The organism is Phycicoccus sp. CSK15P-2, from assembly GCF_016888005.1.
In the GTDB taxonomy this organism is placed as follows: Bacteria; Actinomycetota; Actinomycetes; order Actinomycetales; family Dermatophilaceae; genus Phycicoccus.
The window spans coordinates 1-56,869 of sequence record NZ_JAFDVE010000016.1; the positions used below are offsets into that span (position 1 = coordinate 1).

Consider the following 56,869-nt stretch of genomic DNA (forward strand, 5'->3'; position numbering starts at 1 on the left):
GGGGGGGGGGGGGGGGGGCGGCCCCCCCCCCCCCCCCGGCGGGGGGGGGGCCCCCCCCCCCCCCCCCCCCCCCCCCCCCCCCCCTCGTCTCGAGCCGGGTCGAGGGACTCGGACGATCTGGGCGCCCGCGACCGAGGACGGCCGCGGACCGGCGGGTCAGCCCCGCGGGATGACGAGCTCCTGGCCCGTCGAGATCTGGGCGGTGTTGAGACCGTTGGCCAGCTGGATCGCGAGCACGCCCTCGGTCACCGTGAGACCCGGCATCTCCGTGGCCGCGATCTCGCTGAGGGTCTCCCCCGCGGAGACGGTCACGACCCGCTCCGCCTCGGCCGCGCCGGCACCCCCGGTGCCCCGCACGCCCACGACACCGGCGACGAGCAGCGCCGCGAGCACGAGGAGAACGACCCGCCCGCGGGCAGTGAGGCGCAGCGCAGGACGCGCCGGAGCGGACACGGCCGGGTCGGGAACGACGGTGAGCCGCGGGCGTCGTGGAGCCGGTGCGGGGTAGCCGGTCGTGGGCTCCCAGGCGATCGCGCTCATCATGTCCTCCATCCCGGCGGCCAGCGCCGCCGTCGAACCGGTGTTCGATAGAACGTCTGTACGAGTTGTAGCACGGATGTTCGAGCCGGACAAGACACACGTCGTAAGAATGTTTGAATCATCTGTACGACTCCCGTACGCTGTTCTCATGGCAGGAAGCCTGCACGGGACCACCGACAGGCCCTCTGACCTGCGATAACACCACGGGTTCGGGCGATGACGCGCCGGGCCGGAGCGAAGGGGTCGACATGGCACGTCCCAGGAACGCCGACATCCACGAGATGCCGGACCGCGGAGACGGCGGGGAGCTGACGCACCGCCAGCGGAAGGTCCTCGAGGTCATCCGCAACTCCGTCGACCGCCGCGGCTACCCGCCGAGCATGCGCGAGATCGGCGACGCCGTGGGCCTCACCTCCCCCAGCTCCGTGGCGCACCAGCTCTCCGCGCTCGAGCGCAAGGGGTACCTCCGCCGCGACCCCAACCGGCCCCGCGCCATCGAGGTCGTCTCCCCCGACACCCCGAGCGACGGCTCCGGCTACCGGCGCGCCCCCGAGCACGACGACGTCGACGTCACGGGCATCGGTGACGAGCGGCCCGAGGCCTCCTACGTCCCCGTCCTCGGCCGGATCGCCGCCGGCGTGCCCATCACCGCCGAGGAGGTCGTCGACGACATCTTCCCGCTCCCCAAGCAGATCGTCGGCGAGGGCTCGCTATTCCTCCTCAAGGTCGTCGGCGACTCCATGGTCGACGCCGCCATCTGCGACGGCGACTGGGTCGTCGTGCGGCAGCAGTCGGCCGCCGAGAACGGCGACATCGTGGCCGCGATGCTCGACAACGAGGCCACCGTCAAGACCTTCAAGCGCCGCGACGGCAAGGTCTGGCTCATGCCGCACAACCCGGCCTTCGAGCCGATCGACGGCGACCACGCGACCGTCCTCGGCAAGGTCACCGCGGTCCTGCGCCGCGTCTGACGTCCTACGCCGCGCGCGCCGCCCTCCTGGACGCCACCAGCCGCGCCACGGGCGGCAGCAGGACCGCCGCGGCGGCGACCACGTACAACCCGATGCACAGCGGGGTGGAGACGAGCACGCCGAGGTCCCCCTGCGAGATCGCCAGCGAGCGCCGCAGCTGCTCCTCGGCCAGCGGGCCCAGGATCAGCCCCACGACGGCCGGCGCCACGGGCACGTCCGTCAGCCGCAGCAGGAAGCCCAGCGCGCCGATGACGTAGAGGATGAACAGGTCGACCGTGCTACCCCCGATCGCGTACGTCCCCAACGTCGCGAACACCGCGATGCCCGCGTAGAGGTAGTACGGCGGGATCTGGAGCAGCCGCACCCAGATCCCCACCAGGGGGAGGTTCAGCACGAGCAACAGCACGTTCCCGATGTACAGGCTCGCGATGAGCGTCCAGACGAGCGCGTCGTTCGAGCTGAACAACAACGGGCCCGGCTGGATCCCGTAGTTCTGGAACCCGGCGAGGATCACCGCCGCTGTCGCGGACGTGGGCAGGCCGAGCGCGAGCAGCGGCACCAGCACCCCGGCCGCCGACGCGTTGTTCGCGGCCTCCGGACCGGCCACGCCCTCGATCGCCCCGTGACCGAACTCCTCCGGATGCTTGGTCAGCCGCTTCTCCGCGCTGTAGCTGAGGAACGTGGGGATCTCCGCACCACCGGCGGGCAGCGCCCCGATCGGGAAACCCAGCGCCGTACCCCGGAGCCACGGACGCCAGCTGCGGCGCAGGTCGACGCGGGAGAGCCACCGCGAGCCCTTCACCGGGGTCACCGTGCTGCGCCGCTCACCGCTGGACAGGACGGCGATCGCCTCCCCGATCGCGAACAGGCCGACCACGACGATGACGACGTCGACGCCGTCGAGCAGCTGCGGCACACCCAACGTCAGTCTCGCCTGGCCGGACTGGACGTCGATGCCGACGAGACCCACCGTGACGCCGATGACCAGCCCGACGAGGCCGCGCAGCACGGACGAGCCGAGCACCGCGGCGACGGTCGTGAACGCCACGATCATCAGGGCGAAGTACTCGGGAGGGCCGAAGCTCAGGGCGACGTCGACCATGAACGGCGCGACGAAGGACAGCCCGACGGTGGCGATCGTGCCGGCGACGAACGAGCCGATCGCCGCGGTGGCCAGGGCGGCCGCGCCTCTCCCGGCGCGTGCCATCTTGTTGCCCTCCAGCGCCGAGATGATCGACGCGCTCTCCCCCGGGGTGTTGAGCAGGATGGAGGTCGTCGACCCGCCGTACATGCCGCCGTAGTAGATGCCCGCGAACATGATGAGCGAGCTCGTCGCCTCGAGCTTGAAGGTCAACGGCAGGAGCAGCGCGACGGTCAGCGCCGGCCCGATGCCGGGCAGCACGCCCACGGCGGTGCCGAGGACCACCCCGATGAGGGCGAAGAGCAGGTTCTCGGGGCTCAGCGCCGCCCCGAAGCCGGCCATCAGCTCGGCGAAGCCGTCCATCAACGGCCCCCGAGGTCGGGCAGGGCCAGGCCCAGGCCGAGCCGGAACGCGTAGAAGACGACGAGGGCCAGCACGAGGCCGATGAGCACGGTGCGGAGCAGCCGCGGTGCCCCGAACGCGATGGCCACGGCGACGAAGAGCACGAGGGCTGCGACGACGTAACCGGCGGTGTTCGCGAGGAGGGCGTGGGCGACGAGCCCCGCGACGAAGACGGCCACCCGCACCGCCGGGCGCGCCCGGAGCACCGGTGGCCGGTCCTCGCCGACGGGGACCCCCGGTTCGGACGTCTCCGGGGTGTCGAGCACGCCGGACGCACCGGCGTCGCCGTTCACCCCGCTGTCCGGTCCAGCATCCACCTCGCCGGTCCCGTCCGCGCCGGCACCCCTCCGGCCGACGTCCAGGGACTCGCCGCCGTCCGCAGGCGTCGCGACGGGAGCCGCGCCGTGGCGCCCCCGGAGCGAGACCGAGCCCAGCACGACACCCAGGGCCAGCAGCATCGCGGAGACGGCCCAAGGGAACGGGCCGGCCCGAGGCTCCCGCCGCCACGAGGAGCCTTGATCGTGCTGGCGTCGACGGCCAGCACCACGCCCATGACCACGAGCAGGCCGGCGAGCACCAGCGACGGCACGTCGACGCGGGAGGCTCCGCGTCGACGTGCCGGCGCGGGGGGCCGCCCCCCCCCCCCCCCCCCCCCCCCCCGCCCCCCCGTGCCGTCGCGGCGTCCGGCACCCCGGACGCCGCGCTCACGACCCGACCAGCCCCAGGTCCTCGAGCACTCCGCGGATGCGCTCCTGCTCGTCACCGACGAACTGCTCGAACTCGTCACCGGCCATGAACTGGTCCTCCCAGCCGCGGTCGGCGAGTACCTGCTGCCACTCCTCGCTCTGGGCCATCTCGGCGAGAGCGTCCTCGATGGCCTGCTCGTCGGCCTCGTCGATACCTGGCGCGGCGACCATGCCCCGCCAGTTGGACAGCTCGATGTCCAGACCCGCCTCGGTCAGGGTGGGTGCGTCGATCCCCTCGATGCGCTCCGGCGACGAGACCGCCAGGGCGCGGACCTGGCCGGCCTTGATCTGCTCGATGATCTCGTTGATGCCGGAGATGCCCGCCTGGACACGGCCCGACAGGATCGTCGCCAGGGCCTCCCCGCCACCACTGTGCGGGATGTAGTTGACGGCGGCCGGGTCGGCGCCGATCTCCTTCGCCATGAGCCCGGCCAGGATCTGCTCGATCCCGCCGGCGGAGCCGCCCGCGATCGCGACCCCGCCCAGGTCCTCCTCCATCGCGGCGACCATGTCGTCGACGGTCTGGAAGGGCGAGCTCTCGGGGGCGACGATGACCTCGTACTCGCCGATCAGCCTGGCCAGGGGGGTCACCTGGTCCAGGGTGACCGGGGAGTCGTTGGTCTCGATCGCGCCGACCATGATCGAGCCCATCGTCATGAGCTCGTTCGGGTCGCCCTCGTTGCCGACGAACTGCGCGATCCCCACCGTGCCGCCGGCACCGCCGACGTTGTAGACCTCGACCGAGGTCCCGAGCTGGCCCCCGAGGACCTCCTGGACGGCGCGGGAGGTCTGGTCCCAGCCACCACCGGGGTCGGCGGGTGCCATGACCCGGACCGCCCCCGTCGGCCAGCTGCTCGACCCTCCCGACGCGCTCGTCCCACCGTCGTCGCCCGCCGGAGCGCACGCGCTCATCGCCAGGCCGGCTGCGAGCAGCACCCCGGCTGCTGCCCGTCGTCGCCCCGTGTTGCGTGGGTGCCGTGCCATGAGGCCTCCTCGTCGAGGTTCCATCTGCATCCGACTGTATCCAAACGGATACCGTCGCGTGCAGCCTCACAGGTGGAGCCGGGGACGTCAACCCCCCGGCGGCCTCTCGGCCGGCCACGACCGCGCCACGGCCCCGAGGTGCCGTCGCGTCAGGTCCCGGGGGCGTCCGGCCGTGCGGCCGCGGTGCGCAGCAGGCTCAGCCGGATCTGTCGTGCGCGCCCCATGTGCGCTGCCGCGACCTCGGCCGCCCCGTCCGCGTCTCCCTCGCCGACCGCTCGCAGGAGCCGCTCGTGCTCGTCCAGGGCCTCGGCCCAGCGACCCGGGGCGGACAGCGTCGAGTGCGGCGTGCGGACCAGGTGGATCGTCAGGTGCTCCAGGAGATCCTGCAGCACAGGGTTGTGCGTGGCGACCCACACCGCGGCGTGGAACTCGACGTTCGTCCGTGCCCGCAGCTGGTCGGGTGGGTCGACCAGCGCGCGGTCCCGCGCCAACAGCCCCTCGAGCATCGCGAGGTCGGCCGTCGTCCGGGCACGCGCGGCCTCGCGTGCGGCCTGGGCCTCGAGCAGGATCCGGATGTCGTAGACCTGCACGACCTCGTGCGGGTCGACAGTGCGCACCTGCAGCCCGCGGGTCCCGGGCACGAGCATCCGGTCGTGCTGCAGCCGGCGGAGCGCCTCGCGCACCGGGGTACGGGAGACCCCGAAGCGGGTGGCCAGCGCGACCTCCCGCAGCGGGGTGCCGGCCGCCAGCTCACCCGAGGTGATGTCCGCTCGCAGCCGGTCGTAGATCGAGTCGGCGTCCACCCGGGCGGCGCTCACGCCGCCCTCCCGGCCCGGCGTCCGAAGACCGCTCCGGCCGTGAGGCCCGCACCCCCCGGATAGTTGCCGCTGAAGAGGCCGCCGAGCATCTCGCCACAGACGAACAGCCCCGGAATCCGGGCGCCGGACGGGTCGAGCACCCGCGCGCCGGTGTCGGCTCGCACGCCACCGAACGTGAAGGTGATGCCGCACGTGACCGGGAACGCGTAGAACGGAGGCGTCTCCAGCGGGACCGCCCAGTTGCTCTTCGGCGGGTCTGCGTGCGAGGCACGGCCGTCCTTGACCGCGGGGTCGAACGGGACGGACCGGTCGATGCCGGCGTTGAACTCCTCGACCGTGGCGACGAGCGTGCCGCGGTCCACGTCCATCGCCGACGCCAGCTCGGGCACCGTGTCCGCGACGACGACCGACGCGCCCGGCATGTCGTACTCCTCCGTCCGGAGCCGAGCCCGGGTGGTGGCGTCGAACACCTGGAAGGCCTGCCCGCCCGGCTGCTCGAGGATGGCCGCCCCGTACTTGGCGTAGGTGTAGTTGCGGTAGTCGGCGCCCTCGTCGAGGAACCGCTCGCCCCGGGCGTTCACGACGATGCCCAACGGGTACCCGCCGCGGGTCAGCCGGTTGGTCAGCTCGCGGTTGCTCTCGTTGTCGGGGAAGCACGCGTCCCACGCCACGCTGTGACAGGTTCCCCAGTCGCCCGAGGACGCGGCACCGGCCACCATCGCCGAGCGGATCATGTCGCCGGTGTTGAGCGGCGTGCCGCGGACCTTGGCGTGCTCCCAGGGCGCTCCGAGATGCTCGGCGCGCATCTCGGCGTCCGCCTCGAACCCACCGGCCGCGAGCACGACCGACTCGGCCCGGACCGTGCCTCTGCCGCCGGAGTCGTCGCGCCAGGTCACACCACGGACACGCCCGTCCTCCAGCACGAGATCCCCGGCCCGTGTGCCGTACCGGATCTGCACCCCTGCGGCGCGCGCGGCCCTCGTGTGCTCCGCCACGAGCCCCTTGCCGCCCTCGGTGCTGCCGACGGCCAGGCCGCCCCAGAACATGTACCGGCCGGTGGCGTCGTCCCGGTAGGCCTGCCGCTCGTAGAGGAGCCGGAAACGCAGCCCGAGCCCGTGCAGCCAGCGCATGACGTCCCGGCTGTCCTCGATGAGCGCCTCCGTGAGCTCACGGTCGTTGCGGCCCGAGGTGACCTTCTCCATGTCGGCCCGGAACGCCTCGGGCGGGTAGCTCGGCAGGACGGAGACGGGGAGCCGCTCGTCGTCGTCGAGCAGGTCGGCGATGTCGGGGATGCCGTCGTGCACGAACCGGAACGCTCCCGCCGTGTAGAAGCTGTTGCCCCCCGACGACTCGGCGTCGCCCTTCTCCAGGACGAGGACCCCGCGCCCCCGCTCCGCCGCGGCGTGCGCCGCGCTGAACCCGGCGTTGCCTCCGCCGACGACGACCACGTCGACCTGCGTGTCCATGCCGCCACTCCTCCGCACTCGTCGACACACCGCGCACCACGCACGAGATGTTGGATGCAATTGTATACAAGTGAGCGCCGGGCGTCCGGGCTCCGCCGCATCCGCCACCCGTCGCCCTGCGCGACGTCGTGCCGGCATCGTCGCGCACCTCGCCTGGGTCGGCTCGGCACCCGGGCGCGGCTCCGGACCGGAACCTTCGGCTTCACACCGGGAACTTCGCGGTGCGAAGCCGAAGGTTCCGGCATCAGGCGGGAACGTCGGGAGAAGCGGGATCGTCGCCGGTCTCGGCGATGTGTACGAGGGCGTCCCCCGAGGTGACGAGCGGCGCCTCCGTCCGCCCCACGACGACGCCGGTGCGGTTCGCGTGGACGAGACGCACCCGCTTGCCGAACGAGTCGAACAGCCCACCGAGCCGCTCCCCCGCCTCGACCCGCTGCCCGAGACCCGCCTCGAGGTGCAGCATCCCGGTGCCGCGCGCCCGCACCCACCCGCTGCGCCACGACACGACCGACGGCGCCGGCGGCTCCTCGTCCACGGAGTCCGTCATCCCGAGGGCGGCGAGTACCCGGCGCACCCCGAGGACACCGGCCAGCACCGCCCAGTCGTCCATCCGCCAGGCCTCCCCCGCCTCGTAGAGGAGCACCTTGGCCCCGCGTTCACGGGCGGCGTACCGCAACGAGCCGTCCCGCAGCCGGGCGTGCAGCATGACCGGCGCGGCGAACGCCTCCGCGAGCTGCCGGGTCCGGGGGTCCTCGAGGTCGGCCCGCACCTGCGGCAGGTTGGTCCGCCGGTCCGAGCCGGTGTGGAGGTCGATGCCGACCTCGCACTGGTCGACCACCTCGGTCATGAACAGGTGCGCGATCCGCCCGGCGAGCGACCCCCGCGGCGCGCCGGGGAAGGACCGGTTGAGGTCGCGGCGGTCCGGCAGGTACCGGTCGCCCGTCATGAACCCCAGCACGTTGACGATCGGCACGGCGATCACGGTGCCGCGCAACGTCTTCGCGTCGAGTCCGGCCAGCACCTGCCGGACGACCTCGACCCCCACGGCCTCGTCACCGTGGATCGCCGCGTTGACCCACACCGTCGGGCCGTCCTCGCGGCCGTGGACCACCCGTACCGGCAGGTCGACGTCGGCGCCCGTGACGAGACGGGTGATCGGCAGCGACAGCGCCTGCGTCCGGCCGGCGCGCACCCGCACCGACCCGATCTCGAACGAGGGTCGCAGTGCCCGCGCCATCAGCCCTTCCCCCGGTTGCGGCGCCGCAGCCGCAGGGGCGGCCGACCGCCGAGGTAGGACCGTGCCGGGTCGACGGCGAACCCCTGGCGCAGCGCCTCGCGCCCGATGAGCATCCGGAACCCCATCTCGTCGCGGTTCGCGAGCGTGACCTCGGCGGTCACCACCTGACCCACGAGCGAGACCTCGAGCTCGACGACGAGCCGCTCCTCGGCGTGCCCGGACGAGGAACGCACCTCCCGGACGTCGAGCACCGGCCGCTCCAGGACGACCGCGTCGTCGTCCGAGCGCTGCCACGGGTGCACCGAGAAGCGCACCCAGCGATCACCGTCCCGGGTCTCCTCGGCGAGGTCGAAGGCGTGGATGGCCGAGGAGCGGGCCCCGGTGTCCAGCTTCGCCTTGACCCAGGGAACATCCGCTCCCGGAAGGCTGACCCACTCGCGCCAGCCTGCAAGGATGAGGGGGCTGTCAGTCGTCGTCCGACCGCTGTCGGTCACGCGTCCGTCCTCTCCGACCGGGAAGTCATGAAGCTCGCGATCCTCTCCCGCGCACCTCGTGCGTACAGTACGCAGCGCCTGCGCACCGCCGCCGCCGACCGGGGCCACGAGGTCAAGGTCCTCAACACCCTCCGCTTCGGCATCGACCTGGCCGGCGACGAGCCCGACCTGCAGTTCCGGGGCAAGCGCCTGTCCAGCTACGACGCGATCCTGCCGCGGATCGGCAACTCGATCACGTACTTCGGCACCGCTGTCGTGCGGCAGTTCGAGCAGATGGACGTCTACACGCCCAACACGTCGTGGGGCATCGCCAACTCGCGGGACAAGCTCCGTGCCACCCAGATCCTCTCCCGACACAACATCGGGATGCCCGCCACCACCTTCGTCCGGGACCGGGCGGACGTCATCCCGGCCATCGAGCGGGTCGGCGGGGCCCCCGTCGTCATCAAGCTCCTCGAGGGCACCCAGGGCATCGGCGTCATCCTCGCCCCCGAGCTCAAGGTGGCCGAGGCGATCATCGAGACCCTGCAGTCGACGAAGCAGAACGTCCTCATCCAGCGCTTCGTCAAGGAGTCCAAGGGTCGCGACATCCGGGCCCTCGTCGTCGGCGACCGCGTCGTCGCCGCCATGCGCCGCGTGGCCAAGGGCGACGAGTTCCGTTCCAACGTGCACCGCGGCGGATCGGTCGAGGCCGTCGAGCTCGACCCCGAGTTCGAGAAGGCGGCCGTCCGCTCGGCGCAGATCATGGGCCTGCGGGTGGCCGGCGTCGACATGCTCGAGGGGGCCGACGGGCCGCAGGTCATGGAGGTCAACTCCTCCCCCGGCCTCGAGGGCATCGAGACCGCGACCAAGCTCGACGTCGCCGGCGCGATCATCGACCACATCGACAACCAGGTCGCCTTCCCCGAGATCGACGTCCGGCAACGGCTCACGGTCTCCACCGGCTACGGCGTCGCCGAGATCGCGGTCCTCGACGCGTCCGACCTCGTCGGCAAGGCGCTCGGCGACTCCGGGCTGCGCGAGCGGGACATCACCGCGCTCACGCTGCACCGCGGCACGTCGGTCATCCCCAACCCGAACCCCCGTCACGTGCTCGAGGCCGGCGACCGGCTGCTCTGCTTCGGCAGGCTCGAGGAGATGCGCTCGATGATCCCGAGCCGCCGCCGGCGCTCCCGCAAGGTGAAGAGGCTCCCGAAGGAGCCGATCCACGAGCCGCGCCCCGAGTAGCGCCAGGGCAGCGGCCTTCCTGGAACCACTGCCGCACAAGGGCTTTCAGGACATCTGCGCAGATGTCTCCCAGGACGGCCGCATCCGCTGCCAGAGGGCGGTGTCCACCCGGCCGCCGAACTTGTGTCCGACCTCGCGCAGCGTGCCCACGTGCTCGAAGCCGAACGCGGCGTGCAGGGCTTCGCTCGCGGGGTTCGGCTGGGCGATGACCGCGATGCAGGTGTGCACGCCGTCGGCGTCGACCCGGGCGAGCAGCTCGGCGTAGAGCCGGCGGCCGAGACCCCGCCCACGGGCCGCCTCGGCGAGGTACACCGAGACCTCCCGGGTCCCGTCGTACGCCGGCCGTGGCCGGTAGGTGGTGCTGAAGGCGTACCCGAGCAGCCCCAGCGCAACGTCCTCGGCGACGAGCACGTGGTCACCCGGGCGGGCCGAGGCCACGTGGGCGGCGTAGTGGTCGTCCGGCCGGGTCTCGACGTCGAAGGTCGCGAGCGAGTGCAGCACGGCGTCGTTGTACACCGCCGCCATCGCCGCGAGGTCCGAGGGCTCGGCCGGACGGACCACCGTCCCGGCATCCGTCATGCGGCCGCGGCCCACCGGACGAGCCGGTCGAGCGTCGGCGCCAGCTCTGCGTCGACCCGCAGGCTCATGTGCTCGTCGCCCCGCGTGGGCCCCCGGGTGACCCCGATGACGGGGACGCCACGCCGTGCCGCGTGCCGGACGAACCGCAGCCCGGACATCACGGCGAGCGAGGAGCCGAGGACCAGCAGCGCCGGTGCCGCGTCGGTGAGGGCGTAGCACCGCTCGACGCGGTCCTTGGGGACCGAGCCGCCGAAGAACACGACGTCGGGCTTCAGGGCGTCGCCACCGCAGGCGAGACAGGTCGGCAGCACGAAGCGCCGGGCGGCGGTGTCGGGGAGGTCGACGTCGCCGTCGGGGCGGATCTGGCTGCTCACCTGCGAGCCGTCCGGCGTTTCGCCGCGCACGAGCGCGACGAACCCGGGGTTCTCGAGTTCCATCCGCGCCTGGAGGCCCTCACGGTCACTGCGGTCGCCGCACGTGAGGCACACGACGTGTGCCAGGCTGCCGTGCAGCTCCGTGACGTCCGCACTGCCGGCCGCCTGGTGCAGGCCGTCGACGTTCTGGGTGACGACCGCCCCGAGCAGCCCCCGCTGCTGCAGCCTGGCGACCGCGCGGTGCCCCGTGTTGGGCTTCGCCCGGGAGAACCGCTGCCAGCCGACGTAGGAGCGCGCCCAGTACCGGCGCCGGTTCTCGCTCGTGGCGCAGAACTCGCCGTGCTGCATCGGCAGCACCCTGCGCGTGCCGTCCGGTCCGCGGTAGTCGGGGATGCCCGAGTCCGTGGACATCCCGGCCCCGGTGAGGACGAGCGTCCCGGGGTGGTCGCGCAGCGTCGAGGCGAGCCGGGCCAGCGCGGCGGGGTCGCGACACTCGGGAGGCATCGTGCGCTCCGCCCAGGCCGGTGGACGGGCCGGAGCGAGCACCCGGGGCGTCCCCGGGGTCCGGTCGGGGGCGAGGTCCATGACCCCGATCATCCCCCATCGGACGCGGGCGGTGCGCGTCGGTCGACGATGCGTCTCTCAGGAAGCACCTTTGTAGGATGACCGCCATGATCGACGCCGCGGGGCTGCGTGTCATGCGCGCCATCGCCCAGGAGGGCAGCTTCACCGCGGCCGCGGCCGCCCTCGGCTACACCCAGCCGGCCATCTCCCAGATGGTCCGCCGGCTCGAGCAGCGCACCGGCACGGTGCTCGTCGAGCGGGCCGGCCGCAGCGTGCGTCTCACCGAGGCCGGTGAGGTCCTCGCCCGGCATGCCGAGCCCGTGCTCGCGGCTCTCGACGCCGCCGAGGAGGAGGTCGCCGCGATCGCCGGGCTGCGCAGCGGCCGGGTCCGTCTCATGGCCTTCCCCTCCGCATCGGCCACCCTGGTCCCCCGTGCCCTCGCACTGGTCAAGCAGCGTTTTCCCGACGTGAGCATCAGCTTCACCGAGGCCGAGCCCCGGGAGAGCCTCGCGGCCCTGCGGGCCGGTGAGTGCGACCTCGCGGTGGCGTTCGCCTACGAGGGCACCGATGTGGCACGCGGCGAGGAGGACCTCGATCCGTTCGTCATCACCCCCCTCCTCGAGGACGACGTACGCCTGGCGGTGCCGCGCGGCCACACCGTGGCCGACCGGGCCACCGCCCGGCTCGCCGACCTCGCCGACGAGCCGTGGATCGCCGGCTGCCCCCGGTGCCGCGGGCACCTCCTCGAGCTCGCCGACGCCGCCGGGTTCCGCCCGCAGGTGGCCTATGAGACCGAGGACTACGTGGCCGTCATGGGACTCGTCGCCGAGGGGCTCGGTGTCGCGCTCATCCCCGACCTCATCCTGCGCACCGTGCACCACGCCGATGTCGTGGCCCTGCCGATCGAGCCCGCGTCCCGCCGCACCATCATGGCCATCACGACCCCGGACCTCAGCCGTGTCCCGGCGGTCTCGGCCACCCTCGACGCCCTCACCGAGAGCGCGAAGGGCCAGTCGACCGCGCCGACGACACACATGCCGGACCCCGCCTGGTCGATCTGACCAGGCGGGGTCCGCAAGGGCTGACGCGAGAGACGGGTCCGGTCAGACCGTGGCCTTCTCCGGCGTGGCGACCACCGTCGGCGGCTCCTCCGGCGTGCCTTCGGCCGAGGGCGCGCCCTCGTGGTCGATCCCGTCCACCTGCTCCTCCGGCCGCTCCGGGGCGAGCATGATGGCCGTGATCGGGACGGCCAGCGCGATCAAGCCGAGGATGAGGACCGGGAAGAGGAAGGTGAAGACGTCGAAGCCGCTGGGGACCGGTGCGGCCTCGTCGATGTCGACGTGCAGCGCCGCCATGCCCGTGTAGTGCATGCCGACCACCGCGACGCCCATGACGAGACCCGCGGCGACGCGGGCGGGCTTGCCCCGGAGGGTCAGGCTGAACCAGAGCGCGACGGTCGCCGCGGCGACCGCGATGACGACCGACAGCGCCACGAGGAACATGTTGTACCCCATCTGGCCCTGGATCCCGACCGCCATCATGCCGGTGTAGTGCATGAGCGCCACCGCGACGCCCATGATGATGCCGGCGGGGACGAGCCGGGCCCACTGGACGGTCCGGCCGATCATGAGGAGGCCGAGGTAGGTGGCCCCGATGGCCAGCAGCGCGGAGAATGCCGTCCAGCCCAGGTCGTAGCGGGCGATGGTGTCGGGAACGCGCATCCCGAGCATCGCGATGAAGTGCATGAGCCACACCCCGATGCCGCCGATGGAGACGGCCGCGAGAGCGAGCCATCGCTGCCTCGGCGCCCCGTCCACCGCGAGTGCCGACTGACGCGCGCAGGCCAGGCCGACGATCGAGCCGGCGACGGCGACGGCGTAGGACAGGACCACGAGCCACGGCCCGAGGCTGAAGTGCTCGATCACGGCGTGGCCGTGGTCGGCTGCGGAGAGGAAGGGGGTCATCGTCATGCTCCTGTCAGGCGGACTCGATGCGAGAGGTTGCGGTCAGCTGTTCCAGGGCGAACTCGGCGACGCGGATGAGGGCATGCTTGGCCGACTCACGCTCGCGCGCGTCGATCGTCATGATCGGGATGCCGGGCGAGATCGCGAGGGCCTCGCGGATCTGGTCCGGCGTGTAGCGTTGTCCACCGTCGAACTCGTTGATGGCGACGATGAACGGGAGCTTCTTGGCCTCGAAGTAGTCGACGACCGAGAAGCTGTCCTCCAGCCGGCCGGTGTCGACGATGACGATCGCATCCACGGCACCGCGGATGAGGTCGTCCCACATGAACCAGAAGCGACGCTGGCCGGGGGTACCGAAGAGGTACAGGACGAGGTCGTTGCTCAGGGTGATGCGGCCGAAGTCCATCGCGACGGTGGTCGTCGCCTTGTCCGGCGTCGAGTCCATGTCGTCGATGCCGACCGACTCGGTCGTCACGAGAGCTTCGGTGCGGAGCGGGACGATCTCGGACACGGCACCGACCAGCGTGGTCTTGCCGACACCGAAACCCCCCGCCACGATGATCTTGGTCGAGGCGATGCGAGGCGCCTCGTCAAAGCGCACGGAGTCCACGGAGAGTCCTTTCGATGAGATCGTGTCGCTGCCGGTCCGTTGCCCGGTCAGTCAGGGTGGCGCGCACGGAGACTGCTCCGACGTCCACGAGGTCAGCCAGCAGCACCCGGGTCACACCGAGTGGTTGCCGCAGCTGTGCGGCGATCTCTGCCACAGAGGGGTTCTGTGCGGCGCAGAGGTCGAGGATGGAGCGGCCGATGTCGTCTCCCACCTTCTCCGCCGAGACGACCTCGATGGTCGCCTCGACCGGCAGGTCGACGCGTGGCGCGGTGCGGCCCTTCGTGAGGGCGTACGGGCGGACGATGCTGGCGACGTGGATGGAGTCCCCGTCGTCGACGTCGGCCACCGGTGCGTCCGGCGGGTCGATGCCCACCACTACGGGCTCACGGGTGTCCGGGTCCCGGGCTCGACCACGCGACCGACGCGCTCGACGAGCACGGCCATCTGGTAGCCGACCTGGCCGATGTCCGCCGAGGTGCTCGTGAGGACCGCGAGGTGAGAGCCGTCACCGACACTCATGAGGAGCATGTAGCCGTTCTGCATCTCGACGATCGACTGCAGCACGGTGCCACCGTCGAAGAGACGGGCCGCACCGGTGGAGAGGCTCGCGAGACCGGAGGTGACGGCAGCCATCTGCTCGGCACGCTCGGTGGGGAGTCGTCGGCTGGCCGCCATGAGGAGGCCGTCCGCCGAGACGAGCACGGCGTGTGCAACGCCGGGAACGTCGTCGACGAACTTGCTGACGAGCCAGCCGAGGTTGCCGCTGGCGTCTGACGGTTGTGCACTCATGCGAAGTCCTTCTCTGCGGTGTGGGTGCTCTGGTCGTCGGCGTCCTCGCCGTGGTGGAGCCGGGCGGCCTCTCGACCGCGTCGGACCCCGTTGAGGTGGGAGGTCAAGGCCCGACGGACCTCGCCCGGGTCACGTCGACCCAGGCCGTCCAGGCCGGACAGGGCGTCCGCCTCGGCCGAACCCGGCACGAGGAACGATCCGGGACGGCGGCTCGGGAGGCCCGCCGACGTGCGCTCGACGGGGGCGGAGGCGGTGGCGGCCTCCGCCGCGCGCCAGCCCTCGTCGATCTCGACCGACGCCCAGGCGCTCTCGCCGTTGGCGGCCGGCTCGCTGTCGAGCCACTTCGAGCGCAGCTGCCGGAAGATCGGCGTGGCCTCGGAGGTGGCCCAGTCGCCGGTGACGTTCGCCGGCTGCGCGGGGGGCGCGAACGCTGCCGGCGCCGCCGGGGCTGCGGGCACGGACGGCTCGGCCGGCGCGAACGGCTCGGCCGGGGCGGCGGGAGCGAACGGCGCCGCCGGAGGGGCGGGCTCGACGGGCGCGGGCGCCCCGAACGAGTCGCTCTGCTCGGCCTCCGCCGTGGGCTGCGGACGCGAGGAGAAGAACGCACCGATGCTGGCACGGCTCGCCGTGTCCTCGGGGCGGACCCGGACCCGGAGGTCGTCGTGCTCGGCAGCAGGGGCGGACTCGGCTGTGACGGGCTCGCTGACGGCGGGCTCGGCAGGCACCTCGGCGGACCAGCTCTCCGCGGCGGCGGGCACCTCGACGGCGGGTTCGGCAGGAGCCTCGGCCGGGAGCTCGACGACGGGGATCTCGGCGGTGGCCGCGACGTCGGGGGTCTCGGTGACGGGCTCGACGGGGGTCTCGCTCGTCTCCGTGGCCTCGTGGACCTCCGGGGCGTCCGTGGCCTCGGCAGCGGCCGCGTCGGCCTGTGCCTCGGCGGGGGGCTCGGTGGCCGCCTCCTCGACGGACTCGGTCTGCGCCGGGGCGTCGGTCTCCTCCGGAGCCGTGACGTCGGCAGCCTGCTCGGCGGGGACCTCGTCGACGGGCGCGGCGTCGGCCGACTGCTCGGCCTCCTCCGCTGCCGCCCGCTCGCTCTCCTTCGCCTGGGCGGCGAGGCGGGCCAGGGGGCTCATCGCGGTGTGGCTCGTGCCGTTGCGCTTCGGGGCCTCGGCGGGAGCCGGGCCCAGACCGAAGGGGTCGGCACCGGCGCCGCTGGCTCCGGGGCGACGCTGCGGCAGCCCACCGGACGTGGCGACCGGGAACGGGCTGGGCGCGGGGAGCGCCGGGGGCATCTCCGGGGCCGCGGTCTCGAGCGGAGCGGTCTGCGTGGCGCGCGCCGCCGGGGCGACCGGCGCAGCAGGAGCGACCGGCGCAGGAGGAGCGACCGGCGCCGCCGGGGCAGCGGGCGCAGCAGGGGCCGCGGGCGTGGCGGACGCGGCAGGCGCCGCGGAGGCCGCCGGGGCCAGGGCGGACAGCGCCGGGGTCGCGGGGGCCGCGGCAGCGACCGGAGCGACCGCCTCGGTCCGGGGCAGCGCCCGGATGAGGCTGGCGGGGATGTGGACCGACGCGGTCACACCGGAGTGCTGGGCGTCGGAGTTGCTGCGCAGCCGGACGGTGATGCCGTGCCGCTGCGCGAGGCGCCCGACCACGAACAGACCCATTCGACGGGCCGTACCGACGGTGACCTCACCACCGGACTCGAGGTCGCCGTTGGCGATGTCCATGGCGTCCGCGGACATACCCAGACCGCCGTCGCGGATCTCGACGAGGTGGCCACCGTCCCAGGCGCGGGAGCCCTCGACGGCGACGTCGCTCGTCGGCGGCGAGAAGGCGAGCGCGTTGTCCATGAGCTCGGCGAAGAGGTGCGCGAGGTCGGCGGCAGCGGCGCCACCGACGGTCGAGGCCGAGGCGTCCACCTGGAGGTTCAGGCGCTCGTAGCCCTGCACCTCGGACATCGCGGCGCGCAGGATGTCGGCAAGCGGCAGGTCGGCGCTACCGGTCGACCGCTGCGACGCACCCGCGAGGACCAGGAGGCTCTGACCGTTCCGGCGCATACGGGCGGCGAGGTGGTCGAGGCGGAACAGGCGGGACAGCCGGTCCGGGTCCTCCTCGTCGCGCTCCAGCTCGTCGATGAGGGAGAGCTGCTGGACGACGAGGGACGAGCTACGCCGGGAGAGCGTCTCGAACATGTCGTTGAGCTGGCTCCGGAGTCGAGCCTGGTCACCCGCCAGGTGAAGGGCCTGGCCGTGCATCTCCTCGACCGCACGGGCGAGCTGGCCGGTCTCCTCGTGGGTGACGATCGGGATCGGGCGGACCGGTGGGGCGGCCTCGCCACGGAGGATCCGCTCGACCGCGTCCGGAAGGTCGCGGTTCGCGATCGAGAGCGTCGACTCACGCACCTGGCTCAGCGGGCGGACCAGCATGCGGGCCACGAGCAGCGCCAGGGCGAGAGCGCCGAGGAGGGCGGCGACGACGAAGGTCGCGTCACGGAGGGCCACGGCGCGGGTGTCGAGCGTGGCCCTGCTCAGGCGTGAGTTCGCGTCGTCCGTGACCTGGCCGACCAGCGCCGAGTAGGACTCCTGGCTGGCCTCCGCGTTCGCCGCGGTGCCCAGGGTGGTCTCGGTGACCAGCGCCGAGAAGCGCGCGACGTTGGCGGCACGCAGCTGGCCGAGCACGGACGGGTCGACGAGGCTCATCGAGTCGAGGGAGGCGGCCTCACGGCCCATGGCGCTGAGCGCCGCGGCCTGGAACCCGGCCTGGAGGAACGAGCTGCTGGAGCTCAGGTAGACCTGCTGCTCCGTGAGGGCCACCTGCGCCTCGACGAGGAGGATGAGCTCGGCGAGCTCCGGCTCCGACACCCTGGTCTCGGCGTCGAGGGCCTCGAGGAAGTCGACGACCTGCGTCTCCACCGCACGTAGCGGCTGGATGACGTCGGCGGGCGCACGAGCGCCGCGCTCGGCGACGCGCTCGAGCTGCTGGCCGGCGTCGACCGCCGCCGAGAGCCGTGCGACCTGCTCCGGCGGGAGGTCGGAGGTGGCGAGCGCGGCCCGGGACTGGGACACCAGCTGCAGGAACTCGCTCGTGTCGATCCCGCCCTCGGCGTTGGCCGCCTCGACGGCGAGCTGCTCGGTCGCCGCGATGGTGCTGAACACCTGGGGCAGGGTCTGCGCCTGGATCTCGGCGGCGCCGTACTCGGCGGCGAGGTCGAGCGACTCCTGGACCCGGAGGCCACCGAAGGCGGCAGCGAGCAGCGCGGGGAGGATCAGAACGACCGCGACCTTCCGGGCGATCGGCCAGTCGGCGATCGACCAGAGGGACGGGACCTTCCGCGACAGCTCCCGTGTGCGGTGCCACAGACTGTTCGTAGCCACCAGTTGTTCCCTCCCGGTTAGGCCTGGAGTCAGATGTAGAGCGGCAAGGATGCGTAATCGCCGCAATGTCGGAGCCTTCCTCGTCGGCTCCTGTGTGTTGCCGGTGGACCGTAGCAACCCATGGGCTGCGAGCGTAAGCCCCATTCGTCACTTGTCGACCGTTTGGCGGATGAGTTGTCACATTCGGTCGACCCGTGCGACACCGAGCGGGCCATGGCATGCAGGAGTCCTTACATGCCCCCGGGGGTTGCGCTACGCGTCCCCACCTGGACGCCTCCGGCGCGGGCGACGACGGCGATGTCTCCCCGCTGGTCGGTACGGTAGACCACCGATCCCAGCCGGTGGAGGAGCGCGAGGTGCTCCGGCGTGGGGTGCCCGTAGTCGTTGTCCGCTCCGACACTGACGATGGCCACCGGCGCGCGGACCGCCTCCATGAACGCCGCATCGAGGTTGGAGCTGCCGTGGTGCGGGGTCTTGACGACCTCGAACCCCCGAGCCGCGGCGGACATCTCCGGGTCCCGCCGCAGCCGGAGCAGGAGGTCGTGGGCGGCCTCCCGCTCGACGTCCCCGAGCAGCAGGACGTCGATGTCGCCGGTGCGGGCCGCGAGGACGACGCTGGCGTTGTTCGGCACCGACCCCGCGGCGATCCGACGTGAGGGGCTCCAGACGGTCGCCTCGAGCTCGCCGGCCCGCAGCCTGTCCCCCGCCGTCAGGGTCGCGACGGGGATGCCGTGCGCGCCGGCCGTGGCGTCGACGGCCCGGGCGGCCGCCTCGGGCTCGCGCACCGGCGTCACGAGCACCTGCCGCACGGTCCGCCCCCGGACGACCCCGGAGAGCCCGTCGACGTGGTCGGCGTGGAAGTGGGTGAGGACCACGGCGTCGACCGACTCGACGTCCAGCCGGTGGAGGCAGGCGTCGACCGGGTTCGGGTCCGGGCCGGTGTCGACGACAACGGCGGAACGGGGACCGCTGCGCAGGACGAGCGCGTCCCCCTGGCCGACGTCGCAGGCGACGACCCTCCAGTCCGCTGGGGGCCAGGTGACGACACGCGTGGGCACGAGGAGGGCGCCGGCCAGGGCGACGACACCGAAGGAGACCACCGGATGGGCGGCGACGACGGCGACGAGTGCCCGCCCGGTCAGCAGGAGCACGACGAGGAGGGCGGCGAGCAGCAGGGCCCCGGGTGGCCCGTCCGGCCATGGCAGCGTGCCACCGGGCACGTCCGCGAAGAGCCGCGCGACCCGGGCGATGAGCGTGGTCGGGACGATGCCGACCCACGCGACGAGGGCGGCACCCCGTTCCGAGACGAGCGAGAAGAGCGCCGCGGCCACGCCTGCGACGGTGGCCGGCGGGACGAGCGGCGCGGCGAGCAGGTTGGCGACGACGCCGACGAGGCTCACCGAGCCCTGGAGCAGCACGACGACCGGGGCTGTCGCCGCCTGTGCCGCGACCGGGACGGCGAAGGCCGGGCCGAGCGGCGCCAGCCGGGACGGCAGGCGCCGCGCGACGGCGTCGCCCCACGGGCGGGTGAAGAGGAGCAGGCCGAGCGTCGCGAGCGTGGAGAGCGCGAAGCCGTAGGAGCGTGCCAGCCAGGGGTCGACGACGAGCACGACGACGACGGCCGCCCCGAGCACGGGGATCCCGGCCGACCGGCGGGAGCGGCTGAGGCCGATCAGGCCGATCGCGCCCATCGCCGCGGCGCGCACGACGCTCGGCTCGGGTCGCGCGAGGACCACGAAACCCGCCAGGGCGAGACCGGCGAGCACCGGGCGGGCCCTGCGTGGCACGCCGACCACGGCGCAGCCACCGAGGACGAGGCCCACGACGACCGCGACGTTGCTGCCCGAGACGGCGGTCAGATGCGTCATCCCGGTGGCGAGCATCGCGTCGGTGAGGTCGGCGGGCGTCCGGCTCGTGTCCCCGATGACGAGGCCGGGCAACAGCCCACGGGCGTCGGCGGGCGCGTCGTCGACGGCGTGGCGCAGCCCGGACCGCAGCCGCTCCGCACCCCGGGCGACGGCCCCCGGCGGACGGACCACCTCCACGGGCCCCGCGACGGACAGGACGGCGACCCGGGCGTCACCGGGGTCTCCCGGTGCCAGGCGTCCGTCGAGCCGCACCGTCGCGTGCCACCCGGGGCCGGCGAGCTCCTGCCCTCCGGTGAGCAGCACGGGCGCGGCCGTGGACCGACGCGTCCCGCGCCCCTCGATCACGCGCACCGTTCCGGTCCGAAGGACCCGCTCTCCCCCACCGCGGTCGGCGACGCGCACGGGGTCGCCCGTGACGAGCACCTCTGCCGTCACGCGGGCCCGCAGCTCGGCGAGCTCGAGCACCCCACCCCGCGTGCGCAGGGCGTCCTGAGTGAGGGCCGCCAGCTGGAGCAGGACGACGAGGACGAGAAGGAGCAGCACCGGCCCGTGAAGCGGTGTGAGCCACCGGCCCCGAGACGCACCGTCGACCTCACGGCGTCCGGTGCGGGCGAGTGCGACACCCGCACCGAGGACGGCGCACCCGGCGACGAGGGCACCGCGGGCCGGCCCGCTCCACGCCAGCGTCGCGGCCGCGACGGCCCACGCTCCGACAGCCGGCGCGGCGAGGCGGAGGTCGACACCGGACGCCGGTGGCCCCGCGTCCGCTCCCCCGGTGGGGGTCACGTCGTGACGAGGGGTCGCAGCCGGGACAGCAGCTTCTCCCCGATCCCGCTGACCTCCGCCAGCTCGTCGACGGTCGTGAACCGGCCGTGCTCGGTGCGCCAGTCGACGATCCGCTGCGCCAGGACGGGCCCGATGCCCGGGAGCGCGTCGAGGGCCGTGAGGTCGGCCGTGTTGAGAGGGACGAGCCCGCCCCCTGGCGTGGCCGCGCCTCCGCCGGCCGGTGCGTCGCCGCCGGGAGCCGCCGCGACCACCTCGCCCGGTTTCGGCACCCGCACCTGCTCGCCGTCGACGAGCGGCCTGGCGAGGTTCACCGCCGCGAGGTCGGCGGACCGGGTGGCCCCACCTGCCGCCTCGACCGCGTCGGCGACCCGGGCACCCACGGGGAGGTGGAGCACTCCGGGACGCGCCACCTGGCCGACGACGTGGACGACGACGTCCGGGTCGCCGGCGTCGTCCACGCCGGCGGTGTGCGACCCGTCCGCCGGCTCACCGGCGGACGGGTCGCCCGGCTCGCCGGCCCCCGCCTCGGGACCGTGCACCACCGTCGGGGGCGCGCCCGCCCCCACGGGCCCCCCCCCCCCGCCCGCCCCCCGGGCGACCCAACACGCAAACCCCCCCGCCCCGCTGGCATCCCCGGGGACGACGATCTCGGCATCCGCCGCGGCCCGTGCCCACGCGACCCGCAGGCCGAACACGGCGACCGCGACGACGGTGACGAGGAGCACCCCGAGCACGGCCCGCCGCCCGGGCTGCCAGGACGCACCGGTGAACGCCGACGGCAGGCGTACCCAGCCCGCGAGAGCCGTCCTCCGGTGCCGGCCGTGGCCCCGCGGCTCCGGGGCGGTGTCGTGCTCACCGTCGTCGTGCGCCTCCGGCGCGACGTCCAAGGATCCCCCGTCGCGCTCCGGGGGCGCCGCTCCGCCGAGCGTGGCGGCCACCGGGACCCATCCCGCCCGCACCGGGCGGAGGCGGGCCAGGGCCCGCGGTGACACGGGCTCGGGCGGGGGTCTGCGTCGCATACCGGCGACGCTAGGAAGCAACCCCCCTGCCGGTCACCGCCGGAAGGGCGCCCTGTGGACGACACCGTCCGTCCGCCGGCCTGTGGACGGCCGGCGGACGGACGAGCACGGGGTCAGCCGCAGGCCCCCAGGTCATCGGTGTGGGAGACACCCGAGGCCCGGTAGGAGTCCACGTCCTCGCGCACCTGCTCCGGGGAGCTCGCGGTCCCGGCGTGGTAGAGCACCCAGTCGACGTGCTCCTGGTACTCCACCGGCCCACGCGAGCCGTCGTCGCCCAGGTCGATGAACCAGTGGTTGAAGGCCAGCTGCATGTCGCTACGAGGGAAGACGTCGTAGTCGGCGCTGTCCCGGTCGTGCACCGCGATCTCCTCACCGTCGAGGGAGTAGCGGATGACGCCGTCGGTGGCCGTCGCGGAGATGACGTGCCAGCCGTCCAGGCTGCCGTACCGCACGTCCGAGACGTTCTGGGCCTCCCACGGGTCCGCCTGGTAGCTGTGGTACGACGTCGTGAACAGGGCCGGTCCGTCGGAGCCCCATCCGCCACGGGAGAGGTACTCGGCGAAGTCCAGCTCGCTGTACTCGGGGTCCCAGTCGTAGCGCAGCGGGCTCAGGGCGTAGAACGTCTGGTTCGGACGTGCCGTGCCCGACCCGCTGACCGGACGGTCGGAGAAGCGGATACGGGCCGCGTAGGTGCCCTCGCGGAAACGGAACTCTCGCTGGGCCAGCTCTGCCTGGGAGGTGCCGGCCGAGGTGCCGTCGGTACGAGCGGTGAGGCGGGCAGCGCTCTGACCGTCGACGTCGACGAAGTCGACCCGGTCGCGCGACCAGCCGTCGCCGCCCCCGACCCCCGGTCCGCCGCCGCCGGAGCGCAGGGTCCAGCCGTGGTCGGCGAGAGCGGGGTCGTCACGGCCCGAGTAGTCGAAGTCGTCGAAGAGGGTTCCGCACCCCGGTGCGCTCGACGCGACCGTGGTGGGTGCGCCGCCGGCGTCGGGTACGGGCTGGGCCCGAGCGGCACCCGTCCCCAGACCGGCGAGCGCCGTCAGCGTGAGAACGAGGGTCGGTGCACAGCGGCGGTACCCCTGCCGCGGTGTCGTCGAGAACGATGTGCGGTGCATGATGCGTCCTTTCCCTGCAGTGCGAGTGGTGCATCGGCGCACCACTCGAGGAGCACTTCTCGACGCTAGCGAGACCGTCTGCCCACCGCGAGCGCGGAGTCCCGTCGACGCTGAGGGTCCGCACAGGCCGTCCGCCCGACCACCGCGCACACGCCGGCGCGCGGTGCTTCAGCCACGGACCCGTGACCACCACGCCCGCACGTTGCGGCGGTGCCGGGAGACGACCACCCCCGCCACCGCCGCGAGCCACGCTCCCGTCCACCGTCCGACCCCCGGCACCAGGCCCATCGCGCCCGTCACGCCCACCGCCGCGATGGCGAGCGTGCCCAGGACGGAGGCCTCCCCGATCACCCGGACGACCGCGAACGCGAGGGCGAAGGTGACGAGGGCGGCGACGGCGACGACCGGCTCGACGGCGAGGACGGCCCCCACGGCGCAGGCGACACCCTTGCCGCCCCGGCCCCGGAGGAACGGGCTGTAGACGTGGCCGAGCACCACGGCGAGACCCGCGACGAGCCCTGCGGTCTGCCCGAACCAGGTCGACGCGAGGAGCGTCGGTGCGAACGCCTTCGCGACGTCGAGGACCAGGACGAGGACGCCCCACTTCCGGCCGAGCACGCGGCCGGCGTTCGCCGCTCCCGGGTTGCCCGACCCGGACGAGCGCAGGTCGCGACCGAGGGTCCCGGCGACGATCGTCGCCGGGTTGACGGCACCGAGGAGGAACGCCACGAGCGCCACCGCGCCGAGGACGAGCAGGTCGGCGGGCACGGGCTCAGGCGGTCGCCCGCGGCACGACCGCGACGGCGAGCGTCCCCGGGCCGACGTGGGCACCGACGACGGCCCCGAGCTCGACGACGCGCACTCCTGCGGCCGGACATCGGGACGAGAGCCGACCGGCGAGCCGCTCCGCCCGCTCCCCCGAGTCGAGGTGGTGCACGGCGATGTCGACGCCGGGACCACCGTCCCGCTCGGCCGCCGAGACGGCGTCGACCGCCAGCTCCTCCAGGAGGGCGATGGCTCGGGTGGAGGTCCGCACCCGCTCGAGCGGCACGATCTGTCCCTCGCGCAGCCCGAGGAGGGGCTTGATCGCGAGAGCGGACCCGACGAGCGCCCCGGCGCGCCCGATCCTCCCCCCGCGCCGGAGGTACTCCAGGGTGTCGACGTAGAAGACGACGGTGGCTCCGGCACAGGTCCGTCGCACGACCTCCGCGACGTCCTCCACCGGCGCGCCGTCCGCGGCGGCACGCGCCCCCGCGAGCACCGCGTGTCCCATGACCATGCCCAGCGCGCGGGAGTCGACGACGGTCACCGGGAGCGGTGCCTCCTCCGCCGCGAGGAGCGCTCCGGCGGTGGTGCTGGAGAGCTCGGCGGAGATGTGGACCGACACGACGGCGTCCGCTCCCGCGCGGGCGGCCGCGTCGTAGGCCTCGAGGAACGCGGCGGGCGCGGGGCGGGAGGTCGAGACCGGGGTGTAGGAACGCAGCGCCTCGGCGACCGCGGCCGCGTCGACGTCCACCCCCTCCCGGTGCTCGGTCCCCCCGATCACGACGTGCAGCGGGACGACCCGGACGTCGAGGCTCCCGACGAGGTCGCCGGGCAGGTAGGCCGTCGAGTCGGTGACGATGACAGTGGGCACGCCCGCAGGCTAGTCGGCCGCTCCCGAGGGGGACGACTCCACGGAGCGCTTCAGCGAGGCTTCGCGGCAGGTGCGTCCGCGGCCGGCGCCGGCGTCGACCGCATCGTGGCCTCCCGGCCCTTCTTCTTGGACGTCTTGCGACCGGTCTGCTCCGGCTTGCCACCGACACAGGAGATCTCGATGGTCACCGTGGAGCCCGAGCCACTGTTCGCGAACGTCACGGACACCCGGTCGGAGCGACCGGCGGTCTTCGTGTCGAAGCTCCAGCCGTCGGCCACCCGGATCGAGTCGACGGTGATCTTCTTGCCGCGGCACGTCGCCGTCACGCTGCCGCCCGCCTCGTTGAAGGAGGAGGTACGGCTCGGCGACGGTGTCGGCGTCGGCGAGGAGCCGCCTCTGGTCGGCGTCCCGGGGTCCGCCGGGGTGGTCGGGGCGGGGTCGGCCGGCTCCGGGCGGTCCGGTCCGGGGGGCTCGGGCGTCGACGGGGCGTCCTTTCCCGCTCCTGGCGCGCCGGGACCACCGGGGACGTCGGGACCGTCCGGGTCGGGCGGGTCCTGCGTGGCGGAGGGCGCCGTCGTGCCGGACGGTGCGTCGGTCCCGCTCTGCGTGCCCTGACCCCCCGGGTCGCCGGGCGACGGAGCCCCCGCGGAGCCGGGCACCGTCCGGGTCGCCGTGGGGCCCGTGGCGCGGACGTCACGCCCGACGATGTCACCGGCGTACCCCACGACCACGAAGGTCACCGCGGCGAGTGTGCCGGCGACGATGACCCAGCCGACGAGCATCGGAACGACGTTGCGCACCGCGGGCCTCACGGCGCCCACCGCCTTCCTGGACTAACGTCCCGACCGTGACACATGTGCTGGTGATCGAGGACGACCCGTCGATCCGCAGCAGCCTGGTCCGGTCGCTGACCGCTCGGGGCCACGCTGTGGCGAGCGCCCCGTCGGGGATGGTCGGCCTGCAACAGGCCCTCGACGACCAGCCGGACGTCGTCCTCCTCGACCTCGGCCTGCCCGACCTCGACGGGCTCAGCCTGCTCAGCATGCTTCGCGCGGTGCGGAACACGCCGGTGATCGTCGTCACCGCACGCGACGACGACCCGACGGTCGTCAAGGCCCTGGACAACGGGGCCGACGACTACGTCGTGAAGCCCTTCGGCATGGACCAGCTCGAGGCGCGCATCCGTGCCGTGCTGCGGCGCAGCGACGCCGGGAGCGACAGCCAGGTGAGCGAGGTCGGCGAGCTCGTCGTCGACGCCGGAGGTCGCGAGGCGCTCCTGGCCGGGGAGCGCCTGGACCTCACCCGGCGCGAGTTCGACCTGCTCCTGTACCTGGCGCAGCACGCGGGCGACGTCGTGACGAAGCGGGAGATCCTCGCAGAGGTGTGGAACCTGCCGTACGGCGGCAGCGAGCGCACGGTCGACGTCCATCTGTCGTGGCTGCGACGCAAGCTGGGCGAGACCGCCGCTCATCCGGTGTACCTCCACAGCGTGCGCGGGGTCGGGGTGCGGCTCGTCGCGCCGAGCGGGGAGCCCGGCGACGCTCCATGATCCGGCGCATCACGTGGCTCGTGGCGGCGTCGACCTCCGCGGTGGTCGTCGCGTTCGTGCTGCCGCTGGTGATCCTCATCTCCGGCCAGGCCGAGCAGCGGGCCGCGGAGTCCGCGCGTCAGCAGGCCGCGACCGTCGCCACGCTCGTCGCCACGCTGGACAACCCGGGCAACCTCGGTCGAGCCGTCGCCGACTCGTCCCTCCAGGGACCGGCGGTCATCGTCGTCCGCCCGGACGACACGACCGTCGGCAGCACCGTGCCGATGGACACGGGCCTTCGCCAGGACGTCGAGCAGGCGCGGCGGGAACGCGCGGCCTTCACCTCGCGTCACGGCAACGGCGTCGACGGTGTGGCGCCGGTGGCGCTCACCGACGGGATCCACGTCGTCGTGGCGCGGATTCCGTCCGACGAGCTGCGCAGCGGCGTGCCGGAGGCGACCGGCGTCGTCGTGCTCCTGGGTCTCGCGCTCGTCCTGCTGTCGGTGCTCGCCGCGCGCAACCTCGCACGCCGCATCGCCGTCCCGGTCATCGAGGTCGCCGACGTCGCCCACCGTCTGCGCGAGGGGGACGCGGACGCCCGGGCGGTGCCCGGCGGGCCGGCCGAGACCCGTGAGCTCGGACGCGCCCTCAACGCCCTGGCCGACCGCATCCACGACCTCGTCGCCGCGGAGCGCGAGAACGTGGCGGACCTCGGACACCGGCTGCGGACGCCGGTGACGGCACTGCGCCTGGACGCCGACCTCGTGAGCGACCCCGAGCTGAACCAGCGGCTTCGCGACCACGTGGACCACCTGCGTCGCAGCATCGACGACGTGGTCCGTGAGGCGCGGCGTCCGCTCGCGACGGAGCTGACCCGTGCCACCGAGCTCACGACGACCGTGCGGGACCGCGTGGCCTTCTGGAAACCGCTCGCGGAGGACTCGCACCGTCCGCTGACCCTCGACCAGTCCGGTGGCGATGCCTGGGTCTCGGTCGGCCGCGACGACGCCGACGAGCTCGTCGACACGTTGCTGGACAACGTCTTCGCGCACACGCCGGAGGGCACGAGGCTGCGGGTCGGGACCGTGGTGTCGGACGAGACGGCGCGTCTGGTGGTGGAGGACTCCGGGCCGGGCATGCCCCGGCCCTGGGCCGGCCGCGGCGACAGCGCCGCCGGGTCGACCGGGCTCGGCCTGGCCATCGTGCACCGGGTCGCCGAGGCGGCGGGTGGCAGCGTGCGGCTCGGCCGGTCGGACCTCGGCGGGCTGCGGGTCGAGGTGGACCTGCCCCTGGACTCGACCGCCTGACCGCGAGGCAGCACGAGGCCCGCAGCCGCTCGGCAGCAGGTGGCTCACGTGCCCTCCGGGGTGTCGGGTGGGAATGGCGCGGACCACCGGCCCGACACCTCGCCGACCGAGGATGCTCGCGCGCGTGCTAAGTGCATGTCGTCAGTTCGTCAAGAGACCGTCAACGGTGGGCGTGTCGCGGTCCGCGCGATCCCTTCGGCGACGGGCCCGTCCCGGCGGTCGGGTGAACGACGAACTCGCAGGTCCCGATACCCATGAGGGTTTCTTAACATCGGGATGACGTCGCGTTGTCGTGGCGCGGGAGATGCTCTTTCTCGTCACCGGGTACATGAGCGGTCTCGGTGGCTGCCATGAGTCCACCCCCGCCCGCGGGACGGCCGGAACCGGGCGCGTCGGAACCCCTGCACCGACGCTCCTTCGGGACCGACCCGCGAGGCGGGGGTGGCGTCATTACGGGCTCCTCCTGCGGTGCGGGCAGGAGGAGCCGGTGTCACCTCACCAGGGCAGCTCGACCGACAGGTCGCGGGGGTCGTCGGCCACGACCCAGCCCCCGTCGACATCCCGGGTGTACTCCACCCCGGGCCCCGTCGTGGCGAGTGCTCGGACGGCCGCGAGAAGGCGCTCCACGTGCTCCGGGGTCGTCGCCAGACCCGCGCTGACCCGCACGGCGGTCGTGTGCTCGGGGGTGCTCGCGAGCAGTGCGTCGACGAGCAGGTGCGCACAGAACTTCCCGGCGCGGACCCCGATGCCGTACTCCGCCGACAGCGCCGCGGCGACGAGGTGGGCGTCGAGACCGTCGACCGTGAAGGCGACGACGGGGCCGCGGTCGGTGTCCGGCCCGAAGATCGACGACGTCCGCACACCGGGAATGTCCCGCAGCCCGTCCGACAGCCGTTCGGTGAGCACGTGCTCGTGCTGCTCGACGGCGGTCCGGTGCTCGCGCACCGCGGCGCAGGCGGCGGCCAGGGCCACGGCACCGAGCACGTTGGGGCTACCGCCCTCGTGCCGTGCCGGGCCCGTCGACCAGCGGATCGCATCCCGGGTGACCTCCGCGCTGGCCCCGCCGCCTGCGAGGTAGGGGTCGGCGGCGTCGAGCCAGTCCCGGCGACCCACGAGCGCTCCGGCGCCATAGGGCGCGTAGAGCTTGTGACCGGAGAAGGCGACCCAGTCGGCACCGAGGGAGCCGAGGTCGACCGGCCGGTGGGCGACGAGCTGGGCGGCGTCGACGAGCACCCGCGCTCCGTGTCGCTGCGCGGTGCGGACCACCTGGTCGAGCGGCCAGAGCTCACCGGTGACGTTGGACGCGCCCGCGACGACGACGAGCGGTGTCGGACCGTCCTCCAGGGCGGACAGCCGGGCGTCGAGCGCGGTCAGCGCCGACGCGACCCCCGCAGCGGGGACCGGGAGCCGGTGGACGTCCTCCGGCTGCCACGGGAGCAGCGACGCGTGGTGCTCGGACTCGAACACGACCACCGGCGTCCCCGTGGGCAGCGCGCGGGCGAGGAGGGTCACCGCGTCGGTCGTGTTCCGGGTGAGGACGACGACGTCGTCCCGGCGGGCACCGACGAACCGGGCGACCTCCTCCCGGGCCGCCTCGTAGTGGGCGCTGGTCACCCGGGAGAGCCAGCCCTGACCGCGGTGCACCGAGGAGTACGTCCGCACGGCCGTGTCGACGGCACGCACGACAGACTCCAGAGCCGGCGTGGAGGCCCCGTGGTCGAGGGCGGCGTAGTCGACCCAGGTGCCGTGGACGGTGGGCACCGGGCCGGGCCGCACGACGGCGGGGACCGGGACGTCGGGGGTGGTCAGCCGGTGGGCGAGGTGCAGGGCGGACTCGTCGACAGGTCGGATGCTGGACATCGAGGCTCCTCGAGGGCCGAAGGACCCTCGGCCGCACCGGGATCCCGCGCTTGCCGACGCCACCTCGGCGCCGACCAGGTCGTCACCCGGAGCACCCCACCGCGGAGGAGGGTTGCCGGCCAGCGAGCCGGGGCTTGGCGCTGGCACTCATGACCTACGCCGACAGTGTGCCCTCGCCGAGGGGCGCCCGTCAGCCGCCGTCCGCTGGACGAGAGAACCCCCGGGGGTTCTCTCGCCCGTCCGCCTCAGGCCGGGACGACGTTGACGAGCCCGGGCGCCCGCACGATGACGGTGCGCACTCCCCCGGCCGTCGCCTCCTGCACCTTGGGACGGGCCAGCGCCAGCTCGCGCAGCGCGTCCTCGGCGATGTCGCTCGGGACCTCGATGCGGTCGCGGACCTTGCCCTTGATCTGGACGACACAGGTGACCGTGTCGTCGACGAGCAGGCCGGGGTCGGCCACCGGGAAGGGCTGGTACACGAGCGAGCGGTCGTGCCCGAGACGGGCCCAGAGCTCCTCGGCGATGTGCGGCGCGAGCGGCGCGACCATGAGGACGAGCGCCTCGGCCGCCTCGCGGGGCACACCGCCCTCGAGCTTGGTCAGCGCGTTGTTGAGCTCGGTGAGCCGCGCGATGGCGGTGTTGAACCCGAGCGAGCCGAAGTCGGTGCGGACGGCGTCGACCGTGCGGTGCAGCACCCGGGTCGTGGCGTCGTCGAGCGGGGTGTCGACGACGCGCAGGGCGCCGGTCTCCTCGTCGACGACGTTGCGCCACAGCCGCTGGAGGAAGCGCTGGCTGCCGACGACGGCACGGGTGTCCCACGGCTTGCTCTGCTCGAGCGGGCCGAGACCCATCTCGTAGAGCCGGAAGGTGTCGGCGCCGAACGCCGCGTACATGTCGTCCGGGCTGACCATGTTCTTCAGCGACTTGCCGATCTTCCCGAACTCACGCGAGACCGGGGCACCGCCGTGGGTGAAGGTCTGCCGGCCGTCGTCGTCGACGTGCTCCTCGACCTCACCGGCCTCGACGTACTGGCCGCGGGCGTCGGTGTAGGCGGGGGCCTGGATGTAGCCCTGGGCGAAGTACGTGCGGAACGGCTCGCCCGAGGCGAGGTGCCCGAGGTCGTGCAGCACCTTGTGCCAGAACCGGGCGTAGAGCAGGTGCAGCACGGCGTGCTCGACGCCACCGACGTAGAGGTCGACGCCACCCGGGTCGCGGGTCCCGGCCGGCGCGCCGGCGACCGGCTCGGGGCGCGGGCCCATCCAGTAGGCCTCGTTCTCGGGGTCGACGAGCGCGGCGTCGTTCGCCGGGTCGAGGTAGCGCAGGTAGTACCAGCAGGAGCCGGCCCACTGCGGCATGACGTTGGTGTCCCGGCGGAAGGTGCGCGGGCCCCGGCCGTCACCGAGGTCGAGCTCGACGGTGACCCACTCGTGGTCGCGGGCGAGCGGCGGTTCCGGCTCGCTGTGGGCGTCCTGCGGGTCGTAGACCTTCGGGCTGTAGTCGGGGACGTCCGGCAGCTCGACGGGCAGCTGGTCCTCGGGCACTCCGTGGGCGATGCCGTCCTCGTCGAAGACGACGGGGAAGGGCTCGCCCCAGTAGCGCTGGCGGGCGAAGAGCCAGTCGCGCAGCTTGTACGTGACGGCACCCTCGCCGAGGCCCTCGGCCTCCAGCCAGCCGATGATCCGCTCCTTGGCCTCGGCGACGCCGAGGCCGTCGAGGCTCACCTCGTCGTTGGCGGAGTTCATCGCCGGGCCGTCGCCGGTGTAGGCCGTGGACTCGTCGTGGCCCTCGGGGGGTCGCACGGTGCGGACGACGGGCAGGGCGTAGGCGGCCGCGAAGTCCCAGTCGCGCTCGTCCTGGGCCGGCACGGCCATGATCGCCCCGGTGCCGTAGCCCATGAGGACGTAGTCGGCGACGAACACCGGCACCCGGGCTCCGTTCACCGGGTTGACGGCCCATCCGCCCGTGAAGACACCGGTCTTGGCCTTGCCCTCGTCCTGGCGCTCGGCGTCGGTCTTGGCCGCGGCGGCGGCCCGGTAGCCGGCGACCGCCTCGGCCGGGGTGGCCGCACCGCCGGTCCAGGCGTCCTTGGTGCCCTCGGGCCAGCCGCCCTCGGGCACGAGGGTCTCGACGAGCGGGTGCTCGGGGGCGAGCACCATGAAGGTGGCGCCGAACAGCGTGTCCGGGCGGGTGGTGAAGACCTCGATGCCGGCGCCTTCGCCGGCATCGACGGCGAACGTCACCCGGGCGCCCTGGCTGCGCCCGATCCAGTTGCGCTGCATCGTCTTGACCTTCTCGGGCCACTCGACGCGGTCGAGGTCGTCGGCGAGACGGTCGGCGTACTCGGTGATCCGCATGACCCACTGGCGCAGGTTGCGCTTGAAGACCGGGTAGTTGCCGCGGTCGGAGCGGCCCTCGTTCGTGACCTCCTCGTTGGCCAGCACGGTGCCGAGGCCGGGACACCAGTTGACCTCGGCCTCGACCGACTGCACGAGCCGGCGGGCGTCGAGCAGCGCGGCCCGCTCGGTGTGGGAGAGGTCGTCCCAGGCGCGGCCGTCGGGCGTGGGCCGGGCGCCGCCGCGGTACTCCTCGACGAGCTCGGCGATGGGGCGGGCCCGGCCGGTGCCGCCGTCCGCGCGCTCGGCCTCCGGGTCGTACCAGGAGTCGAAGATCTGGAGGAAGATCCACTGCGTCCAGCGGTAGTAGTCGGGGTCGATGGTGCGGATGGCGCGGCGGTCGTCGTGGCCGAGGCCGAGGCGGCGCAGCTGGCGCGCCATGATCGTGATGTTCTCCTCGGTGGTCTTGCGCGGGTGCTGTCCGGTCTGCACGGCGTACTGCTCGGCGGGCAGGCCGAAGGCGTCGTAGCCGAGGCAGTGCAGGACGTTGCGGCCGAGCATCCGGTTGTACCGGGCGTAGACGTCGGTGGCGATGTAGCCGAGGGGGTGCCCGACGTGCAGGCCCGCACCACTCGGGTACGGGAACATGTCGAGGACGAGCAGGTGGCCCCCCGGGTGCTCGGCGACGCCGGCGGGGTCGGCCCACGGGCCGGCCGGGTTGGGGGCGCGGAAGGTGCCCTGCTCCTCCCAGCGGTCCTGCCACGCGACCTCGATCTGTCCGGCCAGCTCGGCGGTGTAGCGGTACGGGGTCTCGCTCATCTCGTCCTCGTCGGTTCGTCTCGGTGTCGGGTGTCCCGCAGCCATGAAAAAACCCCTCGCACAGGAGGGGTCGCCGCGCGGGCCGTGGGGCCGGCGCGGCTAGGGAAGAAGCAGGAACCTCGCCACGGGCTCAGGGTACCGCAGCGGCGGCACGACCGCGGTCGGCGACCGTGCCGCCCGGCGGGCTCAGTGCATCCCGTGGACGACGGCGTGCCCGCGGCCCCGGGAGATGAGCCACCGGTTGACGGGCACCGTGACGACGAACGCCACCGCGAGCGAGAACGCCAGCGCGGCCCAGAACAGCACCGTGACCGGGCCGGCGTCCATGGCGCCGGGCACGAGGACCATCACCGCGTTGTCGACGACCTCCATGACGGCGATGGAGACCGTGTCGGCCGCGACGGTCAGCCCGAGGGCCGAGCCGAGCGCCACGCCGGCCCGCAGGATCGGGGTGAGGGTGAGCGCGTAGCCGAAGACGAAGGCGAGCGCCACCGACAGCACGACGGTGGCGCCGGTCGAGAACCCGGCTGCGGTCCCCACGACCATGCCGAGGACCTCGCCGATGGCGCATCCCGTGAGGCAGTGCAGCGTCGCGCTGGCCGCCTGTCCCCAGGTGGCCGGTCCGTGGTCGGTGGTCGGGTGCGTGTGCTCGCTCATGCGCGCGACAACGAGATACCCCTATGGGGTATTCCTGTCCGCGGCATCGTGCCGGCCGCGCCTGGCGCTCAGCGCAGCTCGAGGACGCCGTCGTCGACGCGGCCGAGCCGGGTCGTCGCGAGGTCGTACGCGTAGCTCTGCACGACCCGCCACGGCGCGTGCTCGCCCTGCCGCGGAAGGAGGTGCCGCCCCCGACGGATGTAGCCCGAGGTGAGGTCGAGCAGCGGACGGTCGGCACCGCCCGAGCCGTCCCACCGGGGCACCGCCACGGTCCGGCCGTGCCGCTCCATCCACCGGCGCAGCGAGCCGAACCACCGGGCCGTGAGGTCGGCGCGCAGCGTCCAGCTCGCGTTGGTGTACCCGACCGCGAGGACGAGGTTCGGCACGTCGGAGAGCATGCAGCCCTTGTAGACATGTCTCGTGGGGACGTCGACCGGACAGCCGTCGACGACGAGCTCCGCTCCTCCGCAGATCTCTAGCCGCAGCCCGGTGGCCGTGACCACGACGTCGGCCCCGACCACCGTCCCGTCGGTGAGCCGTACCCCCTCGGGGACGAGCCGGTCGACCGTGCCCGTCACGACCTCGGCGTCGCCCGACGCGAGCACCTCGAGGAGGTCGCCGTCCGGTGCGACGCAGACCCGCTGGTCCCACGGGTCGTACGCGGGCGAGAAGTGGACGTCCACCGGGTAGCCCTCCGGCAGCCGGGCGACGAGCCGGTCGCGCAGGACCCGGCGGCCGCCCTCGGGGTAGCGCCGCAGCAGCTGGTACGTGAGCGTCGACAGCGCGACGTTCTTGGCCCGGACGGCGCGGTGTGCAGCCCCGGCCGGCAGCAGGCGCCGGGCGAGGTCGGCGAGCCCGTCGGTGTTGGGCAGCGCCACGACGTAGCCCGGGCTGCGCTGCAGCATCGTCACGTGCGCGGCGCCGGCCTCGACGATCGCGGGGAGGAGGGTGACCGCCGTCGCGCCGCTCCCGATGACGACGACGCGTCTCCCGTCGAGCGCGAGGTCCTCCGGCCAGTGCTGCGGGTGCACGACCGGGCCGGCGAAGTCGTCCCGGCCCGGGAAGTCGACCACGTACCCGGACTCGTAGCTGTAGTAGCCCGTCGCGAGGTGGACGAAGCGCGCGCGATGGGTGAGCACCTCACCGTCGCCGCGCCGCGCCGTCACCGTCCAGCGACGGTCGTGCGCGGACCACTCGAGACCGGTGACCCGCTGCCCGAGGTGGATGCGCTCGGTCACCCCGTACGCCTCCGCCGTCTCGTGCACGTACCGGAGGATCTCCTCGGCACGGGCGATCGACGTCGCACCCCGCCACGGCCGGAACGGGAACCCGAGCGTGTACATGTCCGAGTCCGAGCGGACGCCCGGGTACCGGAAGAGGTCCCACGTGCCGCCGATGGCGTCGCGCGCCTCGAGGAGGGCCCAGGACGGTGCGGGGTCCTCCATCGCGAGCCGGCAGCCGGCGTCGACACCCGAGATGCCCGCCCCGACGACGAGGACGTCGACGTCCAGGGGTGGTGGGGCCGGGGGGTCGTGGCGCATCGGCCCAAGGGTAGATGGCGCCCCGCCCACGAGGGCCCGGTCAGGAGAACGTGTGGGCACCGCGTGCGACGATGACGCCATGACGACCCTGCACGACTTCTCCGCCCGGACCCTGAACGGCGAGGACCGCTCGCTCGCCGACTACGCCGGGAAGGTCGTGCTCGTCGTCAACACCGCGAGCAAGTGCGGCTTCACCCCGCAGTACGCCGGCCTCGAGGCGCTGTACGAGGAGCTCGAGGAGGACGGCTTCGTCATCCTCGGCTTCCCGTGCAACCAGTTCGGCTCGCAGGAGCCCGGCGGCGAGGACGAGATCGGCGAGTTCTGCCAGCTCAACTACGGCGTCAGCTTCCCGATGTTCGCCAAGGTCGACGTCAACGGCGACGACGAGCACCCGCTCTACGGATGGCTGAAGTCCGAGAAGAAGGGGCTGCTGGGCGGTCGGATCAGGTGGAACTTCACGAAGTTCCTCGTCGGGCGGGACGGCCGGGTCGTCGGACGCTACTCCCCCAGGACCGAGCCGGCCGACCTCGCGGGCGACGTGCGCGCAGCTCTGGTCGACGGGACCGGCTCCGACGGATGACCTGGCTCCAGGCCCTCGTGCCGATCGGGGTCTTCCTCGGCTTCCTGGCGTTCGTCTGGCACCGGCTCGCCGTCGCACCCCGCTGGGGTCGTCGGTGGGTGCCCTGGCTCGTCGCGGTCGTCCTGGCCGCGCTGTTCGCCGCCCTCCTCGTCCAGTTCGACGTCTGGGGCGGTCGCTGGAGTCCGGACACGATGCGCCCGGTCGCCTGGACCGGGGCGGCGTTCCTCGCGACGTGCCTGTACCTCTTCCTCGGTCTCGTCACCGCGTGGGCGCTCTCCGTCATCCTGTGGCTGTTCCGGTGGCGCCACGGGCACGGTTCGGACGGGCGGCGTCGGCTGAACCGCGTCACGTCACCGCTCGTCGCCGCGCTGGCCGTCGGCCTCACCGGGTACGGCGCGTGGGAGGCGAGCCGCCCGGCCGTGACCACGGTCGAGGTCTCCTCGCCGCAGCTCCCGGCCGCGTTCGACGGCACCCGGGTCGCACTGCTCACCGACCTCCACGCGGGCGCCGTCCGGAGCGCCGCCTTCACGCGGAAGGTCGTCGACCTCACCAACGCCCAGCGGCCGGACCTCGTCGTCATCGCCGGCGACCTCGTCGACGGCCGCGCCGAGCGGTACGCCCAGGAGGTCGCCCCACTCGCCGACCTCGAGGCACCGCTCGGGGTCTACGTCACGACCGGCAACCACGAGATGTACCGGGACACCGCGAACTGGGTCGCGGCCTTCGAGGAGCTCGGGCTGCGCGTCCTGCGCAACGAGTCGGTGCCGCTCGAGCGCGACGGCGAGCGGGTCGACCTCGTCGGGGTGCACGACTACAGCGGTGACGGCCCGTTCGCCCCCGACTACGACGCCGCCCTGGCCGGCACCGAGCCCGGCCGGTTCTCGCTCATGTCAGCCCACCAACCGCGCCAGGCGCTCGCCCTCGAGGGCCGCGGCGTCGACCTCCAGCTCTCCGGTCACACCCACGGCGGACAGCTGTGGCCACTGCGCTACCTCGTGCCGTTCCAGCAGCCGATGGTCGACGGCCTCGCGACCGTGGGCGACGTCCCCGTCGTCACCTCCCGGGGAGCCGGCGCCTGGGGCCCCGCCGTCCGCGTGCTCGCGCCACCGGAGGTTCCGGTCGTCACCCTGAGACGTTCATGACGGGCGTCGTCGTCGGGGACGACGGGCTCGCCCGTCCCGCCTGGGCCGCCATCGACCCCCTGCTGCAGGAGTACTACGACACCGAGTGGGGCATGCCGGTGCGTGACGAGCGGGGCGTGTTCGAGCGGCTCTCGCTCGAGGCCTTCCAGTCCGGCCTGTCCTGGGCGACGATCCTGCGCAAGCGGCCGGCCTTCCGGGCCGCCTTCGCCGGATTCGACCCGGACACCGTCGCCGCCTACGGCGACACGGAGGTCGAACGCCTGCTCGCGGACGCCGGCATCGTCCGCAACCGCGCCAAGGTCCTCGCGACCCTGACCAACGCCCGGGCCACCCTGGCGCTGCGGGACGACCCGGACGGCGACCTCTCGGCCTTCGTCTGGTCCTTCCGCCCAGCCGAGACGCCCCGGCCGCGAACCCATGCCGAGGTCCCGACGACCTCACCGGAGTCGGTAGCGCTCAGCAAGGGCCTCAAGCGCAAGGGCTTCGCCTTCGTCGGCCCCACGACGATGTTCGCCCTCATGGAGGCCATCGGCATCGTCGACACCCATCTGCTCGACAGCCACCGCCGCGGCTCGTCCGGCATCTGGCCCGGCTGACCTCCGCCCGACCACGGATCGTCCGGCATCCCGCCCGGCTGTCACGCTGCCTGACGACGAGAGTGCGAGACACGCCGGGTTCCGGCTCGGATGCTCCGCATGTCGCGCATCCTCGTCAGGCATCCGCCGGTTCCACGCACGGCTCGAGGCCCGGACGACAAGCGTGTCCGGGCCTCGACTGGTCTGTGGAGCTGAGGGGACCCCGCCGTCCTCGCTCCGCTGCGGCGGCTCCTCGAATCACTCTGCCCGATAACGCAGTACGGGACCGGACGAAAAGCATGTCCGGTCCCGTACTGGTCTGTGGAGCTGAGGGGATTCGAACCCCTGACCCCCTCCATGCCATGGAGGTGCGCTACCAACTGCGCTACAGCCCCGAGTGGGTGACCCCCGCAGGGGCGTCGGCGAGTCTACCCACGCCTCCGCGCTCCCCCAAATCGCCCCTACGTGCGCATCGTGGGGTCGGATGCGGCCGGCTCGGCCGAGGCGTTCCACGTCCGCAGGAACCACCCGCGCCGCCCTTCGACGACCTCTGCCCAGTGGCAGTTGCCCAGCCCGCCGAGCATCCGAAGTGCGCTCGGGACGTCGAGCCCGAGCAGGTGCGCGACGATCATCCGGCCGGCCATACCGTGGGTCGACAGCACCACGCACTCCCCCGCGGCGGCCTGGGCGAGCACGTCGTCCACGGCCGGCCCGACGCGGTCGCGCACGTCCGCGAGCGACTCCCCACCACCGGGTCTGCGGACGTCCTCACCGGCCCGCAGGGCGGCATGCTCCTCGGGCCACTCCCGGACGATCTCGTCGTTGGTCAGCCCCTGCCACGCGCCCGCGTGGATCTCGCGTAGCCGCGGGTCGTCGACGATCGGGACCCCGGCCGTCGCCGCGACACTCTCGCCCGTGTGCCGGGCCCGCTGGAGGTCGGAGGTGACGACCCGGACCGGCCCGAGCGCCGCGACCGCCGCGCCCGCCCGCATCACCTGCTGCTCCCCGAGCTCGGACAACGGACTGTCGAGCTGGCCCTGCCAGACCCCGGCGGCGTTGTGCGTGGTCTCCCCGTGCCGGAGGACGACGAGCCGTCGGGAGCCCCCGCCGCTCACCGCCCGCCCTGCTCGGTGCCGAGTGCCCCGAGGTCGAGCGAAGGGCAGTCCTTCCACAGCCGTTCGAGCTCGTAGTACTCGCGCTCGTCGTCGTGCTGGACGTGCACGACGATGTCGGCGAAGTCGATGAGCACCCAGCGCCCTTCACGCTGGCCCTCGCGCCGGACGGGCTTGGCCCCGAGCCCGCGCAGGGTGTCCTCGATCTCGTCGACGATCGACCCGACCTGCCGCTCGGACTCCGCCGAGACGATGACGAAGACGTCGGTGAGGGCCAGCTGGTCGGAGACGTCGATGCCGGAGATGGTCGTCGCCAGCTTGTCGGCGGCTGCCCCGGCGGCGGCCCGGGCGAGCTCGAGCGATCTGTCGGATGCGGTCACGGTGCTCCTCGGTACAGGCGGTGCTTGGAGATGTACTGGACGACGCCGTCCGGCACGAGGTACCAGACCGGCGTCCCACCACGGACCCGCTCGCGGCAGTCCGTCGACGAGATGGCCATCGCGGGGACCTCCTGCAGGGTGACCCGGTCGGCGGGCAGCCCGAGCTCGCTCAGGACGTACCCGGGTCGGGTGACACCGACGAAGTGGGCGAGCTCCCACAGCTCGTCGGCGTCCTTCCACGACAGGATCTGGGCCAGGGCATCGGCGCCGGTGATGAAGAACAGCTCGGCGTCCGGACGCTCGGCGCGCAGGTCCCGCAGCGTGTCGACGGTGTAGGTGGGCCCGTCACGGTCGACGTCCACACGGGACACGGTGAAGCGCGGGTTGGAGGCCGTCGCGATGACGGTCATGAGGTAGCGGTCCTCGGCCGACGAGACCTCGCGGGCGTCCTTCTGCCAGGGCCGCCCGGTGGGGACGAACACGACCTCGTCGAGGCCGAAGCGGGTCTGCACCTCGGAGGCGGCGACGAGGTGACCGTGGTGGACGGGGTCGAAGGTCCCGCCCATGACGCCCAGCCGCACGCGGCGCTCGCTCAGTGGTGCCCCGGGTGCTCGGGCCAGTGCGGCTCGTCCTCACCCTTCGACGGCGCCGCCGGCACCGGGTACTTGTACGCGGTGCCCCTGAAGGACCAGGTGACCCCGAGGAGCGCGGCGAACACGACGAGCGCGATCAGGCCGATGAGCCACGGTGGGATGGGCAGCTCGTGGTGAGCGGCTTCCTCGGCGGCGACGACGACGGTGGAGATGCTCGGCATGTGGGCCAGCGTACCCGTCCGTTGTCCACGGATTTCGTCCACAGGGCTGTGCACGACAAGGGCCCCGAGCACCCCCGGCTGTGGACGACACGCCCGTCCTCGACGAGGCCTCGACTTTCTTCTCGGAACGGGTTGCCGGGGTGCCGTCCGACGACTACAACTGTCCACGCGCCCCCTCGGCGGAGCACGGCCGGAACGTTCCGGTCGGGTCTCGTCCTGGGGGTGGGTCGATCGGATAACGGCACGTCGCCCCACGCCCCGGGTCTCTCGGAGCGAGGGCCGTGTACCTCCTTCTGTGGGTGCACGCCGCGCGCGACGGCGCGGGTGCTGCGGCCGACGGCCCGAGTCGAAGTCCGTCTCCTCACGGGGCGGCGCCACCGTCGCGTGGCAGACCTTGTGCGGTACGCCGCAGGGACCGACCGGCTCGACACCCGGCCGGCAGGGTGCCGGCGGGGGCCCCCGACCTCATACTCGGGGGCCCTCCGCCGCACAGGCGGTTCACGGCATCCCACGGGTCCCCCACAGGCACGCCATCTACCCTTGATCCCATGCCTGACTCCCCCATCGACCTCACGGTCGTCGTCCCGATGTACAACGAGCAGGAGGTCATCCCCCTGTTCGTGGAGCGGCTCCGGCCGCTGGCGGAGTCCTGGGGAGCCACCTACGAGGTCCTCTGCGTCGACGACGGCTCGACCGACGCCACCCCCGTCCTCCTCCAGCGCCTGCGCCGGGAGTGGGACGCGGTGCGGGTCGTGCGGCTCCGCGCCAACGCCGGGCACCAGGCCGCCATCTCGGCCGGTCTGGCGCTCGCCCGTGGCCGGTACGTCGTGACGATCGACGCCGACCTGCAGGACCCGCCCGAGACGATCGGCGAGATGCTCCAGGTCGCCCGCGAGGAGGACGTCGACGTCGTGTACGGCGTCCGCGAGGACCGCTCCACCGACACCGCCTTCAAGCGCCTCTCCGCCCGCGCGTTCTACCGCTCCATCCGTGCCCTCTCGGACGTCGACGCGCACGTCGACGCGGGCGACTTCCGGCTGATGTCCCGGGCCACGGTCGACGCCGTCAACGCGCTGCCCGAGCACAACCGCGTGCTGCGCCTCGTCGTCCCGGCGCTCGGCTTCCCCAACGCGTCCGTGGGCTACCGGCGCGAAGCGCGCGCCGCGGGCGAGTCCAAGTACCCCTTCTCCAAGATGGTGCGGCTGTCGGTGGACGCCGTCACCGGCTTCTCCACCGCGCCGCTGCGCTTCGCCACGTGGCTCGGGCTGATCGGCGGCGTCGCGGCCGCGGTCGTCCTCGTCTACGCGGTCATCGCGATGTGGGTCGGCAACACCCTCCCCGGCTGGACGTCCACGGTCGTCATCGTCGCGGCCGTCGGGGCGGTGCAGCTGCTCGCCCTCGGCATCCTCGGCGAGTACGTCGGGCGCACCTACTCGGCCCTGCAGGCCAGGCCCGCGTACTTCGTCGCGCACGACAGCCTCGACCTCGCGGGCGCCGACCCCGCGCCGAGCCGCCCACACGTCGTGCCGGTGCGCGACGCCGAGGACGAGACCGGCGACACCCGGTCCGGCGCCACCGAGCGGCCCCGGAAGGCCTCGGCGGGTCAGACCCGGATCTGACCGTCGCCTTCCACGACCCACTTCGTCGTCGTCAGCTCGGGCAGGGCCATCGGGCCCCGGGCGTGCAGCTTCTGGGTCGAGATGCCGATCTCGGCACCGAACCCGAACTCGCCGCCGTCGGTGAACCGGGTGCTCGCGTTGACCATGACCGCGGCAGCGTCGACCTCGGCGGTGAACCTGCGGGCCACGGCACGGTCCTCGGTGACGACCGCCTCGGTGTGCCCGGAGCCGAAGCGCCGGATGTGGGCGAGCGCGGCGTCGAGGTCGTCGACGACCCCGACCGACATCTCGAGGCCGTGGAACTCCGTGGCGAAGTGCTCGTCGGTGGCCGCGTCGTGGAGGACTCCGGCCGCCTCGGCCGCCCGTCCGGCGGCGGCGTCGGTGTGCAGGGTCACGCCCTCGGCCGAGAGCGCCGCGAGCACCTTGGGGAGGAACGCGTCGGCGACCGCGCGGTGCACGAGGAGTGACTCGGCCGCGTTGCACACGCTCGGCCGGTGCGTCTTGGCGTTGACGGCGATGGCGAGGGCACGGTCGACGTCCGCGGCGGCGTCGACGTACACGTGGCAGTTGCCGACGCCGGTCTCGATGACGGGGACGGTGGAACCGGTGACGACGGCCTGGATGAGGTCCGCTCCCCCGCGTGGGATGAGGAGGTCGACCAGGCCCCGGGCGGTCATCAGGGCGCGTACGACGCCGTGGCCGCCCTCGAGCAGGCTCACCGCGTCGGCCGGGAGGCCGTGCGCCTCGAGCGCCGCACGGAGTACCCGGACGGTGGCGCGGTTGGTCTCCTGGGCGGCGCTGCCACCGCGCAGGACGACGGCGTTGCCGGACTTCAGGCCGAGCCCGGCGGCGTCGACGGTGACGTTCGGGCGGGCCTCGTAGATCATCCCGACGACCCCCATCGGCACCCGCACCTGGCGGATCTGCAGACCGTTGGCGAGGGTGGAGCCCCGCACGACCTCGCCGACCGGGTCGGGCAGACCGGCGACGTCGCGCAGCGCCTGTGCGACGGCGGCGACACGTGCCGGGTCGAGCCGCAGCCGGTCCTGGAGGCTCTCGGCCATCCCCTGCTCACGGCCGCGCGCGAGGTCGGCCGAGTTTCCCTCGACAACCTCGTCGGTGGCGGCCTCGAAGGCGTCGGCCAGCGCGTGGAGGGCGGCGTCCTTCTCGGCGCGGGAGAGCAGGGCGAGCCGGCGGGCGGCGCTGCGGGCGGACTCGGCGACGACGCGGACCTGCTCGACGTCCGCGGGGTCGATGTCGGTGACGCTCTCGGGCATGCCCCAAGGGTAGGCGCGTCCGCCGATGACGGGCACTCGCGGTCATGAGGTGAGCCGTGGAGCCCCGGGCCCCACCGGGTGGGCCCCCGGAGCCCCGGCGGCACCTCCCGGCCCCCCCCGCGCGCGAGCCGTGGACGACCGTGGAAGGATGGTCCGCCGTGACGACGATCCTGTCCATCCAGTCCTCCGTCGCGTACGGCCACGTCGGCAACAGCGCGGCGGTGTTCCCGCTCCAGCGGCTCGGCGTCGAGGTCTGGCCGGTACACACGGTGCACTTCTCCAACCACACCGGCTACGGGGCGTGGCGCGGGCCGCTCATGCCCGCCGACGACGTCCGCGAGGTCGTGACCGGAGTCGAGGAGCGCGAGGCGCTGGGCGAGGTCGACGCCGTGCTCTCCGGCTACCAGGGTGGCGAGGAGATCGGCGAGGTCATCCTCGACGCCGTCGCGCGGACCAAGGCCGCGAACCCGTCGGCCATCTACGCCTGCGACCCGGTGATGGGCAACGCGACGTCGGGATGCTTCGTCCACCCGGCCATCCCGGTGCTGCTCCGCGAGAAGGTCGTCCCGCAGGCCGACCTCATCACCCCGAACCAGTTCGAGCTCGGCTTCCTCACCGAGACCGGTCCGGGCGACCTGGACTCGACGCTGGCGTCGGTCGAGGCGGCGCGGGCGATGGGGCCGTCGACGGTGCTCGTCACGTCGGTGCTGCGCCCGGACCGCCCGGCGGACACCATCGAGATGCTCGCGGTCCACGGCGACGGTGCATGGGTCGTGCGCACCCCGCAGCTGCCGCTCAAGGCCAACGGCTCGGGGGACGTCACCGCCGCGCTCTTCATGGCCCACCTGCTGCGCACCGGGGATGCCGGCGAGGCGCTCGGCCGGACGGTGTCGTCGGTGTTCGACCTGCTGCAGCGCACGCTCGACTCCGGCCGGCGCGAGCTGCAGCTCGTACAGAGCCAGGACGAGATCGCGAACCCGCGGATGCAGTTCGAGGTCGAGCGCCTCCACTGAGGCCCCCGAGGAGGGTCAGAGGACGACGAGGTCGTCGCGGTGGACGACCTCCCGCTCGTACTCCGGGCCGAGCTCGCGGGCGAGCTCGTACGTCGAGCGGCCGAGCAGGCGGGGCAGCTCGCCGGACGCGAAGTTGACCAACCCGCGGGCGATGACGGTGCCGTCGGCCGCGCAGACGTCGACGGCGTCCCCCGCGGCGAACGAGCCGGTGACCTCGACGATCCCGGCCGGCAGGAGCGACTTGCGGCGCACCGTGACGGCCTCGACGGCGCCGTCGTCGAGGACGAGCCGGCCACGGGCAGTCGTCGCGTGCGCCAGCCAGCGCTTGCGGGAGGCGCGGGTCGCGGCAGCCGGCGCGAAGACGGTCCCGAGATCCGCACCGTCCAGCGCCCGGCGGACGTCCGGCAGCCGGGTGAGCAGGGTCGGAACACCCGCCGACCCGACGATCCCGGCGGCCTCGACCTTGGTGACCATGCCGCCGCTGCCGACCGACGAGCCGGTGCCGCCGATCGTCACGGCGTCGAGGTCCGACGGCTGCGCGACGAAGGGCACCCGGCGTGACCCCGCGCGGGACGGCGGACCGTCGTGGAGCGCGTCGACGTCGGTGAGCAGGACCAGCCCGTCCGCACCGACGAGGTCGGCGACGAGCGCCGCGAGCCGGTCGTTGTCGCCGAACCGGATCTCCTGGGTCGCCACGGTGTCGTTCTCGTTGACGATGGGCACGATGCCGAGCTCGAGCAGGCGCTCGAGGGTGCGCCGGGCGTTCGTGTAGTGGCTGCGGCGGGTCGTGTCGTCGGCCGTGAGCAGGACCTGCCCCACGGTCAGCCCGTGACCCGAGAACGCGGCCTGGTAGGCCGCCACGAGCGCACCCTGGCCGACGGACGCCGCCGCCTGCTGCGTCGCGAGGTCGGACGGCCGGCGCGCCAGCCCGAGCGGGCCGATGCCCGCCGCGATGGCACCGGAGGAGACGAGGACCACCTGACGGCCGGAGGCCCGCCGCTCGGCGAGGACGTCGACCAGCGCGGTCAGGGCGTCGAGGTCGAGCGACCCGCCGTCGACGCTGGTCAGCGACGACGACCCGACCTTGACGACGAGCCGCCGGGCCGCTCCGAGATCGCGGCGCAGCCGAGCGGCGGTGTCGTCGGCCACCGGCCTCAGTCCTCGTCCGCCACGCTCGACCAGTGCCCGGCACGGCGCTCGGCGGCGAGCTCGTCCCGGGCGGCCGTGGCGGCGTCCTTGCGGGCGTGGAACTCGTCACGCTTCTCGGCCCGGGTCTTGCGTCCGGAGTCCTCGAACCGGACGTCGGTCCCGCGGGGGCCGGACAGCAGCTCGGCACCGCCGGCCATCGTCGGCTCCCAGTCGAAGACGACGGCGTCGTCCTCGGGCCCGATGAGCACGGTCGAGCCCGCGACGGCGCCGGCCTCGAGGAGAGCCTCCTCGACGCCGAGCCGGGCCAGCCGGTCGGCGAGATAGCCGACGGCCTCGTCGTTGCTGAAGTCGGTCTGGCGCACCCAGCGCGTGGGACGCTCGCCGATCACCCGGAACGCCTCCCCCTCGGGCGTGCTCTCGCGACGGACGTGGAAGCCGCTGTCGTCGACCGCACGCGGCCGCAGGACGACGCGGGGCGGCGGAGGGGCGTCCGCCTCGGTCTGCGCCCGGGCCTCGGCGACGCGCCGGGACAGGGCGAAGGTGAGCTCCTTGAGCCCGACGTGGGCGACGGCAGAGACGACGTGGACCTCCAGCCCCTTCTCCTCGAGCATCGGCACGACCATCTCCGCGAGCTCTCGGGCCTCGGGGACGTCGGCCTTGTTGAGGACCACGATGCGGGTCCGCTCGGACAGCGGGCGCCCGCCGAGGCTGTCGTCGGTGACGTACGCCGCGAGCTCGGCCTCGATGACGTCGAGGTCGGTGAGTGGGTCACGGCCCGGCTCGAGCGTCGCGCAGTCGACGACGTGGACGAGGACCGAGCAGCGCTCGACGTGCCGGAGGAACTCCAGGCCGAGGCCCTTGCCCTCGCTCGCCCCCGGGATGAGGCCGGGCACGTCGGCGACGGTGTAGCGCTCGTTGCCGGCGGTCACGACGCCGAGGTTCGGGACGAGCGTCGTGAACGGGTAGTCGGCGATCTTCGGCTTCGCGGCCGACAGGACCGACACGAGCGAGGACTTGCCGGCGCTCGGGAACCCGATGAGCGCGACGTCCGCGAGGGACTTGAGCTCGAGGACGACGTCCTGCCCCTCCCCCGGCTCGCCGAGGAGCGCGAAGCCGGGAGCCTTGCGGCGCGGGCTCGCCAGCGCCTTGTTGCCCAACCCGCCACGACCGCCGCGGGCCACGGTGAACGTCGTGCCGGAACCGACGAGGTCGGCCAGGACCTCGCCGTGGGCGTCCTTGACGACCGTGCCCTCGGGCACGGGGAGGACGAGGTCGGAGCCGTCGGCACCGTTACGCTCGTCGCCGGCGCCCGGGGCCCCGTTCTCGGCCTTGCGGTGCGGGCTGTGGTGGTAGTCGAGGAGCGTCGTGGCCTGCGGGTCGACCGCGAGGACGACCGAGCCGCCGCGTCCGCCGTTGCCACCGTCGGGCCCGCCGAGCGGCTTGAACTTCTCGCGGCGCACCGAGGCGACCCCGTGCCCGCCGTTCCCGGCGGAGACGTGGAGGACGACACGGTCGACGAAGGTCGCCATCGGTTCTGCTCCTCGGGTCGTGGGATGCGTGAGGGGCGGGCCGATCGCGGCCCGCCCCTCACCGTGGTGCGTGGTGCCGGGCGGTGGCCCGGCGGCGCGTCACTCGGCGGCGGCACCCGCCGGGACGACGTTGACGACCTTGCGGCCGCGCTTGCTGCCGAACTCGACGGCGCCCGCGACGAGCGCGAAGAGGGTGTCGTCGCCACCGCGGCCGACACCGTCGCCCGGGTGGAAGTGGGTGCCGCGCTGGCGGACGAGGATCTCGCCGGCCTTGACGACCTGGCCGCCGTAGCGCTTGACGCCGAGGTACTGCGCGTTCGAGTCGCGACCGTTCCGGGTCGAGGACGCGCCCTTCTTGTGTGCCATGTCAGAAAGTCCTGTTCGTGAGGTCCGAGCGTGGGCTCAGGCGTCGATCGCGGTGATCTTGACCTGGGTGAGCGGCTGACGGTGGCCCTGGCGCTTCCGGTAGCCGGTCTTGTTCTTGTACTTGAGGATCGTGATCTTCGGGCCCTTGGCGGGCTTGACGACCTCGGCGGTGACGGTGACCTTCGCGAGCTTGCTCGCGTCGCTGGTCACGGTTCCGCCGTCGACCACGAGCAGCGGCTGGAGCTGGATCTTGTCGCCGGCCTCACCGGTCTGCTTGTCGATGAGCAGGGTGTCGCCCACGGAGACCTTCTCCTGGCGACCGCCTGCGCGCACAATCGCGTACACGTTCGTACTCACTTCCTGTTCGGGCGCGCTCGCTCGTGACCGGCCGGTCGCGACCCCGTGGACGACACGGGACACCGACGCGGTGGGCGCACCGACGTCGAAGCCTACCGGCGGCGAGGGCGGGCGGCCAAATCGCCGTAGCCTCGCCGGGGGCGGTCAGCCCACCTGGTCGGACGTCTCCGGGCCGGCCTCGTCGGCGGGCGACGGCTCGGCCGCCGTGGGCGGTCCTGCCGGGGCGACGACGCGTCCGCGACGCCGGCGTGGGCGGGCCGGCGCCTCCTCCACCGAGGCCTCCTCGGTAGCGGCCCGGGTGGTCTCGTCCGCCGCGGCGTCCTGGGTGGGCGCCGGCGCGTCGGGAGCGGGAGGCGTGTCGTCCTCCGGCGGGGCCGGGGCGGAGACGTCGGCGCCGTCCTCGAGCTCGACGGCCACGTCGTCGGCCGCGACATCGTGGTCGGTGTGCTTGAGCGCCGCGGCGTGGGCGGCGGCCGCGATCTGCGCAGCGGTGGGCCCGTTCTGCTGCTTGTCGTCGCTCGCAGCGCTCGACGCGCCGTCCTCCTGGCCGCCCGCACGGCCACCACGGCGCCCCCGGGACCGGCCGGACCCGCCGTCGCCGCTGCCGGAGCTGCGCTCGACCGGCTCGGCGTGGACGACGATGCCGCGCCCGCTGCAGTGCTCGCAGGGCTCGGAGAAGACCTCGATGAGGCCCGAGCCGACCCGCTTGCGGGTCATCTGGACCAGGCCGAGCGAGGTGACCTCGGCGACCTGGTGCTTCGTGCGGTCCCGGCCCAGGCACTCGAGGAGGCGCCGGACGACGAGGTCGCGGTTGGACTCCAGGACCATGTCGATGAAGTCGATGACGATGATGCCGCCGATGTCGCGCAACCGGAGCTGGCGGACGATCTCCTCGGCGGCCTCGAGGTTGTTCTTCGTCACCGTCTCCTCGAGGTTGCCCCCGGAGCCGACGAACTTGCCGGTGTTGACGTCGACGACGGTCATCGCCTCGGTGCGGTCGATGACGAGCGAGCCACCCGAGGGCAACCAGACCTTGCGGTCCATCGCCTTGGCGATCTGCTCGTCGATCCGGTGTGCGGCGAAGACGTCCTGCTCGTCGGTCCAGCGGGTGAGCCGCTGGGCGAGGTCGGGGGCGACGTCCTCGACGTACTCGCTGACCTCGCCCCACGCCTTGTCGCCGGAGACGACGAGCGAGGCGAAGTCCTCGGTGAAGACGTCGCGGATGACCCGGATGGTGAGGTCGGGCTCGCCGTGCAGCAGCGCCGGCGCTCCCCCGCTGCCGGACTTCTTCGACGAGGCCTTGTCGGCCTTGCTCCTGATCCGGTCCCACTGCTTCGTGAGGCGCTCGACGTCGGCCTTGAGCTCATCCTCCGAGGCCCCCTCGGCGGCGGTGCGCACGATGACGCCGGCGCCGTCGGGCACGACCTCCTTGAGGATGGCCTTGAGCCGGGCGCGCTCGGTGTCGGGCAGCTTGCGGGAGATCCCCGTCATCGAGCCCTCGGGCACGTAGACGACGTAGCGGCCCGGCAGCGAGATCTGCGAGGTGAGCCGGGCCCCCTTGTGGCCGATCGGGTCCTTGGTCACCTGGACCAGGACCGTGTCGCCGGAGGAGAGGGCGTTCTCGATGCGCTTCGCCTGGCCGCCCTCGAGGCCCGCGGCGTCCCAGTTGACCTCACCCGCGTAGAGCACGGCGTTGCGGCCCTTGCCGATGTCGACGAACGCGGCCTCCATCGACGGCAGGACGTTCTGGACCCGGCCGAGGTAGACGTTGCCCGCCATCGAGGCGGTCGTCTCGCGCGAGACGTAGTGCTCGACGAGCACGCCGTCCTCGAGGACGCCGATCTGGGTCCGGCCGTCGCGGTCCCGGACGACCATCGAACGCTCGACGCTCTCGCGGCGGGCCAGGAACTCGGCCTCGGTGATGACCGTGCGCCGACGGCCGGCCTCGCGACCCTCACGACGCCGCTGCTTCTTCGCCTCGAGGCGGGTCGAGCCCTTGACGGCCGTGGGCTCGTCACGGCCGGAGCGTGGCTGACGCACCTTGGTGACGGTGCCGGGCGGGTCGTCGCCGTCGGCGCCCGAGGACCCGCGGCGGCGCCGGCGCCGACGACGGCTCGACGAGCTCTCGCCGTCGTCGCCGGAGTCGTCCGTGGACCCCTCGCTCGTGCCGCTCTCGCCGTCGCCCCTGCCCGTGGCGTCGGTCTTGCCCTTGCCGTCGCCGGCGTCGGCCGAGGCGTCGTCACCGGACGAGCCGGTCTGGTCGTCGTCACCCTTGCCGCGACCGCGGCGGCCTCGACCACCCCGGCGCCGGCGGCGCGACCCCCCGTCGCCGTCTCCGGCCTCCCCGCCGTCGCCGGTGTCGTCCGCATCGGACGACGCGGTCTCGGGCGCCTCGGCCGGGGCGACGTCGGCAGGCCGCTCGGCAGGGGCCTGCGCCGGCGCGCTGGCCCGGCGGCGGCGTGGGGCGACCGTGGGCTCCGGAGCCTGGAACAGCAGCCCGAACGAGGTGCCGGCACCGGTCGCCTCACCGGTGGAGTCGACGGAGCCCTCCGGAGCCGGGTCGGCGGCGGCGCTGTCCTGCGCGGCGGACCCGTCGACCTCGGCGGCCTTGCTCCTCCTGCCGGACCGCTTGGCCTTCGCGGGCTGGTCGGCCGTCGCGGGGTCGTCCGGCTTCTCGGAGCCGTCGGCCGCGTCCGGCTCCGGGGCAGGGTCGGCCTTCTTCGACGCCCGCTTTCGCGTGGCCTTCTTCGGAGCCGTGGACTTGTCGTCGCTGTCCGCCGGTGAGGCCGCAGGAGCGGACGTGGTGGGTTCGGCGGCCTCGGGGGTCGCAGTGTCGTTCTCGGAAGCCATGATGGCCCCTTTCGTCACCCGACGGCCGGTGCCCACACCGGTCCGCCGGAGGCGGAGCCGCACCGACCGCGGTGTGCGATCGCATCGTGTGGGCGAACCCCACACGGAAGTCAGCAGCTACCCCGGGACGGCTCGCGCGGGCGGCGCGTCACCCTCCGGGGCCGACAGCCTCCCGGTCGGTGGCCAACGGGTCGGCCACCCCGTCAGCATCCGCGGTCAGAAGGCCTTGAGCCATCCTGGTCACCAGGGGTGGGACCGGGGGGCCGAAGCCGGTGACCGCGTGGAGTGCGGTCAGGATGTCGTCGGGGCGTACGGACGGTGTGGTGTGCCGTACGACCATCCGCAGTATCGCACATCCGTCGTCGTCGACCCCGGTCACCTGCATCCGGAGCACCGGTTCGCGCGTGTCGAACGTCTTCGGCCCGCGCTTGAACGTGCGCGTCGTCTCGGCCCGGTCGACGGCGAGGTAGGCGGTCACGGCGCGCTCGACCTCGGCCGGGTCGGCACCCCGGACGACGAGCCGCCACTCGCTCGCCTCGAGGCGGTCGGCGAGCGACCCCGGACCGGCCTCGACGACCTCGACGACGGCGAGGTCCTGGGGCAGCGCCTCGTCGAGGGCCGCGCGCAGGGCCTCGGGGTCGACGCGTTCGGCGACCCGGATCTCGAAGTACTCGGCCTCGCTGGCGGTGCCGGTGGGAGCCGCGTTCGCGTACGAGATGAGCGGATGGGGGTGGAAGCCGGCGGAGTACGCCATCGGGACCCCGGCCCGGCGCAGCGCGCGCTCCAGCGCCCGGGAGAAGTCCCGCGTCGAGGAGAACCGCAGCCGGCCGCGCTTGGCGTACCGGATGCGCAGCTTCTGGACCGCAGGGGGTGGCGGTGGTCCCTCGGGGGTGCGCTGGCGGGCCATGCCGTCAGCCTAGGAGCGCCCCGGGCGCGGGCCCAATCGTCACCGTCCGGCCCCCGTGGGACGGTCTGCACACGACAGCGCCGCGCGTGAGGGCTCAGAGGTCGAGGCGCATGAGGTCGGCAGCGTCGACGAAGCCGACGGCGCGGTAGAGCGGGACCGAGACCTCGCTGGGGTTGATCACGACGCGGACCATCCCCTGCGACCGGCACCAGTCGAGCAGAGCGTCCACGAGGAGGCGGCCGACGCCTCGCCGGCGGTGCGCGGGGTCGGTCCAGACGTTCGCGACGTAGGCCCACCGGGTGTCCGGGCGGCCGGGGCGCGGCATCCGGTCGAAGACCTGGAGGTTGGCCATCCCCACGGGCTCACCGGCCGGGGCGCGGACCACCCAGGCGTGTCGGGCGCCACCCTGCTGCCGCCACCAGGCGCCGAGCCGGTCGACGAAGCCGTCCTCGGCGGCGTCGTCCTGCTCGAGCATCCACGCGGTGCGCATCGCGGCGAGCTCGGCAAGGGCCTGCGGACGAGCGGGGTCGAGCCGCTCGACCCGATACTTCTCGGGCACGTCCGGCACCCTAGCCGTCGCCCGCCGGTCCGGCCGCTCGTCCCCCGACACCCCGAAATGTCCACGCGGGTGGGGCGCGCGGTCAGGAGGTGTGCTCGGCCATCCGCTCGCGGCCGGAGCCGAGGACGGTGAGTGGGAGCAGCGTCTTGCCGGTGGGTCCGATCTCGATCTCGGTCCCCATCTGCGGGCAGACGCCACAGTCGAAACACGGCGTCCAGCGGCAGTCCTCGACCTCGGTCTCGTCGAGGGCGTCGAGCCAGTCCTGCCAGAGCCACTCCTTGTCGAGCCCGGAGTCGATGTGGTCCCAGGGCAGGACCTCGGCCTCATCGCGCTCGCGTGTGGTGTACCAGTCGACGTCCAGGCCGAACGCCGGCAGCTCCGCGGCGCACGCGGCCATCCATGCGTCGTAGGAGAAGTGCTCGGACCAGCCGTCGAACCGGCCGCCGCCGCGCCACACGGCCTCGATGACCCGGCCGACCCGGCGGTCGCCGCGGGACAGCAGGCCCTCGACGATGCCCGGCTTGCCGTCGTGGTAGCGGAAGCCGATGGACGACCCGTAGCGACGGTCGGAGCGGATGGCCTCGCGCAGCCTCTCGAGCCGGGCGTCGGTGGCGTCGGCGCCGAGCTGGGCCGCCCACTGGAACGGCGTGTGCGGCTTGGGCACGAAGCCTCCGATGGACACGGTGCAGCGGATGTCCCGGCGGCCGCTGACCTCACGACCGGTCTCGATGACCCGCTTGGCGAGCTCGGCGATCTGGAGGACGTCCTCGTCGGTCTCGGTGGGCAGGCCGCACATGAAGTAGAGCTTGACCTGCCGCCAGCCCGCGCCGTACGCGGCCGAGACGGTCCGGATGAGGTCGTCCTCGCTGACCATCTTGTTGATGACCTTGCGGATGCGCTCCGAGCCGCCCTCGGGGGCGAAGGTCAGGCCCGACCGGCGCCCGTTCCGGGTCAGCTCGTTGGCCAGGTCGATGTTGAACGCGTCGACGCGGGTCGACGGGAGCGACAGCCCGGTGTTCGTTCCCTCGTAGCGGTCGGCCAGCCCCTTGGTCACCTGGGCGATCTCGCTGTGGTCGGCCGAGGACAGCGACAGCAGCCCGACCTCCTCGAACCCGGTGGCCGACAGGCCCTGCTCGACCATCTCGCCGATCCCGGTGATGGACCGCTCGCGCACCGGCCGGGTGATCATCCCGGCCTGGCAGAACCGGCAGCCGCGGGTGCAGCCGCGGAAGATCTCGACCGACATCCGCTCGTGCACCGACTCGGCGAGCGGCACGAGCGGCTGCTTCGGGTACGGCCACGCGTCGAGGTCCATGACGGTGTGCTTGCTGACCCGCCACGGCACCCCCGGCCGGTTCGGAGCGACACGCCGGATGCGGCCGTCCGGCAGGTAGGTGACGTCGTAGAAGCGCGGGACGTACACGCCGCCGGTACGGGCCAGGCGCAGAAGCAGCTCGTCGCGGCCGCCCGGGCGACCCTCGCCCTTCCAGTCCCGGACGATGTCGGTGACCGCGAGCACGGCCTCCTCGCCGTCGCCGACGACCGCGGCGTCGACGAAGTCGGCGACCGGCTCGGGGTTGAACGCGGCGTGCCCGCCGGCGACGACCACCGGATGCGACTCGTCACGGTCCGCCGCGTGCAGCGGGATGCCGGCGAGGTCGAGCGCGGTGAGCAGGTTGGTGTAGCCGAGCTCGGTGGAGAAGGAGACGCCGAGCAGGTCGAAGTCCCCGACCGGACGGTGGGCGTCGACGGTGAACTGGGGGACGCCGTGCTCGCGCATCAGCGCCTCGAGGTCCGGCCACACGGCGTAGGTGCGCTCGGCGAGCGCGTCCGGGCGCTCGTTGAGCACCTCGTAGAGGATCATGACGCCCTGGTTCGGCACGCCGACCTCGTAGGCGTCGGGGTACATGAGCGACCAGCGGACAGTCCCGTCCCCGGCGACGTCCCAGGGCTTGACCGTCGAGTTGAGCTCGCCGCCGACGTACTGGACGGGCTTGCCGACCTGCTCGAGCAGCGGCTCGAGGGCGGGGAAGACGGACCGACCGGGCATCCCTCAAGAGTAGGTGCGTCCCGGCGCGCACCCAAACGGCGCGAGTCACGCCCCGATGGTTCCCTCGGCCGGGACGTAGGGCTCGAAGAACTGGTTGGCGGGCATGCCGGCCATACTCATGACCAGGGCCGGCACGGCCATGCCGTCGACCTGCTCACGGATGATGTCGGCGTGCCCCGCGTGCCGGGCCAGCTCCTCGACCTGGTGGCCGAGGTAGTACCTCGCGTGGATGGGGAGTGCCTCGTGGATGCCGTACCAGGGCGCGGCCGGGGCGAGCCGCTCCGCCCCGGGGTCTGCCGCGGCGAGGGCGGCGAGGTAGCGGGGCCGCAGCTCGTCGAAGGCGGTCAGGACGTCCTCGACGGACTCGTCGTCGGTGAGCGAGAACTGGGCGAGGTACTCCGCGTAGGCCGACGGGTCGAGGGGCGGCGGCTCGGGCGCGGCGAGGACCTCGATGGCGCCGCGCATGACGTGGACGACGTGCTTGAGGATGCCCGCGACGGACAGGACGCTGCGACACGGGGTGGCGCGGGCCTGGGCCTCGGTGAGGCCGTACGGGGCGGCCCGTAGCGCGTCGAGCTGCTGGTCGACGTACGCGACGAGGGTCTCCGACTCGTCGTGGACCGTGGGTGGGTACATGGGGTCTCCTTCTCGACGCGGGTCGGACACCGACGACACCTCTGTTGTAGCGCTCGGCACCGACATCCGGAAGCCGGCGCCGCTCTCCCCCGCCCCGAACCTGTCGTGGTCGTGACGAAGCTCCGCCGGACGGCTGCGTGACCTGGGCCTTCGTGCTTGGCTGGACCCATGAGCACAGAGCAGCAGGTCGACCTCGTCGTCCTCGGCCTCGGGCCGGGCGGAGAGGCGGTGGCCACCGAAGCGTCCCGGGCGGGCCTCGACGTCGTCGGCGTCGACGAGCGGCTCGTCGGCGGGGAGTGCCCGTACTTCGGATGCATCCCGAGCAAGATGGTCGTCCGTGCGGCGGGCGCCCTCGCCGAGGCCCGCCGGGTCGGCTCCCTCGCCGGAACGGCCGAGGTGAGCCCGGACTTCTCCGTGGTCGCGCGACGGATCCGGGACGAGGCGACGTCCGACTGGGACGACACGGCCGCCGTCCGGCGCCTCGAGGAGGCCGGCGTCACGTTCGTCCGCGGACACGGGCGACTCGCCGGTGCCGGTGTCGTCGAGGTCGGGGACCGTCGCTTCGTCGCCTCCGTGGGGGTCGTCCTCAACACCGGGACCGCTCCGGCCGCACCACCCGTCGACGGTCTGGCCGACACGCCCTACTGGACCAACCGCGAGGTGCTGCGGGCCACCGAGGCCCCGGCGACGCTCGTCGTGATGGGTGCCGGCGCGATCGGCGCCGAGCTCGCCCAGGCCTTCGCCCGCTTCGGGACCCGGGTCACGCTCGTCGAGGCGGCGGAGCACGTGCTGTCCGTCGAGGAGCCCGAGGCCTCCGCCGTCGTCGAGCAGGCCTTCGCCGCCGACGGCGTCCAGGTGCTCACCGGCACGCGCGTGGGGTCCGTCTCGCACGCCGACGGCCGGTTCACCGTCTCGGTGACCGACGCCGGGGGCACCGCCATGGACCTCGCCGCCGACCGCCTGCTCGTGGCGGCCGGTCGCCGGCCGAACCTCTCGGACATCGGCCTCGAGACCGTCGGGCTCGACCCGTCCGCGCGTTCGGTCGAGACGGACGAGCGGATGCGCGCCGGCGAGCGGCTGTGGGCCGTCGGCGACATCACCGCGAAGGGGCCGTTCACCCACCTGTCGATGTACCAGGCGGCGGTCGCCGTCCGGGACCTCACCGGGGGCGACGGCCCCTGGGCCAGCTACCACGCGGTCCCCCGCGTGACCTTCACCGACCCCGAGGTCGGTGCGGTCGGGCTGACCGAGCGTCAGGCACGCGAGGCCGGACTCGACGTCCGGACCGGGAGCGCGCCCCTCGAGGAGAGCACCCGCGGATGGCTGCACGGGCCCGGTGGTGAGGGGGTCGTCAAGGTCGTCGAGGACCGCGCCGCCGGACACCTCGTCGGCGCGACGGCCGTGGGGCCGGCCGGTGGCGAGGTCCTCTCGATGCTCGCGACGGCCGTCCACGCACGCGTCCCCACCGCGGTCCTGCGCGAGCAGGTGCTCGCGTTCCCCACCTTCCACCGCGCGGTCTCGACCGCGCTGGGCGCCCTCGACGGCTGATCCGGTGCCCGGCCCCGACGCCCTCGACATCGCGTTCGCGGCGCACCCCCGTGAGCACTTCCTGCCCCGCGCGGTCGTGGCCGAGGCCGGCACCGACGGCCCGTTGTCGATCGGGTACGGACAGACGAACAGCCAGCCCCGGACGGTCCGTGCGATGCTCGAGCTCCTCGACGTCCGGCCCGGCCACCGCGTCCTCGACGTCGGGGCGGGCTCGGGCTGGACCACCGCTCTGCTCGCCGAGCTCACCGGCTCCGGGGGCGTCGTCATCGGGGTCGAGCGCGTCCCCCAGCTCGTCGAGCGGGCCGCCGCGGCCGTCGGCGGTGCACTGCTCGGTTGGGCGTCGGTCCGGTCCGCGCAGCCCGGAAGGCTCGGCGCGCCGGACGACGGGCCCTTCAACCGCATCCTCGTCTCGGCGATGGCCGAGACGCTGCCGACCGAGCTCGTGGCGCAGCTGACCCCGGGCGGCGTGCTCGTCGTCCCGGTGGCAGGCCGGATGCTGCGCGTCGTGCGAGGCGAGCAGCCGGACGACGACCCGGCGGCGCCCTCAGTGACCGAGCACGGGACCTACCGGTTCGTCCCGCTGGTGAGCGACTGACCTCCGCCGGGACCGCGGTTCCGGGACCACGTGGCCGGTCAGGCCATGACTCCCGGCGCGTCGACCTTCCATCCGGAGAACACCGAGGACGCCTCCGCGGCGGACAGGCCCATCCGCTTCATGACGACCTCGCCGAGGACGTTGCGGAAGTCGTTGGCTCCCGGCAGGTCGCCGCTCGCCAGAGCGTCCGGAGCCAGCCCGCCCCACCGCCCGTGCACTCCCCCGCGCACCCCACCGCCGAGGAGGAGAGCGAGGCTCCCGTGCCCGTGGTCGGTGCCGCCGCTGGCGTTCTGCTGGACGCGCCGGCCGAACTCCGTCATGAGTACGACGGTCGTCGTCGAGGCCTTGTCCCCGAGGGCGTCGAAGAAGGCCGCGAGCCCACCACCGAGCCCGGTCAGCGCGTTCTTCATGTCCCCGGACTCCACCGTGCCCTGCTGGGTGTGCATGTCCCAGCCGCCGACGTCGACCGTCGCGACCCGCACCGCCGCACCGCCCACGACGAGCGAGGCGAGCATCTGCAGGTCCCGGCCGAACGGGTTGTCCGGGAACGATCCGGAGACGGTCGTCGACTCCTTGATCGACGCCAGCTGCGCACCGGCGTCGAGCGCCACCTGCGCCTGGGTCGCGAACGGGTGGTCGACCCCGGTGTAGAGGCGGCCCAGCGCGGTCCGCGTCCGCTCGGCCATGCCCTTGTCGGTCTTGACCGTCAACGCGTCGAGCGAGCGCGCGACCAGGGCGCCCTCGGTGCCGAGCAACGAGCGGGTGAGGTTGTTCGTCACCGACATGCCCCGGAAGGTCGTGCCCGGACCGGACTGCTCGAGGGCGCGGTCGAGCCAGCCCCGCTGGTCGGCGGACGTCGAGCCCCCGCGCTCCAGGCACTCCTGGGCCTGGAAGTGGCTGCGCGACAGGTCCGGGGTCGAGACGTCGTGCACCGCGCCCACGCGACCGGCGTCGACGAGCGGGCGCAGCGCCCCGAGGGCCGGGTGCAGCCCGAAGCGGTCGTCGAGGCGGATCAGGCCGGAGCGTACGGCGATGCCCGGCCGGGCGGACGCGAGGTGCGGGTCG

At 73.5% G+C, this 56,869-nt stretch carries 52 protein-coding genes, 1 tRNA gene and 1 riboswitch (1 of these 54 cut by a window edge); of the genes, 12 read left to right on the plus strand and 41 right to left on the minus strand.

Going from position 1 to position 56,869, the window contains the following annotated elements; genetic code table 11:
• Positions 1–156 precede the first annotated feature (156 nt).
• Complete coding sequence (locus tag JQN72_RS10285; RefSeq protein ID WP_239100472.1) at positions 157–540, minus strand: LysM peptidoglycan-binding domain-containing protein; 384 nt, start codon at positions 538–540, stop codon at positions 157–159.
• 248 nt (positions 541–788) lie between these two features.
• Here JQN72_RS10285 and lexA point away from each other — a divergent pair, with 248 nt between their 5' ends.
• Entirely contained in the window at positions 789–1,511 is a 723-nt protein-coding gene (gene lexA, locus JQN72_RS10290) for a transcriptional repressor LexA (RefSeq protein WP_204135099.1), read from the plus strand.
• Between the two features lie 4 nt (positions 1,512–1,515).
• Here the strand turns inward: lexA and JQN72_RS10295 are convergent, their stop codons facing one another.
• The 7 genes from JQN72_RS10295 to JQN72_RS10325 all read right to left on the minus strand — a co-directional run bounded on the left by JQN72_RS10295 (position 1,516) and on the right by JQN72_RS10325 (position 8,799).
• On the minus strand, positions 1,516–3,015 hold the full coding sequence (locus tag JQN72_RS10295) for a tripartite tricarboxylate transporter permease (RefSeq protein ID WP_204135100.1): 1,500 nt from the start codon (positions 3,013–3,015) through the stop codon (positions 1,516–1,518).
• Complete coding sequence (locus JQN72_RS10300) at positions 3,015–3,512, minus strand: tripartite tricarboxylate transporter TctB family protein (protein WP_204135165.1); 498 nt, start codon at positions 3,510–3,512, stop codon at positions 3,015–3,017. The genes JQN72_RS10295 and JQN72_RS10300 overlap by 1 nt, the downstream gene beginning before the upstream one ends.
• A 246-nt stretch (positions 3,513–3,758) precedes the next feature.
• Entirely contained in the window at positions 3,759–4,784 is a 1,026-nt protein-coding gene (locus JQN72_RS10305) for a tripartite tricarboxylate transporter substrate binding protein (RefSeq protein WP_204135101.1), read from the minus strand.
• A 149-nt stretch (positions 4,785–4,933) separates the two neighbouring features.
• Entirely contained in the window at positions 4,934–5,602 is a 669-nt protein-coding gene (locus JQN72_RS10310; RefSeq protein WP_204135102.1) for a GntR family transcriptional regulator, read from the minus strand.
• A complete protein-coding gene (tcuA, locus tag JQN72_RS10315) occupies positions 5,599–7,068 on the minus strand; it encodes an FAD-dependent tricarballylate dehydrogenase TcuA (RefSeq protein ID WP_204135103.1) in 1,470 nt (489 codons plus the stop codon). The genes JQN72_RS10310 and tcuA overlap by 4 nt, the downstream gene beginning before the upstream one ends.
• A 244-nt stretch (positions 7,069–7,312) precedes the next feature.
• Positions 7,313–8,308, minus strand: coding sequence for a succinylglutamate desuccinylase/aspartoacylase family protein (locus JQN72_RS10320; RefSeq protein ID WP_374190884.1), 996 nt, complete (start codon positions 8,306–8,308; stop codon positions 7,313–7,315).
• Positions 8,305–8,799 (minus strand): ATP-dependent zinc protease, encoded by a 495-nt coding sequence (locus tag JQN72_RS10325; RefSeq protein ID WP_204135105.1) that lies wholly within the window; start codon positions 8,797–8,799, stop codon positions 8,305–8,307. The genes JQN72_RS10320 and JQN72_RS10325 overlap by 4 nt, the downstream gene beginning before the upstream one ends.
• Positions 8,800–8,826: 27 nt before the next feature.
• Here JQN72_RS10325 and JQN72_RS10330 point away from each other — a divergent pair, with 27 nt between their 5' ends.
• Positions 8,827–10,026 (plus strand): RimK family alpha-L-glutamate ligase, encoded by a 1,200-nt coding sequence (locus JQN72_RS10330; protein WP_204135106.1) that lies wholly within the window; start codon positions 8,827–8,829, stop codon positions 10,024–10,026.
• 45 nt (positions 10,027–10,071) lie between these two features.
• On the opposite strand, the gene JQN72_RS10335 is transcribed toward JQN72_RS10330, so the two are convergent.
• On the minus strand, positions 10,072–10,605 hold the full coding sequence (locus JQN72_RS10335; protein WP_204135107.1) for a GNAT family N-acetyltransferase: 534 nt from the start codon (positions 10,603–10,605) through the stop codon (positions 10,072–10,074).
• A complete protein-coding gene (locus JQN72_RS10340) occupies positions 10,602–11,564 on the minus strand; it encodes an NAD-dependent protein deacetylase (RefSeq protein ID WP_239100473.1) in 963 nt (320 codons plus the stop codon). The genes JQN72_RS10335 and JQN72_RS10340 overlap by 4 nt, the downstream gene beginning before the upstream one ends.
• An 86-nt stretch (positions 11,565–11,650) precedes the next feature.
• Between JQN72_RS10340 and JQN72_RS10345 the strand changes: the two genes are divergently transcribed.
• The gene (locus JQN72_RS10345) at positions 11,651–12,604 is read left to right on the plus strand and encodes a LysR family transcriptional regulator (RefSeq protein ID WP_204135108.1); all 954 of its coding nucleotides are present in this window, start codon (positions 11,651–11,653) and stop codon (positions 12,602–12,604) included.
• Between the two features lie 42 nt (positions 12,605–12,646).
• Here JQN72_RS10345 and JQN72_RS10350 read toward each other — a convergent pair whose 3' ends face one another.
• From JQN72_RS10350 to JQN72_RS10400, 11 genes are all read right to left on the minus strand, one after another.
• Complete coding sequence (locus tag JQN72_RS10350) at positions 12,647–13,507, minus strand: MHYT domain-containing protein (protein ID WP_204135109.1); 861 nt, start codon at positions 13,505–13,507, stop codon at positions 12,647–12,649.
• Positions 13,508–13,520: 13 nt separating this feature from the next.
• Positions 13,521–14,066, minus strand: a complete 546-nt coding sequence (locus tag JQN72_RS10355) for an ATP/GTP-binding protein (protein WP_374190885.1) — start codon at positions 14,064–14,066, stop codon at positions 13,521–13,523.
• Positions 14,067–14,097: 31 nt separating this feature from the next.
• Entirely contained in the window at positions 14,098–14,463 is a 366-nt protein-coding gene (locus JQN72_RS10360; protein WP_204135110.1) for a DUF742 domain-containing protein, read from the minus strand.
• Positions 14,464–14,492: 29 nt separating this feature from the next.
• Positions 14,493–14,906: a roadblock/LC7 domain-containing protein gene (locus tag JQN72_RS10365; RefSeq protein ID WP_204135111.1), complete on the minus strand. Its 414-nt coding sequence runs from the start codon at positions 14,904–14,906 to the stop codon at positions 14,493–14,495.
• Positions 14,903–18,277 carry an ATP-binding protein gene (locus JQN72_RS18895; RefSeq protein ID WP_204135112.1) on the minus strand — a complete coding sequence of 1,125 codons (3,375 nt, stop codon included), beginning with the start codon at positions 18,275–18,277 and terminating at the stop codon, positions 14,903–14,905. The genes JQN72_RS10365 and JQN72_RS18895 overlap by 4 nt, the downstream gene beginning before the upstream one ends.
• Before the next feature lie 230 nt (positions 18,278–18,507).
• Entirely contained in the window at positions 18,508–20,931 is a 2,424-nt protein-coding gene (locus JQN72_RS10375; protein ID WP_204135113.1) for a ComEC/Rec2 family competence protein, read from the minus strand.
• Entirely contained in the window at positions 20,928–21,950 is a 1,023-nt protein-coding gene (locus JQN72_RS10380; protein ID WP_204135114.1) for a helix-hairpin-helix domain-containing protein, read from the minus strand. The genes JQN72_RS10375 and JQN72_RS10380 overlap by 4 nt, the downstream gene beginning before the upstream one ends.
• A gap of 113 nt (positions 21,951–22,063) precedes the next feature.
• Complete coding sequence (locus JQN72_RS10385; protein WP_204135115.1) at positions 22,064–23,065, minus strand: glycoside hydrolase family 16 protein; 1,002 nt, start codon at positions 23,063–23,065, stop codon at positions 22,064–22,066.
• A 168-nt stretch (positions 23,066–23,233) separates the two neighbouring features.
• Positions 23,234–23,833: a glycerol-3-phosphate acyltransferase gene (locus JQN72_RS10390; protein ID WP_204135116.1), complete on the minus strand. Its 600-nt coding sequence runs from the start codon at positions 23,831–23,833 to the stop codon at positions 23,234–23,236.
• Positions 23,834–23,837: 4 nt separating this feature from the next.
• Complete coding sequence (locus tag JQN72_RS10395; RefSeq protein ID WP_204135117.1) at positions 23,838–24,701, minus strand: DegV family protein; 864 nt, start codon at positions 24,699–24,701, stop codon at positions 23,838–23,840.
• Positions 24,702–24,751: 50 nt separating this feature from the next.
• Complete coding sequence (locus JQN72_RS10400; protein WP_204135118.1) at positions 24,752–25,513, minus strand: hypothetical protein; 762 nt, start codon at positions 25,511–25,513, stop codon at positions 24,752–24,754.
• Positions 25,514–25,548: 35 nt separating this feature from the next.
• On the opposite strand from JQN72_RS10400, the gene JQN72_RS10405 reads away from it, so the two are divergent.
• Positions 25,549–26,250, plus strand: a complete 702-nt coding sequence (locus JQN72_RS10405; protein ID WP_204135119.1) for a response regulator transcription factor — start codon at positions 25,549–25,551, stop codon at positions 26,248–26,250.
• Positions 26,247–27,536 carry a HAMP domain-containing sensor histidine kinase gene (locus tag JQN72_RS10410; RefSeq protein ID WP_204135120.1) on the plus strand — a complete coding sequence of 430 codons (1,290 nt, stop codon included), beginning with the start codon at positions 26,247–26,249 and terminating at the stop codon, positions 27,534–27,536. The genes JQN72_RS10405 and JQN72_RS10410 overlap by 4 nt, the downstream gene beginning before the upstream one ends.
• Positions 27,537–28,031: 495 nt before the next feature.
• Here JQN72_RS10410 and JQN72_RS10415 read toward each other — a convergent pair whose 3' ends face one another.
• From JQN72_RS10415 to JQN72_RS10430, 4 genes are all read right to left on the minus strand, one after another.
• Positions 28,032–29,396, minus strand: a complete 1,365-nt coding sequence (locus tag JQN72_RS10415; protein ID WP_204135121.1) for an aminotransferase class V-fold PLP-dependent enzyme — start codon at positions 29,394–29,396, stop codon at positions 28,032–28,034.
• 41 nt (positions 29,397–29,437) lie between these two features.
• A riboswitch (SAM riboswitch) is annotated at positions 29,438–29,551 on the minus strand.
• 90 nt (positions 29,552–29,641) lie between these two features.
• Complete coding sequence (gene leuS / locus JQN72_RS10420; RefSeq protein WP_204135122.1) at positions 29,642–32,548, minus strand: leucine--tRNA ligase; 2,907 nt, start codon at positions 32,546–32,548, stop codon at positions 29,642–29,644.
• Between the two features lie 186 nt (positions 32,549–32,734).
• Positions 32,735–33,205: a DUF4396 domain-containing protein gene (locus tag JQN72_RS10425; protein ID WP_204135123.1), complete on the minus strand. Its 471-nt coding sequence runs from the start codon at positions 33,203–33,205 to the stop codon at positions 32,735–32,737.
• A 68-nt stretch (positions 33,206–33,273) separates the two neighbouring features.
• Positions 33,274–34,746 (minus strand): NAD(P)/FAD-dependent oxidoreductase, encoded by a 1,473-nt coding sequence (locus JQN72_RS10430; RefSeq protein WP_204135124.1) that lies wholly within the window; start codon positions 34,744–34,746, stop codon positions 33,274–33,276.
• Positions 34,747–34,825: 79 nt separating this feature from the next.
• Between JQN72_RS10430 and JQN72_RS10435 the strand changes: the two genes are divergently transcribed.
• From JQN72_RS10435 to JQN72_RS10445, 3 genes are read left to right on the plus strand one after another with little or no spacing between them, the layout of a single operon-like run.
• The gene (locus JQN72_RS10435; RefSeq protein WP_204135125.1) at positions 34,826–35,326 is read left to right on the plus strand and encodes a glutathione peroxidase; all 501 of its coding nucleotides are present in this window, start codon (positions 34,826–34,828) and stop codon (positions 35,324–35,326) included.
• Positions 35,323–36,468: a metallophosphoesterase gene (locus tag JQN72_RS10440; protein ID WP_204135126.1), complete on the plus strand. Its 1,146-nt coding sequence runs from the start codon at positions 35,323–35,325 to the stop codon at positions 36,466–36,468. The genes JQN72_RS10435 and JQN72_RS10440 overlap by 4 nt, the downstream gene beginning before the upstream one ends.
• Positions 36,465–37,064: a DNA-3-methyladenine glycosylase I gene (locus tag JQN72_RS10445; protein WP_204135127.1), complete on the plus strand. Its 600-nt coding sequence runs from the start codon at positions 36,465–36,467 to the stop codon at positions 37,062–37,064. Before JQN72_RS10440 ends, JQN72_RS10445 begins: the two co-directional genes overlap by 4 nt.
• A 301-nt stretch (positions 37,065–37,365) precedes the next feature.
• Here JQN72_RS10445 and JQN72_RS10450 read toward each other — a convergent pair.
• The 5 genes from JQN72_RS10450 to JQN72_RS10470 form a co-directional block, all read right to left on the minus strand.
• Positions 37,366–37,438, minus strand: a tRNA-Ala gene (locus JQN72_RS10450).
• A 66-nt stretch (positions 37,439–37,504) separates the two neighbouring features.
• Positions 37,505–38,158, minus strand: a complete 654-nt coding sequence (locus JQN72_RS10455; RefSeq protein WP_204135128.1) for a histidine phosphatase family protein — start codon at positions 38,156–38,158, stop codon at positions 37,505–37,507.
• Positions 38,155–38,535, minus strand: coding sequence for a ribosome silencing factor (gene rsfS / locus JQN72_RS10460; RefSeq protein WP_204135129.1), 381 nt, complete (start codon positions 38,533–38,535; stop codon positions 38,155–38,157). The genes JQN72_RS10455 and rsfS overlap by 4 nt, the downstream gene beginning before the upstream one ends.
• The gene (nadD, locus tag JQN72_RS10465) at positions 38,532–39,116 is read right to left on the minus strand and encodes a nicotinate-nucleotide adenylyltransferase (protein WP_204135130.1); all 585 of its coding nucleotides are present in this window, start codon (positions 39,114–39,116) and stop codon (positions 38,532–38,534) included. The genes rsfS and nadD overlap by 4 nt, the downstream gene beginning before the upstream one ends.
• Before the next feature lie 11 nt (positions 39,117–39,127).
• Entirely contained in the window at positions 39,128–39,349 is a 222-nt protein-coding gene (locus JQN72_RS10470) for a hypothetical protein (protein WP_204135131.1), read from the minus strand.
• Between the two features lie 548 nt (positions 39,350–39,897).
• Here JQN72_RS10470 and JQN72_RS10475 point away from each other — a divergent pair.
• Positions 39,898–40,968: a glycosyltransferase family 2 protein gene (locus tag JQN72_RS10475; protein ID WP_204135132.1), complete on the plus strand. Its 1,071-nt coding sequence runs from the start codon at positions 39,898–39,900 to the stop codon at positions 40,966–40,968.
• On the opposite strand, the gene JQN72_RS10480 is transcribed toward JQN72_RS10475, so the two are convergent.
• On the minus strand, positions 40,953–42,245 hold the full coding sequence (locus tag JQN72_RS10480) for a glutamate-5-semialdehyde dehydrogenase (protein WP_204135133.1): 1,293 nt from the start codon (positions 42,243–42,245) through the stop codon (positions 40,953–40,955). The genes JQN72_RS10475 and JQN72_RS10480 overlap by 16 nt on opposite strands.
• A 158-nt stretch (positions 42,246–42,403) precedes the next feature.
• Between JQN72_RS10480 and pdxY the strand changes: the two genes are divergently transcribed.
• Positions 42,404–43,258, plus strand: a complete 855-nt coding sequence (pdxY, locus tag JQN72_RS10485) for a pyridoxal kinase PdxY (RefSeq protein ID WP_204135134.1) — start codon at positions 42,404–42,406, stop codon at positions 43,256–43,258.
• A gap of 15 nt (positions 43,259–43,273) precedes the next feature.
• Here pdxY and proB read toward each other — a convergent pair whose 3' ends face one another.
• The 9 genes from proB to JQN72_RS10530 form a co-directional block, all read right to left on the minus strand.
• A complete protein-coding gene (gene proB, locus JQN72_RS10490; RefSeq protein ID WP_204135135.1) occupies positions 43,274–44,407 on the minus strand; it encodes a glutamate 5-kinase in 1,134 nt (377 codons plus the stop codon).
• 5 nt (positions 44,408–44,412) lie between these two features.
• Positions 44,413–45,936: a GTPase ObgE gene (obgE, locus tag JQN72_RS10495; protein WP_204135136.1), complete on the minus strand. Its 1,524-nt coding sequence runs from the start codon at positions 45,934–45,936 to the stop codon at positions 44,413–44,415.
• 99 nt (positions 45,937–46,035) lie between these two features.
• On the minus strand, positions 46,036–46,302 hold the full coding sequence (gene rpmA / locus JQN72_RS10500) for a 50S ribosomal protein L27 (RefSeq protein ID WP_204135137.1): 267 nt from the start codon (positions 46,300–46,302) through the stop codon (positions 46,036–46,038).
• 36 nt (positions 46,303–46,338) lie between these two features.
• Positions 46,339–46,647, minus strand: coding sequence for a 50S ribosomal protein L21 (rplU, locus tag JQN72_RS10505; protein ID WP_204135138.1), 309 nt, complete (start codon positions 46,645–46,647; stop codon positions 46,339–46,341).
• A gap of 156 nt (positions 46,648–46,803) precedes the next feature.
• Positions 46,804–49,509 carry an Rne/Rng family ribonuclease gene (locus tag JQN72_RS10510; RefSeq protein ID WP_204135139.1) on the minus strand — a complete coding sequence of 902 codons (2,706 nt, stop codon included), beginning with the start codon at positions 49,507–49,509 and terminating at the stop codon, positions 46,804–46,806.
• Positions 49,510–49,657: 148 nt separating this feature from the next.
• Positions 49,658–50,416 carry a TIGR03936 family radical SAM-associated protein gene (locus tag JQN72_RS10515; protein ID WP_204135140.1) on the minus strand — a complete coding sequence of 253 codons (759 nt, stop codon included), beginning with the start codon at positions 50,414–50,416 and terminating at the stop codon, positions 49,658–49,660.
• A gap of 94 nt (positions 50,417–50,510) precedes the next feature.
• Positions 50,511–50,975, minus strand: coding sequence for a GNAT family N-acetyltransferase (locus JQN72_RS10520; protein ID WP_307812604.1), 465 nt, complete (start codon positions 50,973–50,975; stop codon positions 50,511–50,513).
• An 82-nt stretch (positions 50,976–51,057) separates the two neighbouring features.
• Positions 51,058–53,025, minus strand: coding sequence for a TIGR03960 family B12-binding radical SAM protein (locus JQN72_RS10525; protein ID WP_204135141.1), 1,968 nt, complete (start codon positions 53,023–53,025; stop codon positions 51,058–51,060).
• A gap of 45 nt (positions 53,026–53,070) precedes the next feature.
• On the minus strand, positions 53,071–53,661 hold the full coding sequence (locus tag JQN72_RS10530; protein ID WP_204135142.1) for a DinB family protein: 591 nt from the start codon (positions 53,659–53,661) through the stop codon (positions 53,071–53,073).
• A gap of 168 nt (positions 53,662–53,829) precedes the next feature.
• On the opposite strand from JQN72_RS10530, the gene JQN72_RS10535 reads away from it, so the two are divergent.
• Positions 53,830–55,209, plus strand: a complete 1,380-nt coding sequence (locus JQN72_RS10535) for an NAD(P)/FAD-dependent oxidoreductase (protein WP_204135143.1) — start codon at positions 53,830–53,832, stop codon at positions 55,207–55,209.
• A 4-nt stretch (positions 55,210–55,213) separates the two neighbouring features.
• Positions 55,214–55,804 (plus strand): protein-L-isoaspartate O-methyltransferase, encoded by a 591-nt coding sequence (locus tag JQN72_RS10540; RefSeq protein ID WP_204135144.1) that lies wholly within the window; start codon positions 55,214–55,216, stop codon positions 55,802–55,804.
• A gap of 38 nt (positions 55,805–55,842) precedes the next feature.
• Here JQN72_RS10540 and JQN72_RS10545 read toward each other — a convergent pair whose 3' ends face one another.
• A protein-coding gene (locus JQN72_RS10545) for a DUF1501 domain-containing protein (RefSeq protein WP_204135145.1) crosses the window boundary here: on the minus strand, positions 55,843–56,869 show its 3' portion. Its footprint extends 308 nt past the window's final position; only the last 1,027 of its 1,335 coding nucleotides appear in the window; the start codon falls outside the window, past its right edge; the stop codon is at positions 55,843–55,845.

Bases quoted from the DNA above. Each gene is read 5' to 3' on its own strand.
- JQN72_RS10285 (WP_239100472.1), bottom strand. From the start codon at position 540: ATGAGCGCGATCGCCTGGGAGCCCACGACCGGCTACCCCGCACCGGCT.
- lexA (WP_204135099.1), top strand. From the start codon at position 789: ATGGCACGTCCCAGGAACGCCGACATCCACGAGATGCCGGACCGCGGA.
- JQN72_RS10295 (WP_204135100.1), bottom strand. From the start codon at position 3,015: ATGGACGGCTTCGCCGAGCTGATGGCCGGCTTCGGGGCGGCGCTGAGC.
- JQN72_RS10300 (WP_204135165.1), bottom strand. From the start codon at position 3,512: ATGCTGCTGGCCCTGGGTGTCGTGCTGGGCTCGGTCTCGCTCCGGGGG.
- JQN72_RS10305 (WP_204135101.1), bottom strand. From the start codon at position 4,784: ATGGCACGGCACCCACGCAACACGGGGCGACGACGGGCAGCAGCCGGG.
- tcuA (WP_204135103.1), bottom strand. From the start codon at position 7,068: ATGGACACGCAGGTCGACGTGGTCGTCGTCGGCGGAGGCAACGCCGGG.
- JQN72_RS10330 (WP_204135106.1), top strand. From the start codon at position 8,827: ATGAAGCTCGCGATCCTCTCCCGCGCACCTCGTGCGTACAGTACGCAG.
- JQN72_RS10335 (WP_204135107.1), bottom strand. From the start codon at position 10,605: ATGACGGATGCCGGGACGGTGGTCCGTCCGGCCGAGCCCTCGGACCTC.
- JQN72_RS10340 (WP_239100473.1), bottom strand. From the start codon at position 11,564: ATGGACCTCGCCCCCGACCGGACCCCGGGGACGCCCCGGGTGCTCGCT.
- JQN72_RS10345 (WP_204135108.1), top strand. From the start codon at position 11,651: ATGATCGACGCCGCGGGGCTGCGTGTCATGCGCGCCATCGCCCAGGAG.
- JQN72_RS10350 (WP_204135109.1), bottom strand. From the start codon at position 13,507: ATGACCCCCTTCCTCTCCGCAGCCGACCACGGCCACGCCGTGATCGAG.
- JQN72_RS10365 (WP_204135111.1), bottom strand. From the start codon at position 14,906: ATGAGTGCACAACCGTCAGACGCCAGCGGCAACCTCGGCTGGCTCGTC.
- JQN72_RS10380 (WP_204135114.1), bottom strand. From the start codon at position 21,950: ATGCGACGCAGACCCCCGCCCGAGCCCGTGTCACCGCGGGCCCTGGCC.
- JQN72_RS10385 (WP_204135115.1), bottom strand. From the start codon at position 23,065: ATGCACCGCACATCGTTCTCGACGACACCGCGGCAGGGGTACCGCCGC.
- JQN72_RS10410 (WP_204135120.1), top strand. From the start codon at position 26,247: ATGATCCGGCGCATCACGTGGCTCGTGGCGGCGTCGACCTCCGCGGTG.
- JQN72_RS10415 (WP_204135121.1), bottom strand. From the start codon at position 29,396: ATGTCCAGCATCCGACCTGTCGACGAGTCCGCCCTGCACCTCGCCCAC.
- leuS (WP_204135122.1), bottom strand. From the start codon at position 32,548: ATGAGCGAGACCCCGTACCGCTACACCGCCGAGCTGGCCGGACAGATC.
- JQN72_RS10425 (WP_204135123.1), bottom strand. From the start codon at position 33,205: ATGAGCGAGCACACGCACCCGACCACCGACCACGGACCGGCCACCTGG.
- JQN72_RS10430 (WP_204135124.1), bottom strand. From the start codon at position 34,746: ATGCGCCACGACCCCCCGGCCCCACCACCCCTGGACGTCGACGTCCTC.
- JQN72_RS10435 (WP_204135125.1), top strand. From the start codon at position 34,826: ATGACGACCCTGCACGACTTCTCCGCCCGGACCCTGAACGGCGAGGAC.
- JQN72_RS10440 (WP_204135126.1), top strand. From the start codon at position 35,323: ATGACCTGGCTCCAGGCCCTCGTGCCGATCGGGGTCTTCCTCGGCTTC.
- JQN72_RS10445 (WP_204135127.1), top strand. From the start codon at position 36,465: ATGACGGGCGTCGTCGTCGGGGACGACGGGCTCGCCCGTCCCGCCTGG.
- JQN72_RS10470 (WP_204135131.1), bottom strand. From the start codon at position 39,349: ATGCCGAGCATCTCCACCGTCGTCGTCGCCGCCGAGGAAGCCGCTCAC.
- JQN72_RS10475 (WP_204135132.1), top strand. From the start codon at position 39,898: ATGCCTGACTCCCCCATCGACCTCACGGTCGTCGTCCCGATGTACAAC.
- JQN72_RS10480 (WP_204135133.1), bottom strand. From the start codon at position 42,245: ATGCCCGAGAGCGTCACCGACATCGACCCCGCGGACGTCGAGCAGGTC.
- obgE (WP_204135136.1), bottom strand. From the start codon at position 45,936: ATGGCGACCTTCGTCGACCGTGTCGTCCTCCACGTCTCCGCCGGGAAC.
- rpmA (WP_204135137.1), bottom strand. From the start codon at position 46,302: ATGGCACACAAGAAGGGCGCGTCCTCGACCCGGAACGGTCGCGACTCG.
- JQN72_RS10510 (WP_204135139.1), bottom strand. From the start codon at position 49,509: ATGGCTTCCGAGAACGACACTGCGACCCCCGAGGCCGCCGAACCCACC.
- JQN72_RS10515 (WP_204135140.1), bottom strand. From the start codon at position 50,416: ATGGCCCGCCAGCGCACCCCCGAGGGACCACCGCCACCCCCTGCGGTC.
- JQN72_RS10525 (WP_204135141.1), bottom strand. From the start codon at position 53,025: ATGCCCGGTCGGTCCGTCTTCCCCGCCCTCGAGCCGCTGCTCGAGCAG.
- JQN72_RS10530 (WP_204135142.1), bottom strand. From the start codon at position 53,661: ATGTACCCACCCACGGTCCACGACGAGTCGGAGACCCTCGTCGCGTAC.
- JQN72_RS10535 (WP_204135143.1), top strand. From the start codon at position 53,830: ATGAGCACAGAGCAGCAGGTCGACCTCGTCGTCCTCGGCCTCGGGCCG.